The sequence below is a fragment of the Brucella cytisi genome (assembly GCF_038433355.1).
GTDB classification, from domain to species: domain Bacteria; phylum Pseudomonadota; class Alphaproteobacteria; order Rhizobiales; family Rhizobiaceae; genus Brucella; species Brucella cytisi.
Window position 1 is genome coordinate 112,153 of sequence record NZ_JBCAUP010000008.1, and the last position, 55,530, is coordinate 167,682.

Here is a 55,530-nt window from a genome sequence, read left to right on the forward strand (position 1 = left end):
AAGAACCTGCGCGAAATCTCGCTGTTCCCGATGAACCAGCAGGCGCTCGATCTTCTTATGAACGCGCCTTCGGATGTGTCGCCCGCGCAGCTGCGCGACCTGCATATTCGTCTGGCTCCGGTACAGAAGAACTAAAAGCAGACTGTGGAATGAAAAAACCCGGCCTTGAGCCGGGTTTTTTGTTGAAGAATTTCTAGCAAAAGTGCGAAGCGGTTTTGCGTCGGATAATGCGCTAAAACAAAGAGATAGAGCGGTTCCAGCGACTCCATTCTAACTGGAGCCGCTCGAGATGACGAAAAGCTTGGTGAGTCTTCTCACCGGGCTTGTTTGTATTAATTATTGGCGTCGACGCTGACTTTGAGAAGCTGGATGATCTTCGTCGGGTCCAGCGATGCGGTGGCAACGATGGACGCGAAGGTCACCGGCTGGTCCGGCGATGCGCTGATGGTCAGCGACTTTGGATCATCGAAGAACTTGTCGGATGCGGCCTTGAGCTGCTGGGCAAAATCCGGGTTCTTGAGCTGTGTCGCCATCAGCGGAACCATCATCTTCATCTGCTCGCCGAGCTGCTTGCCATCGGCGCCCTGCTGCTTGCCGTAATAGTCGAGAAGCTTCTGGGTCAGGGTTTCGTTGTCGAAGCGGATCGCCAGGTTCTTGAGGTTCAGCTGTTCTGCCAGACCAAGAATGGCTAGACCGGCAGCATCCTTGTCTGCATCGGCCTTGCTCATGTTTTCCTGTGTCTTCTGGACGGCTTCGAGGAAAGCCAGATCATAGCCACCGAGGCTGCCGGTGATGTTGATCTTGCCGAGTTCCTCGGCCTGAAGTTCCAACTGGTCCAGCGATGTGTCGCCCGACGTTGGCGACCAGGTGCCCTTGGAGTTCAGCGAGCCGTTGAACGTGTTCATGTCGAGCGGTGCAAGCGGGTTCTTGCCGCCCTTTTCAAAGGTCGCGTCGATATTGGCGATGGTCCAGACATAGCCAATCTTCTCGGCCTTGTTGGAGGTGTCGAGCGACAGGTCGAAACCCTTTACCGTGGCGCCATCCGTGCCGGGTGTGCCGAACTGGATTTCGTCGATCTTCAGCTTGTCGTACATGACCATGCTGTCGAGCGGGCCCTTGGCGGTTTCCGACGGAATATGCACGTTCTCCATGGCAAGGCCCTTGATCTCGGCCTTGTCGTTCTTGTCTTCCTCGCCAGCAAAGGCAAGATCGGGCACGGTGACCTGTTCGATGCTGTAGCCGCCGTCCGGCGAATCCTGAACGTTCTGGAGCGTCACGTCGCCGAGGGCAGTCTCTTTTTCGCCCACCGTCGGCAGCTTGATCTTGGTGCCCTGGAGCACGATGTCGGAGCCGTTCGCCTGAACATTGGCGAAGCTCAGTTCGCCGCCCTGTTTCGCATAAAGTGCCTTGATACGCTCGGCGACTGCATTGGCGTCAGCTGCCATGGCTGCGCTGCCGAAAATCAGCGAAAGCGCTGTACCTGCAGCCAAAACACGTACCGCTGGCTTGATATTGACGAATACCTGCATTCGAAGCTCCTGCCTAATCTCTATTATAGCGCGGCATTCATAGGCGGAAATCACTCGCAATAACAACATGATTTCCTCAGCCTGCGATTGCAGCCGGGGAAACTTGCCCCCAATAGCTCTATAGGACACAAATGGCGGCAGGATTGCGACTATTACACACTAATGTACTGGATTGGTTCTCCTGAAGTCTTGCTGGCGAATCGCGCAGTTGGTACTGAGAGACATGGGAAAAAGTCTGATTCCGCCGAATGACGGCGAAGAACACATCGAACGGGTCGATCTCAAATCGGCTCTCGAGGAACGTTACCTCGCTTATGCGCTGTCGACGATCATGCATCGTGCGCTGCCCGACGTGCGCGACGGCTTGAAGCCGGTGCATCGTCGCATCGTGCACGCCATGCGTCTGCTGCGTCTCAATCCCGATCAGGCCTATGCGAAATGCGCGCGTATCGTCGGCGACGTGATGGGTAAGTTCCATCCGCATGGGGATGCCTCGATCTACGATGCGCTGGTGCGTCTGGCGCAGGATTTCGCGGTGCGTTATCCGCTCGTGGATGGACAGGGCAACTTCGGCAATATCGATGGCGATAACGCCGCTGCCATGCGTTATACCGAAGCGCGCATGACGGAAGTGGCGACGCTGCTGCTGGAGGGCATCAACGAAAATGCCATCGATTTCCGTCCGACCTACAATGAAGAGGACGAAGAGCCGATCGTTCTGCCGGGCGCTTTCCCGAACCTGCTTGCAAATGGTTCGGCGGGTATCGCGGTCGGCATGGCGACGAATATACCGCCGCATAATGTTGCAGAGCTTTGCTCGTCGGCGCTCTATCTGATCAATCATCCCGACGCGCCGGTAGAGGAACTCGTCACCTCGCCGGAACAATGGGAAGAATTGAAGCGCGAAGCCGATACCGACCCGGCTGCACTGTTGAAGTGCAAGGTGCGTGGCCCGGATTTCCCGACCGGCGGAATCCTTGTCGAAGAACATGGCAATATCCTAGAAGCCTATCGCACGGGTCGCGGCGCATTTCGTGTGCGCGCCCGCTGGGAGAAGGAAGAGGGCAATCGCGGCACCTGGGTGATCGTCGTCACCGAAATTCCCTATCAGGTTCAGAAATCGCGCCTGATCGAAAAGATTGCCGAGCTGCTGCTGGCAAAGAAGCTGCCATTGCTCGACGACATTCGTGACGAGTCGGCGGAAGACATCCGTATCGTTCTGGAGCCGAAGAACAGGACTGTTGATCCTGAACTGCTGATGGAATCGCTGTTCAAGCTGACCGAGCTGGAAAGCCGCGTTTCACTGAACATGAACGTGCTGTCGCACGGCAAGGTACCGAACGTCCTTTCGTTAGGCAGTGTTCTGCGCGAGTGGCTCGACCACCGCAAGGAAGTACTCGTCCGCCGTTCGCAATTTCGTCTGGCGGAAATCGAAAGACGCCTGGAAATCCTTGGCGGTTTCCTGATCGCTTATCTCAATCTGGATGAGGTGATCCGCATCATCCGCGAGGAGGATGAGCCGAAACAGGACCTGATGCGCACGTTCGAGCTGACCGACGTTCAGGCTGAGTCGATCCTCAATATGCGCCTGCGTTCGTTGCGCAAGCTTGAGGAATTCGAGATCCGGAAAGAGTTCGATGATCTTACCGTCGAGAAGACGGATCTCGAAGGTCTGCTTGCTTCAGGCACACGCCAGTGGAAGAAGATCAGCGCCGAAATCAAGTCGGTGCGTGAAAAATTCGGTCCGAAAACCAAGCTCGGCGCGCGTCGTACGACCTTTGCCGATGCGCCGACCCATGATCTGGAAGACATTCATCAGGCGATGATCGAGCGTGAGCCGGTCACTATCGTGGTTTCGGAAAAGGGATGGCTGCGCGCGATGAAGGGGCATCTGGCCGATTTCTCGACGCTCGCCTTCAAGGAAGGCGACAAGCTCAAGCTCGCTTTCCATGCGGAGACGACGGACAAGCTTCTGTTCTTCACGACGGGAGGCAAGTTCTTCACCATCGGCGCGAACACGCTTCCGGGTGGTCGCGGCCATGGCGAGCCGATCCGCATCCTCGTCGACATGGAAAACGATCAGGATATTCTGACCGCCTTCGTGCACGATCCATCTGCAAAACTGCTGCTCGTCAGCCACGAAGGTAACGGTTTCATTGTTCCGGAAAACGAGGCGGTCGCCAACACCCGTAAGGGCAAGCAGGTGATGAACGTCAAAGCGCCAGACGAGGCAAAGCTTTGCCAGCGCGTTTCCGGTGATCATATCGCTGTCGTGGGCGAGAATCGCAAGATGGTTGTCTTCCCGCTTTCCGACATTCCGGAAATGACCCGCGGCAAGGGAGTGCGCTTGCAAAAATACAAGGATGGCGGTGTATCCGACGTCCGCACCTTTGCAATTGCCGAAGGGCTTTCCTGGCAGGATTCGGCAGAGCGCACCTTCAATCGCAACAAGGAAGAGCTTGTTGAATGGATCGGCGCGCGCGCATCTGCGGGTCGTCTGGTGCCGAAGGGCTTTCCGCGTTCGGGCAAGTTCTAGGCTGATGGATTTATAACGAAAAGGCGGCTTCTGCCGCCTTTTTCTATTTCTAGCCTTCAAACCGTTGCCAGCCGCGAGGACCTAGATGTTCCTGAGGGGTGAAGCGGATTTTATATTGCATTTTGCGTGATCCCTCGACCCAATAGCCGAGATAGACATGCGGCAGACCTGCAGCATGTGCGCGCTGGATATGATCGAGGATCATGTAAGTGCCGAGTGATCGGTTATGCATATGCGGTGAGAAGAACGAATAAACCATCGAGAGGCCGTCGGCCATCACGTCGGTGAGTGCGACGGCGATCAGTTCGCCGTCGCCTTTGGCGCTTATGAAGCTTTCCGGGCCGCGTTTGCGATATTCGATGATCTGCGTGTTTACATGCGTATCCTCGATCATCATCGCATAATCGAGGACGGTCATGTCTGACATGCCGCCCGAACGATGGCGCGCATCGAGATAATCGCGGAAAAGCGCATACTGTTCGGTGCTGGGCTGGGCCTTGTGCACGCGCCCGATCAGATCATTGTTCTGCGTCCAGACGCGGCGCATGTTGCGCGTCATCTTGAACTCTCCGGCAAGGATGCGAACGGATATACAGGCTCTGCACAATTCGCAGGCCGGGCGATAGGCGATGTTCTGGGAACGGCGGAAACCGCCTTGGGTCAGAAGATCGTTGATCTCGTTCGCTTTGTCGCCGACCAGATGCGTAAAGACTTTTCGCTCCATCTGACCCTCAAGATAAGGACAAGGCGACGGAGCTGTCAGAAAAAACTGCGGAGACTGTTGCGGTTGATGGGTCATTCAATATCCACGAAATGGCAATACCGAAACCATCACGATACTGTCTCTAAGGATTGAGCCGGTGGCACAAAACGTCAATAGGCATTTTGCGCAACCGGCTCTGAATTTTTTTGATCTGAAAATTGGAATCGATTTTCGGTAAGCAGATGCGTCGATTCAATTCTATACGTTTATCGATCCGAACGGATCACAGCCGTGCCGAGCAGAAGGTCGTGCACCGTGCGCTTGCGGTCGAGAACCAGCGAAGCAAGGAGGATTAGTGGTGTCAAAACCACATTGAGACCCCAGAACAGGACCGTGTGAACGATGGCGAGCATCGAATCGACCGTGCCGCCTTCAAGTCGCACCAGCTTGATGTTCATCATCTGCATGCCTTTGGTGGCCTGCTGCGGTCCGCCCAATGTGCGGGCTATATAAAACAGCGCCACCATTGGAAACATGATGCCGTAGAGCATCCAGCCGAGGCTGAGCGTGATGATGCCAAGGATTGCAATGACGATTGCTGCCGGGATGCAGAGCAGAAAGACAATCAGGTAATCGATAAGAAAAGCCATGATGCGGCGCGTTCGCACGCCTTCAAAGAATGCGCGGCTTTCATAACGCGGGCCCATGATTTCGCCGTGCAGAATATGGTCGGACATTTTTCCTTCCAGTCGTTTCAAGGAAGCGTCCGGGGAATGAGACAACCGGCGCTGTCCCGCTATCTCAGCGGAACAGTCATCAACATGGGAACCAAAACCGGCGGTTTCAAGGAAATTTGAAGATTTCCTGCGGAAAGGACTTGCCGTTTAACCCTGTTGCTTAAGCTTTTCAGCCACTTCAATTGCGAAGTAAGTAAGAATTCCGTCACAGCCGGCGCGCTTGAACGCCATAAGGCTCTCCATCATCACCTTTTCTTCGTCAATCCAGCCATTGATCCCGGCGGCCTTGATCATCGCGTATTCGCCCGACACCTGATAGGCATAGGTGGGAAGGCGGAATTCGCTTTTCAGGCGATGGATGATGTCGAGATAAGGCAGTCCAGGCTTGACCATCAGCATATCTGCGCCTTCGGCAATATCCTGCTCGGCTTCGCGCACGGCTTCTTCCGGATTGGCTGGATTGAGATAATAGGTCTTCTTGTCGCCTTTGAGCAGTCCCTGCGTGCCGATGGCATCGCGATATGGACCATAAAAGGCCGAAGCGAATTTGGTGGCATAGGACATGATCGGCAGATGGCAGAACCCATGCTCGTCCAACGCCTGACGCACAGCACCAACGCGACCGTCCATCATATCGGAAGGTGCAATGATATCCGCACCGGCTTCAGCTTGCGAAAGCGCACCGCGAACCACCATGGCGACCGATTCGTCGTTGACGATCTCGCCGTTCCGCAAAATGCCGTCATGGCCGTGTGTGGTGAAGGGATCGAGCGCCGCATCGGTTATGATGCCGATTTCCGGCACTTCCTTCTTGATTGCGCGCACGGCGCGATTGATCAGATTGTCCGGGCTTGCGACAAAAGCACCGTCTTCGGTTTTCACTTCCAGCTTTTCACGCGGGAAGGGGGCAATGGCGGGAATGCCGAGCCTGGCGGCTTTTTCCGCCATGCGAACGGCCATGTCGACCGAATAGCGTTCGACGCCGGGCATTGCTTCCACGGGTTCTGCTACACCGGTTCCATAAGTCAGGAAGAACGGCAGGATGAGATCATCAACCGTCAGCCTGGTTTCCTGCACCAGCCTACGCGACCAGTCGGCCTTACGCATACGGCGCAGACGTCTGCTGCCGGTGACGTCATCGACATGCTGGCTGATATTGGCGGGCAGATATTTGGACTGGCGGTCGGTCATGAATTTATTCCCGAGAATTGATGCCTTGGAATATGAAGTCTCAAGGCTGGTATCGGATGCGCACCGTTTATCATGGGAAAAGTGATGAAACCAAGAACATTGACCTGTGCAGGATTGACGCGGGGCATCTCACTTTCTACCCATTTGATGGAACGGGAGATACGACATGCAGATTGACTTCGGCGGTGGCAGCGAAATCAGCTTTGAACGCAAGGGAAAAGCGGGGCTTGTGAAGCTTACGCGGACCGAGGCCCTCAATGCGCTCACGCATAATATGATTCTGGCGCTGGATCGCGCATTGCAGGCCTGGGAAGATGATCCTGAAGTGGCCTGTGTGATTCTCGAAGGTGAAGGGCGCGCATTTTGCGCGGGCGGGGACGTGGTTGCCGCCTACAAGGCCGGTCGGGCCGGAACACCTGCCTACGAATTCTTCCGCGACGAATACCGCCTCAATGCGCGCATTGGCCGTTTTCCAAAACCCTATATCTCGCTGATCAACGGGATCGTCATGGGCGGTGGTGCGGGCATTTCCGTTCACGGTTCGCACCGCATCGTGACGGAAAACACCATGTTCGCCATGCCGGAAACGGGCATCGGCTTTTTCCCGGACGTTGGCGGCAGCGCTTTCCTGCCGCACCTTCACGACAATTTCGGATATTATCTGGCGCTGACCGGCAACCGAATCCGCTGGGGCGACTGTCTGCAGAGCGGGATTGCGACACATGCCGTCGCCGCAAGTGATCTGCAGGATGTGCGGGATGACATCATCGCAACCGCCGACATTGATGCAGCTCTGACACGCAGCCAGTATCCCGATTTTGAAACCGCAGTTGAAACGCGCCAGATCATTGCGGAATGCTTTTCCGGCGCAACGCTTGCAGACTGCATGGGTGCCCTGGAAAAAGAAGCCGAAGCAGGCACCAAGGCTGCAATGGACATCGTGAAGGTGATCGCCACGCGTTCACCAACCAGTGTCGCGGTGACTTTCCGCCAGATTGCCGATGGCCGTCCGCTCGATCTCGATGATTGCATGCGGATGGAATACCGCATTGCCAACCGGATGCTGGAGGCGCACGACTTCTATGAAGGCGTTCGTGCATTGCTCATAGACAAGGACGGTGCGCCGAACTGGAAACCTGCAACGCTCGATGAAGTGAAGGCTGAACAGGTGGATGTCTATTTTGCTAATCTGGGTGACAAGGAACTGACCTTGTGGTGAGGATCGGCTGATGCATATGAACGAACTGCGCCAGCATACCCAGCCGAGCGGAACCGAATGGGCCTTCACATGGTTCGTTCGGATACTCGCCCTTGTGGCGCTGGCAAGTGGTGTTTTCTACTGGATCAGGCTGATCGGTATTCAACCGGGACTTCTATGGCGTTTCGATCTGATGCCGTGGCCTTGGCAGACTGCGGTTGTGGCTCTGGCCGTTCTGATGCCTGTTGCCGCGACAGGTCTGTGGATGCGCGCACCGTGGGGGCCTGTGCTCTGGTTCGTCGCGGCCCTCGGCGAAATTGCCATTTATTCCGTTTTTTCGCGGCATTTCGAATACAAGCCGCTAACGGTTGGGTTCAACGCAGCCTGCATCGTCATTTTCATTGCTTTTCGTATTTTACTCTTCATCGAAAAGAGACGTCAGGCTCGTGCGAGCCTGCCGATTTAGATTTTAAAGCGTTTGCGTACCCTGGTAGCGGGCGAAGGGCTTCGTTATCTGGCCTTCGAAAAGCAGGACATCATAGGTATCGGCTTTGCTACCCGGCATTTCCATGCCCGGCGATCCAATCGGCATGCCGGGTGCAGTCAGCCCCGTTGCCTGCGGACGTTCGGCGAGCAGTCGCTTGACCGCACCGGCTGGAACATGCCCCTCGATGACATATCCATCCACTACCGCTGTGTGGCAAGAGGCAAGACTGGCGCCAACGCCATACTTTGCCTTTACGGTGTCCATCGCTTCCTCGACTTTAACCGTCACATTGAAGCCAGCAGCTTTCATGTGTTCAGCCCAGCCCTCGCAACAGCCGCAGTAAGGATCTTTATACATGGTCATTTGCGGAGCGGCGGTAACCGGTTCAGCGTGAGCGAAACTTACAAAGCCGGTAAAGCTTAACATCCCGCCGACCACAAAATACCGTGCAAGACGAAGCGCCATGGTCCCTCCAATGGATTGTTGATGGCTAGTATTTAGCCGCTATCCAGACACTTCTCAAATGACGAAAGTTTAATGTAGCTGGCCTTTCGAACGCCCGGAAAACCGGGATTCTTGCGTTGTAACAATGTATCCGGGCGCGGTCCCGTGAATGACGCGGAGTAAGCAAACATTAAGCCTGAATGGTCAATCTCTCCGGTAAGTTACTGTTAAGGCTGACTTTTAAGTCGAATTTTATGCATCTCCCCTAAATTCCTCTCAAGACACGGTGAGAAACAATACACCGCATAAAACAGGACAGAGAGCTGCATCATGGTTTCATGGAATGCGGCTCCGACAGAGAGGCAAAAGAAATGATCAACGCACAGCGCAAGACGGACCTATCCGCTCCGCTCATGACACCGGAAACTGCACTTCGTTCACTCTATCTGGAAGCACTCCAGCTGGTAGAACGCTTGCATCGTCGCCTGCTTGACGTCGTCAAGGACGAGTTCGACCGCAATGGCCAGAGCGATATCAATGCGACGCAGGCGCTTCTGCTCTTCAACATCGGCAATTCTGAACTTACCGCCGGTGAACTACGCTCGCGCGGTTACTATCTTGGTTCGAACGTTTCGTACAATCTGAAGAAGCTTGTCGAAATGGGCTTCATTCATCATCAGCGCTCGCGCGTCGACCGTCGTTCGGTACGCGTCAGCCTGACGGACAAGGGCAATGCGATCGCTGATCAGGTGGCTTCGCTCTACGAACGCCATATCTCCTCGATCGAACAGGTTGGCGGCATTCAGGTTGAAGAATTCACGGCGATGAACAAGTCGCTGCAACGTCTCGACCGCTTCTGGAACGACAGCATCGCCTATCGGCTCTAAATAAACCGAAGGCTGTTGACTGACTGCTTTGTTGCAGAACTGTCACAACGGGCTGCCATTGAGAAGAATAAGGCGCTGTGAAGCTCTCAATCGTAAGGCGCATGGCTTGAAATTCCGGCCATGCGACATGATTAAGCCATAAAAAACTACATAAGCGTTGTAGAACGGGCACGGGCAAGATTGTGCCACCTTCAGTCAGGAATGGGCTCGCAATCGAACTTCGGATGAGCGAGCAGCTTTGCATCGCCTGCAGTCCGGATATCGCTTTGTTGAGCTATTGCTGATATTCTCTGGGAAGATCCCGCGCGAGCGGTTAGCCATTTGGGACTAAACAAAATGACCAAGACCGCCAGACCAGCCGATACTTTAAGAGTAGACCGCCGCGGTTTCCTGCGCGGCGCGGCAGCCGCCGGCCTTTCCGTGGCAGCCTCCGCCATGGGTTCCGCGGCTTACGCTCAGCAAGCTTTGACCGACGTTATAGCAGCGCCACGCCGCGGCAACTGGGCTGACCAGTTCGACGCCCGCGCAACGGGTGGCCAGCGTGTTGCAACCAATCAGCCGGTTTTGAGCCCGCAGACGGTTGGCAATCTCCAGACGGCTATCGCCCAATATACCGACATTGCCGGTCGCGGTGGCTGGCCAAGCGTTCCGGGTAATACAAAACTCCAGATTGGTGTTACTGATCCGTCCGTGCAGGCACTGCGCAAGCGCCTTATGATTTCTGGCGACCTGCCGCAAGAAGCCGGGCTTTCCAGTTCTTTTGACACCTATGTCGATGCTGCCGTGAAGCGCTTCCAGTCCCGTCATGGTCTGCCGGCCGACGGTGTCATGGGGCAGTTCACCTATGCGGCCATGAACGTGGATGCGAATACGCGTCTTGGCCAGCTCCAGACCAATCTGCAGCGTCTCTCGCCTCTCGCCAATCAGGGTCTGCAGGAACAGCGTTTCGTGATGGTCAACATCCCGGCTGCGCGTATCGAGGCCGTCGAAGGCGGCAGCGTCATGCAGCGCCATACGGCAGTTGTCGGCAAGATCGACCGCCAGACGCCGATCCTCAATTCGAAGATTCACGAAGTCATTCTCAATCCTTACTGGACGGCGCCAAAGTCGATCATCCAGAAGGATATCATTCCGCTGATGCGGAAGGACCCGCAATATCTGGCGAAGAACAAGATCCGTCTCTACGACCAGTCCGGTCAGGAAGTGGTGCCGGAAAGCATCGACTGGAATACGGACGATGCGGTGAAGCTGATGTTCCGTCAGGATCCGGGCAAGATCAACGCCATGTCCTCGACCAAGATCAACTTCCACAATCAGCACGCCGTTTACATGCACGACACGCCGCAAAAGAGCTATTTCAACAAGCTCATGCGTTTCGACTCGTCGGGCTGTGTCCGCGTCCAGAACGTTCGCGATCTCGATGTGTGGCTGTTGAAGAACACCGCAGGCTGGGATCGTCAGAACATAGAAAGCACGATCAAGTCGGGCACGAACACGCCGATCCAGCTCGCTGATCCGGTTCCGCTACACTTTGTCTACATTACTGCGTGGTCTACCGGCGACGGCGTGGTGCAGTTCCGCGACGACATCTACAAGATGGATGGCGCAACTGAACTCGCTCTTGGCACCGACACCTGATTCTCATCTTGAGGCTGAGTTTCCAAAGCCGTCCGGACCCGTTCCGGGCGGCTTTTCAGTTGTAAGGCATTTATCAAATCGGTTTGCCGCATTTTGGAATAAGCTTTTCGCTTTGCGGCCATTGGCCTTGTGCGTTCAAGTGTGATAATGCGCCTCATCCATATAGCTTTTACCGGCTAACCCGGAGGGTGTGAAACATGTCTCAAGCCAACGCCGCCGCCAAGAACGCGTCTTCCGACGTTTTCTTCAATGCAAGCCTCGAGGACATCGATTCCGAGATTTTCGGAGCAATCCGCAATGAACTTGGTCGTCAGCGCCATGAAATCGAGCTGATTGCCTCGGAAAACATCGTTTCGCGCGCTGTTCTCGAAGCGCAGGGTTCCATCCTCACCAACAAATATGCGGAAGGCTATCCGGGCAAGCGCTATTATGGCGGCTGCCAGTATGTCGACGTTGTTGAAGAGCTGGCCATCGAACGCGCCAAGAAGCTCTTCGGAGCCGAATTTGCCAACGTTCAGCCGAACTCGGGCAGCCAGATGAACCAGGCCGTGTTCCTTGCACTGCTTCAGCCGGGCGACACGTTCATGGGCCTCGACCTCAATTCAGGCGGCCACCTGACGCACGGTTCGCCGGTCAACATGTCCGGCAAGTGGTTCAATGTCGTGTCCTATGGCGTCCGCAAGGACGACCATCTGCTCGATATGGATGAAGTTGCCCGCCTCGCACGCGAGAACAAGCCGAAACTCATTCTCGCAGGCGGTACCGCTTACTCGCGCGTCTGGGACTGGAAGCGCTTCCGCGAGATCGCCGACGAAGTCGGTGCGTATCTCATGGTCGACATGGCGCATATTGCCGGTCTCGTTGCCGGCGGTGTTCATCCTTCGCCGGTTCCGCATGCGCATGTCTGCACCACGACGACGCACAAGTCGCTTCGCGGTCCACGCGGCGGCATGATCCTCACCAATGACGCCGACATTGCCAAGAAGATTAATTCGGCTGTGTTCCCGGGTCTTCAGGGCGGTCCGCTGATGCATGTCATCGCCGGTAAGGCTGTTGCTTTTGCCGAAGCGCTGAAGCCGGAGTTCAAGCTTTATGCCAAGAACGTCATTGATAATGCACGCGCGCTGGCCGAAGAACTGAAGTCCAATGGCCTCGACATCGTCTCGGGCGGCACTGATAACCATCTGATGCTGGTTGATCTGCGTCCGAAGAACGCAACCGGCAAGCGTGCAGAGGCTGCTCTCGGTCGCGCCAATATCACCTGCAACAAGAACGGTATTCCGTTTGACCCTGAAAAGCCGTTTGTTACATCCGGCGTCCGCCTCGGCACGCCTGCTGGTACGACCCGAGGTTTCGGCGTTACGGAATTCAAGGAAATCGGTTCGCTGATTGCAGAAGTTCTTGATGGTCTCAAGGTTGCCAATTCTGACGAAGGCAATGCCGCTGTCGAACGGGCCGTGAAGGAAAAGGTCATGGCCTTGACCGACCGTTTCCCGATGTATGGCTACCAGGGCTAAGCCTGCCTCCATGATTGAGATGAAGCCCCGTTCAACTCTGTTGAGCGGGGCTTTTTCATTGTCGCATCTGGTAGGTAGCTTATCGCTTATGGGCTATGATCGCCGGGAATCGGTTGACGATGACAAAGCTCTTGAGTTTTCGGCGGGGGTGTCCCCACATATGAGCTGTTCGTCGCCAGTGCAAAATTGCAAGTATTGAAGCTGCCGATATTGAAATTGAAAGTGTTCCATGCGTTGTCCCTATTGCCAGTCTGAAGATACGCAAGTGAAGGATTCCCGTCCGGCGGAAGATGGTGCCGTCATTCGTCGGCGTCGTGTCTGTTCGGTGTGCGGAGGTCGTTTCACGACCTTTGAGCGCGTACAGTTGCGTGACCTGATGGTCGTGAAGAAAAGCGGGCGTCGGGTTCCTTTCGATCGCGACAAGCTCACGCGATCCATCGAAGTCGCGCTGCGCAAGCGCGATGTCGATAATGACCGGGTTGAGCGCGCGATTTCCGGCATTGTCCGCCAGCTTGAAAGTTCGGGCGAGGCGGAGGTGACATCCGACGAAATCGGGCGGCTGGCCATGGATGCGCTGAAAGGCATCGACGACATTGCTTATATCCGCTTCGCATCGGTCTATCGCAATTTCAGCAAGGCCGTCGATTTCCACAATGTCATCGACGAACTGACGGTTGCTGAAACTGAGGAAGATCTGGACTCTTAGACATGAGTGGCAGCAAGTTTCCGCCTTCGAATGCAACTGCGGATGACGTCCGCTTCATGGAAGCGACGATACGTTATGCACGGCGTCACAAGGGGCTGACGGGAACCAATCCGTCCGTCGGCACGATCATCGTCAAGGATGGCGTCATCGTCGGACGTGGCGTGACTGCAATTGGCGGCAGGCCCCATGCCGAGCCGCAGGCGCTTGCAGACGCGGGAGAAGCGGCGCGTGGCGCGACGGCTTATGTGACGCTGGAACCTTGCGCGCATCACGGACGCACGCCGCCTTGCGCGGAAGCGCTGGTGCGGGCGGGGGTGGCGCGCGTCGTGGTTGCCGCGACCGATCCGGACGAACGGGTCAGCGGAAAAGGATTTGCCATCCTGCGCGAGGCAGGGATTGAGGTTGTGCCAGGCATTCTCGCCAAACGTGCTGCTGATGATCTTGCGGGCTATCTGAATCGATCCGCGAAGAAGCGCCCGGAAGTGATTCTGAAACTTGCACTTTCCGCCGATGGCATGATCGGTCGTCGGGGCGAGGGACAGGTTGCAATAACGGGGGCGATTGCGCGTGCTCAGTCGCATATCCTGCGGGCCCAGACGGATATTATCCTGATCGGCATCGAAACCGCACTGGTCGACGATCCGGTGTTGAACTGCCGCCTGCCGGGGCTGGAACAGCGTTCGCCTGTTCGAGTGGTGCTAGACAGCGGATTGCGCTTGCAGCTTTCCTCGAAGCTTGTGCGGACCGCTGATGCCCAACCCTTGTGGATCGCCTGTGGTGAAGAAGCGCCGCTGGAGCGGCGCTACGAGTTGCAGGCAGCCGGTTGCCGGATTCTCGCGACCGAAGCTTATGATTGCCGCATCGCTCTGCCCGAACTGATGGACGATCTCGCTGCGCAGGGCATTTCCTCGGTTCTCGTTGAAGGCGGAGCAGGTGTTGCGAAGAGCTTTCTGGACGAGGGGCTGGTGGACCGGCTTGCCATCTTCCGTTCGCCGGTCGAAATCGGCTCAGAACTTGGGGTTGCCGTGGACGGACTCGAAACCCATATCGCAGACAAGTTCAAAATCATGAGGCGTGCTCGCTATGGCGACGATGCCTATGCGGAATATGTAAGTGCTGAATGTAAAAGCGTCAGGTCGTAGCAAAAATGGTGGTTTTCGAGTGCCGGAGCGCAGTGTACTTAAATACATGATCACCAGAAGCGCAGGAAACCGCTATTTGTGAGCCAAGACATGGCGACTATTGATCAGGCACGAAGGAGACTTGATGTTTACAGGTATTATTACCGATATCGGCAAGGTTGACCGGATCAAGCCGCTGAATGAAGGCGTTCTTCTGCGTATCGAAACCGCTTATGATCCTGAGACGATCGAGCTTGGTGCGTCGATTGCCTGTTCAGGCGTGTGCCTGACGGTGGTGGCGCTGCCAGAAAAAGGCACGAATGCCCGCTGGTTCGAGGTGGAGGCATGGGAAGAAGCGCTGCGCCTGACTACAATCTCCAAATGGCAGAGCGGGCGGAACATCAATCTGGAGCGTTCGCTGAAACTTGGCGACGAAATGGGCGGTCATCTCGTTTCCGGCCATGTAGATGGACAGGCTGAAATCGTCGAGCGCAGGGAGGAAGGCGATGCAGTGCGCTTCACCCTGCGTGCGCCGGAAGAACTCACACCGTTTATCGCCCAGAAGGGTTCGGTCGCTCTCGATGGAACTTCGCTAACGGTAAATGGCGTCAATAGTAACGAGTTCGATGTGCTCCTGATCCGCCACTCGCTTGAAGTCACGACCTGGGGCGACCGGAAACCAGGCGACAAGGTAAATATCGAGATCGACCAGCTGGCACGTTACGCAGCAAGGCTTGCGCAATATCAGAAATAGGCTTACAGCCTAAATTCCCAGGCTGTAAAAGCATATCCCGATTTTAAGCGTTGACCGCAATTGTTGCGGTCCGCAAAATTTGTCATGGAGTCTCTCATGTCCAAGCACGAGGCGCATGCGCCGCATTTGCTTATTGTCGAAGCGCGTTTCTACGATGATCTCGCCGACGCGCTTCTGGATGGCGCAAAGGCAGCCTTGGATGAGGCAGGGGCATCCTATGACGTGGTTACGGTGCCTGGCGCGCTGGAAGTTCCGGCGGTCATTTCTTTCGCGCTCGATGGCGAAGACAATGGCGGCAAGGAATATGATGGCTTCGTCGCGCTTGGCACAGTTATCCGTGGCGAAACCTATCATTTCGATATCGTGTCCAATGAATCCTGCCGCGCGCTTACCGATCTTGCCGTCGAGGAAAGCATTGCTATCGGCAATGGCATTTTGACGGTCGAGAATGAAGAGCAGGCATGGGTACGCGCCCGCCGTGAAGACAAGGACAAGGGCGGTTTTGCCGCCCGTGCCGCGCTGACCATGATCGACCTGCGCAAGAAGTTCGGAGTCTGATCATTATGAATTCTTCTACCGAAGGCCGCCCAACCCCCAATCTCCCACGCACGGCGAACAAGCGCGGCGTTGCCCGTCTTGCTGCAGTCCAGGCGCTTTATCAGATGGATGTTGCCGGGACAGGTGTTCTGGAAGTGGTGGCTGAGTACGAAGCTTTCCGTCTCGGCAAGGAAGTGGATGGCACGCAGTATCTCGATGCCGATCCGCAATGGTTCCGCGCAATCGTGGCCGGTGTCGTCGATGAACAGCTGAAACTCGATCCGATGATCCATCAGGCGTTGACGGAAGACTGGCCGCTGTCGCGTCTCGATTCGACGTTGCGCGCCATTCTCCGCGCTGGCGCCTGGGAATTGCAGACGCGCAAAGACGTGCCGACAGCTGTCATCGTGTCAGAGTATGTTGATATCGCCAAGGCTTTCTACACGGAAGAAGAGCCGAAACTGGTCAATGCCGTGCTTGATCGCTTGGCATTTGTCATTCGTGGCGAGAGCCGCGGTGTGAAGCCGCGCTGATCCGGCTTCCCTGACAATAATGATGAAAGAAGGGTTGTGAGAAATCGCAGCCCTTCTTTCATTGTGCGCTGACAAAGAACGACTTGACGTTTGTTAAACCGTTTCGCATGTTGGGTATGCGGCATTGAGAATGCTGAAATGCAAGGAATCGCGCCAATGGGTTGATTCCAAGGCGTAAGTTCCAGACGTGAATATACCGAAGAAGCCAGGTATCTTGTATTGGCTTCAGGCACTTCCATGCCGCTCAATCGGGTCCGGGGAGGGGTTTTCGGGCCTATCCTGCGCATGTGCCTGCCGACAATCGCGGTTCGCGGTCTGACGGTAGCCGGCGCGAGCTTAATGGGAGTTGGCCTTTATGCAAATGGGAGTGGCAGTCTTAGTTCTCGTCATTGCCTGCGGTTTGGTTTCCGTTCTTTTCGCCATTTGGGCGATCCGTTCGGTTCTTGCAGCCGATCAGGGGACGCAGCGCATGCAGGAAATTGCTGAAGCCATCCGCGAGGGTGCTTCAGCCTATCTCACAAGACAATATTCGACGATTGCCATCGTTGGCGTCGTGGTCTTTCTGGCAGCCTGGTATCTGTTGTCGCTCAGTGCAGCAATCGGCTTTCTGATTGGTGCAGTTCTTTCAGGTGTCACCGGCTTTATCGGAATGCACGTTTCTGTTCGCGCTAATGTGCGCACCGCTCAGGCAGCTTCGCTTAGCCTGGCAGGAGGGCTTGAACTAGCATTCAAGTCAGGAGCCATTACCGGACTTCTGGTAGCAGGGCTCGCGCTGCTCGGCGTGTCTGTCTATTATTTCGTTCTCACTGTCTGGCTTGGTTATTCACCTTCCGACCGCACGGTTATCGATGCGCTGGTATCGCTCGGCTTCGGCGCTTCGCTGATCTCGATCTTCGCGCGTCTTGGCGGTGGCATTTTTACCAAGGGTGCAGATGTCGGCGGCGATCTCGTCGGCAAGGTCGAGGCAGGTATTCCAGAGGATGATCCGCGCAACCCTGCGACCATTGCGGATAATGTCGGTGACAATGTTGGCGATTGTGCAGGCATGGCTGCCGACCTTTTCGAAACCTATGCGGTGACAGTTGTTGCCACCATGGTTCTCGGTGCGATCTTTTTCAATGGGTCGGACGTTCTATCCAGCGTCATGCTTTATCCGTTGATGATCTGTGGCGCCTGCGTCATCACGTCAATCGTGGGCACTTTTTTCGTCAAGCTCGGTGTCAATGGCTCCATAATGGGCGCGCTTTACAAGGGGCTGATCGCCACAGGACTGCTTTCCATTGTCGGTCTTGCGGTCGCCAATACACTCACTATTGGCTGGGGCGAGATCGGAACAGTCGCCGGAAAAAGCATTACCGGCACCAATCTCTTCATTTGCGGACTGATCGGTCTGATCGTTACTGGTCTGATCGTTGTGATCACAGAATACTATACCGGCACCAACAAGCGTCCGGTTAATTCCATTGCGCAAGCTTCGGTCACAGGGCATGGCACAAACGTCATTCAGGGGTTGGCGGTTTCTCTGGAATCGACAGCATTGCCGGCAATCGTGATTGTTGGCGGCATTATTTCGACCTACCAGCTCGCCGGTCTGTTCGGTACGGCAATCGCTGTCACTGCCATGCTCGGTATTGCAGGGATGATCGTGGCGCTCGATGCCTTCGGTCCGGTTACGGATAATGCGGGTGGCATTGCGGAAATGGCAGGTCTCGACCCCGAGGTCCGCAAAGCCACTGATGCGCTCGATGCCGTTGGCAATACGACCAAGGCTGTTACCAAGGGCTATGCCATCGGTTCGGCAGGCCTTGGCGCGCTGGTTCTGTTCGCGGCCTATTCCAACGATCTGGCCTACTTTGCCGCTAACGGACAGACCTATCCTTACTTCGCCGATATGGGGCCGGTTTCATTTGATCTCTCCAACCCTTATGTGGTTGCGGGGCTGATCTTTGGTGGCCTGATCCCGTATCTGTTCGGTGGCATGGCGATGACTGCCGTGGGCCGGGCCGGGGGCGCGGTCGTGCAGGAAGTGCGCCGCCAGTTCCGCGAAAAGCCGGGCATCATGACCGGTAAGGAACGCCCGGATTATGCCCGCGCGGTCGATCTTCTGACCAGGGCGGCCATTCGCGAAATGATCATCCCGTCGCTCCTGCCTGTGCTGGCGCCGATTGTGGTCTATTTCGGCGTGCTGCTTATCTCAGGGTCGAAGGCTGCAGCCTTCGCAGCGCTCGGCGCATCGCTTCTCGGCGTTATCGTCAACGGCCTCTTCGTGGCAATTTCCATGACGTCCGGTGGTGGCGCATGGGACAATGCCAAGAAGAGCTTTGAGGATGGGTTTACCGATGCCGATGGCGTGAAGCACCTTAAAGGGTCGGAAGCGCATAAAGCATCGGTGACTGGCGATACGGTTGGTGATCCCTATAAGGATACAGCCGGTCCAGCTGTCAATCCGGCGATCAAGATCACCAACATCGTGGCCCTGCTGCTCCTGGCTGTGCTGGCGCATATGTCTTGACGTAATGAACGGAGGAAAAAGAAAACCCGCCGTTAAGGCGGGTTTTCTTTTTGTCGGTATCTGACAGGATCAGTTGTTGGCGCCGCCTGCAGCGCCCGGCAACGAGGTCGGGGCCTTGGAAACGCCCTGAATGATCTGACCGAGGAAGGTCTGATCCTTGCCGCCTGTCGGCGTGGTGCGCGACACGAAGTCGAACAGCTTGCCGTCCTTCAGGCCGTAATTGGCGATATGCTCGACCTTGCCGTCCTTGTCGAAATAGATGGCAAGGATCTGCCGTTCGATGATCTTCGGCTTCATGAACTGCGCGGCGCGATAACGCTTCTGCGAAATGTAATAGAACACTTCATTGTCGAAGGTCGCGGTGGTGGACGGCGTACCGAGCGCCAGAAGCACCTGCTCGCGGCTGGAGCCGACAGGAACCGAATCAAGTGCATCCTGATCGAGCACGTAACCCTCAGTCAGCGTTTCTGACGGATTGAGCGTGGACGCAGTGTTACATCCGGCAAGAGCCACTGAGACGAGAATTGCCGTGCCTGCGAGAAGAGCACGCTGCTGGCGTACGCTTGGAAAAATTCGCTGCAACAAAGACCTCTCCATACATTCTAAATCAGCGCGGCACTTTCGCCGTCGGGAGAACTTCGGTAAACCACCTTGCTTATTTATGCAACTGGAACGGTCGTACGGACATGATTCTCCAACTATTCCGCCGCAAATCCAAAGCGAACGAGGCAATTATGCTTCGCGTTTACGAGGTGATCGTGGCGGCGGCGCGGCAAAAACGGTTTTATGCACAATTTCTAGTGCCTGATACGCCGCTTGGCCGCTATGAAATGCTTTCGCTGCATATTTTCCTCGCCCTGCATCGGATGAGGGGAGAACATAAGGCGCTTGCTGATCTGGCGCAGGAAATTGCGGACGAGTTTTTCAAGGACGTCGACCATTCGCTGCGCGAACTCGGCATTGGAGATCAGGGCGTGCCTAAGCGAATGAAGAAGCTTGCACGCATGTTCTACGGTCGCGTTGCAGCTTATGGCGAGGCTCTGGACGCAAATGATACGGACGCCTTGGCTGCCGCGCTGACGCGAAATATCCGCCCGGACCTCGAATTCTGGCCGCATGCCCACCATTTAAGTGAATATGTTCTGGGATGCCGCAACCGACTGCAAAAAATTGCAGACGATACTTTGGCGGCTGGCGACATTTCCTATATGGATGCAGATCAAATGGACTTTGCGCCAAAAAACAATACTGAAAAGGCCAATGAGAATGACTGATAAACCGGCGCTCACCTATCCTGTTCCGGTTCTTCACCTGCCACAAAAGGGCGTAACGGTGAAAATCGGCACGGATGAGAAAGAGCGTGCAGCGCTCGCGGCAGACCATGGACTTGAGGCCGTGAACGCCTTTGCTGCGGAGTTTTTGATTACACCTTGGAAAAAGGACGGTATTCGGGTGCGCGGTCGCATTGATGCGGAAATCGTTCAGTCCTGCGTCGTGACGCTGGAGCCAATGGCCAATAGCATCTCCGAAGAGGTCGACACCATCTTTGTGCCGGAAAATTCGCGGCTTGCAAGGATTCAGCTTGATGAAAGCGGAGAAATGCTGCTCGATGCCGAAGGTGCGGACATTCCGGAAGTTTTTGCTGGTGACAAGATAGATATTGGCGCGATTGCGGAGGAATTCTTCGATCTTGCTATCGATCCTTATCCCCGCAAGCCGGGCCTTCCGGACGAGAGTGAGCCGAAGGTTTTCGGGGACGACGACGGCCATGAGAAGCCCGTTTCGCCGTTTGCGAAGCTTTCTGAATGGCAAAAGAAGCCGTAATTCACAGTGGGTTTGATAGAATTTGGTTGTGCGGAAACGCAAAAACACTATTTTCGCCGAAAACCTGTCTGCTGCAAAAGCAGGTCAGGGACAGGGATCGCACAGGAATAATCAAGAGTGATCAAAATTTCGATTGACGCGATGGGCGGTGATTTTGGCCCTGAAGTGGTCATCCCCGGCGCAGCGAAAGCACTTGAGCGCCATCCTGATATCCGCTTCATATTCTTCGGTCTCCCTGCACAGGTGGAGCCGGTGCTGGCACGTTATCCGAAGCTGCAAGCCGCATCCGAGTTCCGCGCGAGCGAGGTTGCCATCAGCATGGATGACAAGCCGAGCCAGGCGCTGCGCGCTGGTCGTGGTAAATCGTCCATGTGGCAGGCTATCGAGGCGGTGAAGACCGGCGACGCTCAGGCATGTATTTCCGCCGGTAATACCGGCGCATTGATGGCCATGTCCAAATTTTGCCTGCGCATGATGTCGGACGTCGAGCGCCCGGCGATTGCGGGCATCTGGCCGACACTGCGTGGTGAAAGTATCGTGCTTGACGTTGGAGCCACTATTGGCGCCGATGCGCGTCAGCTCGTCGATTACGCCGTTATGGGGGCTGGTATGGCGCGGGCCCTGTTCGAGGTGCGCAAACCGACCGTCGGGCTCCTGAATGTCGGCACGGAAGAGGTAAAGGGTCTCGACGAGATCAAGGAAGCGGGCCAGATTTTGCGCGACACACCGCTCGACGGACTTGCCTATTCCGGTTTTGTTGAAGGCAACGATATCGGCAAGGGTACGGTAGACGTCGTCGTGACAGAAGGTTTTACCGGCAATATCGCGCTCAAGGCTGCGGAAGGTACAGCCCGCCAGATGGGTGAACTGCTACGTCAGGCTATGCGCCGCACGCTGCTTGCCAAGATCGGTTATGTTTTCGCCAAGGGTGCGTTCGACCGTCTGCGCGAAAAGATGGATCCAAATAAGGTCAATGGCGGCGTCTTCCTCGGTCTCAGTGGAATCGTCATCAAAAGCCATGGTAGCGCAAATGCAGAAGGCTTCTGCTCGGCAGTGGAAGTCGGCTATGACATGGTGAGAAATCGCCTTCTGGAAAAGATCGAGGCCGATCTGGCGCATTTCCACCACAGTCATCCGCATGTATCGAATGATGGTGGCGAGGCTGCGAAGGCATAATTCCGACGAAGTCGTCCGGAAGACCGAATTGGATAAAATTTGCAGTTTGCCGATTTTTTCGGCGCCGAAGTGGTGAAGTAACTTTTACCGGTTATGTGTAGGGCCAGAATTCTCGACTGCGCGCGCGAATGTTCGTTGTGCCGGTCGCATGTGAGGACAGGAAATAAGAGATGATAAGATCTGTCGTGCGGGGTATCGGTTCGGCATTGCCGAAGCGGGTTATGAAGAATACCGATTTCGAAGGTATTATCGAAACCTCGGACGAGTGGATCGTGCAGCGCACGGGTATCCGTGAGCGCCACATTGCAGGTGATGACGAAACCACGGTTTCGCTCGGCACGGCTGCGGCCCGCGCCGCAATCGAGAACGCCGGCTTGCAGCCGACCGATATCGATCTCGTTCTGCTGGCAACCTCGACGCCCAACCATACTTTTCCGGCAAGCGCCGTGGAAATTCAGCGCGAACTGGGAATCACCAAGGGCTTTGCCTTCGATATGCAGGCCGTGTGCAGCGGCTTTATCTATGCCATCACGACAGCTGATCTCTATATCCGCGGCGGTATGGCGAAGCGGGTTCTCGTCATCGGCGCGGAAACTTTCTCGCGCATCCTCGACTGGAATGACCGTACGACTTGCGTTTTGTTTGGCGATGGTGCCGGCGCATTGGTCCTCGAAGCTGCAGAAGGCAACGGGCTGACCTCGGATCGTGGCGTTCTCGCCGCCAATCTGCGCTCGGACGGCAATCACAAGGAAAAACTTTTTGTGGATGGCGGCCCGTCAACGACCCAGACAGTCGGCCACTTGCGCATGGAAGGCCGTGAGGTCTTCAAACACGCAGTCGGCATGATAACGGACGTTATCGAGGCTTCTTTCGAGGAAACCGGCCTCACTGCCGAGGATATCGACTGGTTCGTCCCGCATCAGGCAAACAAGCGCATTATCGATGCTTCCGCCAAGAAGCTGAATATCGCTGAAGGCAAGGTCGTCATCACAGTGGATCGCCACGGCAACACCTCTGCCGCGTCGGTTCCGCTGGCTCTTGCGACCGCTGTTGCAGATGGCCGCATCAAGAAGGGCGACCTCGTTCTTCTGGAAGCAATGGGCGGCGGATTCACGTGGGGCGCGGTTCTGTTGCGCTGGTAAGCAACAAATTTGATCTGCCGTGAGGGAACTCGCGGCTTGACCGTTGCGCTTTTATTTGTGTAACGTCCTGTCACGTAAGGATATTATCTGTTCAAACGCTAACCAGGCAGGTTCGGTCATGGGAGGTAAGACGGTCACGCGAGCTGATCTGGCAGAGGCTGTTTACCGTAAGGTAGGCCTTTCCAGAACGGAGTCGGCGGCTCTTGTCGAGATGATTCTCGATGAAGTCTGTGACGCTATCGTCAACGGTGAAACCGTGAAGTTGTCGTCTTTCGCGACATTTCAGGTTCGCGACAAGAACGAGCGCATTGGCCGTAATCCGAAAACAGGCGAGGAGGTTCCAATTCTTCCCCGTCGTGTGATGACGTTCAAAGCTTCCAACGTTCTTAAGCAGCGTATTCTGCAAGAACATCAGAAGCGTGAAACCAAAAGCCAAAAGTAATCGTTAGAATGCTGCCCATCGGGCAGCATTTTGTTTTTGGCGCCATCTTTGTAGAACTGACATCGCTTCTGCGCCTGATATATGGTCGCGCGCAGGACGGTTTTTTGTGTTGGTTGTGGCTGCAGCCCTCATAATCGCCCTTTGTCACGAATTGGCCACGCTCCCTTCGGCCTTGCGTGAAGGGATGCTTATAAAGCTCTGATATTATATAATGGTTCTAGCGGAGCGAATCGCTTTGCTGATATCGAGATCTGGAAGGCGGCTGGCTTTTCAGAGAGATTTCGTGTTGCACACCGTTCGGTTTTGAATGACGTTTGCGCCGTGTCTTTCCACACGCTGGAGTTTGTTAACTCCCGTCTTCTAAAATCCAATGGTTACAAGTGCATTTCGTGTTACCGACGTGTTCGCGTTGGCAGCGAGTTGAACTATCTGGATCGGCGAGGTTGCGCCGCAACGGCGAAACCTGAACCACTGGAAAGGGCAAGTGGAATGGACAAGAGCCCTGATGCATTCAGGACGATCAGCGAAGTAGCGGATGATCTTGATCTTCCGCAGCATGTGCTGCGTTTCTGGGAAACGCGCTTTACCCAGATCAAGCCTATGAAGCGGGGTGGCGGTCGCAGATATTACCGGCCGCTCGATGTCGAATTGCTCAAGGGCATTCGTCATCTGCTCTACGATCAGGGCTATACGATCAAGGGCGTGCAGCGTCTGCTTCGCGAAAACAATGCGCAGTTCATCATTGCACTCGGCAATGGCGACGTTCAGGCGATTGAGGGGATTACGCGCCAGAAGCAGGCTGCTGCCGATAAGCGCGCTGCCGAAGAGGCGGCTGATAATGAAATGGCTCTGCCGAGCGGCATCAAGGCACCGCAACCGGCGCGCAAGCTCTTTGGTCTCTTGAAGGGCGAGGAAGACGGCCCCATCGGAGCCGATGGAAAGCGGCCTTCAAAGGATAACCGCTCGCTCCTGCAGGAGGCGTTGTTTGATCTCCTCGAATGCAAGCGTCTTCTCGATCAGGTGCGCTGATCGACTTTGGATCGCATGAAAAAGGGAGGCTTTCGCCTCCCTTTGCTTTGTTAGACGGGCTGAATCATGTGGATGAGAGTTTCAATCCGATGATACCGGCGAGGATCAGTGTCACGCTCGCAATGCGGAAGAAGGTTGCAGCTTCGCCGAGAATGAATATGCCCACCAGAAACGCACCTACTGCGCCGATGCCGGTCCAGATCGCATAGGCCGTTCCGAGCGGTAGGCTGCGCATGGCGATGGAAAGCAGAATGAAACTGCCGATCATCGTCACGATGGTGATGGCGCTCGGTGTTAGGAGGGAAAACCCTTCCGACTTTTTCATGAAATAGGCCCAGACGACCTCAAGAATTCCGGCCAGTCCCAGATAAATCCATGCCATTCTAATGCTCCCTCACGAGGGTTCTGAACGGGCCGTCCCGTTCGTTGAAGAAGCGGGAAGGCCGTCCTTCCCGTGAAGTCACTACGCACGGCGCTCCTATCAGTGCGACGGATGCAGTGCATCGTTGAGATACATGCAGGTCAACATAGTAAATACGTAAGCCTGAATAACCGCCATCAGCAATTCGAGCGCGGTCAGCGCGACAGTCATTGCAAGCGGCAGCACAGCAGTCAGTATGCCGAGCGTTCCGAGGCTGCCCAGCCCGATGACGAAACCAGCAAAAACCTTCAGCGTAATGTGGCCTGCAAGCATGACGGCGAACAGACGAACTGAATGACTGACTGGACGCGAGATATAAGACATGATCTCGATCGGCACGATGATCGGCGCCAGTAGCGCCGGCACGCCTGCGGGCATGAACAGTCGAAAGAACCTGTACCCATGCCGAACGAGACCGTAGATCGTGACCGTCAGAAAGACGAGCATGGCCAGCGCAAAGGTTACGATAATGTGGCTCGTTACCGTGAAGGCATAGGGAAACATGCCAATCAGATTGGCAAACAGGATGAACAGAAACAGCGAGAAGACAAGGGGGAAGAAGGTCATGCCTTTTTCACCGGCGTTCTCGCGCAATGTCTTAGACACGAATTCGTAGAGGATTTCGGCCGAGGCTTGCCAGCGTCCCGGCACGACGGTGCTTCTGCGGGACGACAGGAACATGAACGCTCCCGCACTCAGCACAGTCAACACCATGAATAGTGCCGAATTGGTGAAGGCAACCGGCTGACCACCGATTTCGCCAAGTTCAACGATAGGCTTGATTGCGAATTGTTCGATCGGCCCAGCCATAGGACACCCTCCTATGGGGCCGTCCCCGATGCGAACACTGGCACGGGTCGTCCCGCGCGGCCCTGTAAATAGTGATTCTTGAACGGAGAGGCAAGAGGGACGTTGCCGTTATCGTGCCAACAGAAACTTGATCGCGTATCCCATGGATCAGGGAGCGTTTTCAGGTATCCTGTCATTCTTATCTATAGATTATGCCGGGAGATCGATCGATGACCATCTCAAGACGTAATTTCATTGTTACAGCATCTGCTGCCGGGGCCGGATTGGCTTTATCGCCTTTGGAGCTCACCAGGGCGGCAGCCGAAACAGGCAGTCCCAAAGTGCAAACCCCTTCACAGCTAGAAAATCCGGGCTTCCATCGCTTTCAGTTTGGTGATTTCGAGATCACCACGCTTTCCGATGGGCGCAGAGCAGGTGAAGCGCCCGAAAAGACATATGCGGTCGATCAGGACCCGAAAGTGGTCGCCGCACTTCTTGAGGAAAATCTTCTGCCTGCCGACCGCTTCGTCAACAGCTTCACGCCAGTGCTGATCAATACAGGAAAGGAGCTTGTCCTGTTTGACACCGGCATGGGGGCAGGTGCCCGCGAAGCAGGATTGGGCAAACTGGCCAGCGCGCTTGAGGCCTCGGGCTACAAGACGGACGATGTGTCGCTCGTGGTGCTAAGCCATTTCCATCCCGATCACATCGGCGGATTGATGGAAGACGGCAAGCCAGTCTTCGCCAATGCGCGCTACGCCACCGGGCAAAAGGAATTCGACTTCTGGACCGATCCCGCGCGGCTCGACAGTCCCGCCAAGACCGTTGCTGAAATGGTGACCAAAAACGTCAAGCCTCTCGCGGAGAAGATGGCTTTCCTGGGCGATGATAGCGAGGTCGTTTCCGGAATTCATTCGGTGGCCGCTTATGGCCACACGCCGGGCCATCTGGCTTTCCGCGTTGAAACGACTAGCAAGTCGCTGATGCTGGTCTCGGATACGGCGAACCATTTCGTGATTACGTTGCAGCGACCCGAATGGCACGTTTCCTTCGATATCGACAAGGATGCTGCCGCCCAGACCCGCAAACGCATGTTCGACATGATCGCGACCGACAGGCTATCGTTCATCGGCTATCATATGCCGTTTCCGGCGCTGGCCTATCTCAAGCGGGAAGGCGAGGGCTATCGCTACGTCGCGGAAACATATCAGTTGCGCGAGAAATAGAACCAGAGTCTGCTCTATCGCCCACCGGCAACGTCGATGAAAGTTCCGGTCACATAGGCGGGGGCGTCGTTGAGCAACCAGAAAATGGCTTCCGCGACTTCCTCTGCCTTGCCGGCGCGTCCGACAGGTGTACCGGCGCCCAACCTCGCCGCGCGATCAGGATTGCCGCCACTGGCATGGATTTCGGTATCGATCAGGCCTGGACGCACGGCATTGACGCGAATGCCTTTCGGTGCGAGCTCTTTTGAGAGACCGGTGGTCAGCGTATCGAGTGCACCTTTCGCTCCGGCATAATCCACATATTCAAACGGCGACCCAAGTCGCGATGCCATTGATGAGACGATGATGATGGCGCTGTCCGGCTCTAAGCGGCGTGCAGCTTCGCGCGCGCATAGATAGGTACCGTAAACATTCACGTCGAACATCATTTTCAGACGATCAGCGCTCATGTCTGCAAGCGGCATGGTCTGAGCAACGATACCGGCGTTCAAGACGACGCCTTTCAGCGGACCCAGATCAGCCTCCGCCTTGTCGAACATGGCGATCACGTCCTTTTCGCTGGATATGTCGCCCCGGATTGCCAGCGCCTGCGCGCCAAGCTTCGCTGCTTCGGTCACAGTTTGCTGAGCTGCTTGTTCGTTCCCCGCATAGTTCAAGGCCACAGACCAGCCTTGCGCCGCGCTGTGCAGAACGATGGCGCGACCGATGCCACGACTGCCACCGGTGATCAGGGCGTTCTTCATGCTCTCCTCCATGCGATTCATGGGGAAGCTAATCCGATTTGCACGTTCTGCGCAAAGGAAAGATCGTATGAAAATAAAGGTTTGGGGAAGAAAAATGGTCGGAGCGGCGGGATTCGAACCCACGACCCCTTGACCCCCAGTCAAGTGCGCTACCGGGCTGCGCTACGCTCCGAGCCGGGGACAGCCGTAGATTATAACGACTTGGCACGCAAGGGATAATTTCTTGAAACTGGCAAATTGCACATAACATTCTTGCATCGCTTCGGGGCTCAGGATCGCGGCGCGAAAAGGATGATACATGTACCGGCGAAAGCGATGCATGCGCCGACCACATCCCAGCGATCGGGGCGTGCTCCTTCGGCAAACCAGATCCACAAAATTGATGCGGTGATGTAGATGCCACCATAAGCAGCATAAGCGCGACCGGCAACATTGCTTTCAATCAGGGTGAGCAGATAAGCGAACAATGCAAGGCTCACCATGCCCGGTGCCAGCCAAAGGGCCGATTTGTCGAGCTTCAACCATGCCCAGAAGGCGAAGCATCCGGCAATTTCAAAGAGGGCTGCTGCGGCGTATATCGCGAATTGCAAGATTCTGCTCTCCTGAGCGTTCTCTGAGTTTGAGCGAAAGCTGATACTTGTATTCCAGCCCTGCACAACCCCAGATGATTCCGAATAGCAGATAAAAGTGGCGCCAGTGATCGGTATCGATGACATTGCCGATCAGGACATGCCCGAGATAGGTTGCATAGGCGACCAGAAGATAAGGCTGCCAGGGGCGATTGCGAAACAGAAGCTTGCAACCGATCCCGAGCGTCAGGAATGTCAGCATCAGAAAGGCTATGAAGCCGATCCAACCATAGTCGAGTACGGCTTTGAGCCAGATATTATGCGTATCCTCGCCGAACATCGGACCAAATTCGAGCGGACCGATGCCAAGCGGATGCTGTGTAGCGAGGATCATTCCAAGCCAGTGCCGCGCAAAGCGCCCCAGTCTTGCGCTGTCATAGCTTTGTTCGAGGCGCGCACGCTCACGGACAAAATCGCCGACGCCGGGGATTTGCAGAATAATGAGGATCGCGAGAATAATTGTTACTACTGCAAGTAGACCAATTACCATCAAGCGTAGCCGAAAACGATTGCTGTGACTTTGCAGAAAAAGGACGCCGAACAGAATGGCGAAGGAGAGAGGAACCATCGCCCAGGCTGCGCGTGAGAAGGACAGCAGAACGCCGAGCATCAGCAGGCAGCAGAAAGGCAGATAGACGGCCATATCGCGAATGCCCCCGCGCATGATGCGATAGAGCGTCCAGGTCAGTGGCAGTATCAGGAAAGGTCCGTAGACATTGGGGTCCTGAAATGCACCCTGCGCCCGCCCATAGCGCGTGAAGATTTCAGCGCCCGGGAATAGGCCAAGATAACCTGCAATGCCAAGGACGGAAGAAGGCACACTGACAAGAAGATAGGCATTGAAGATGGTCTTCAGACGCCGGTGGTCACCTTCGATGACGGCGGCGAAGAATACCGATGTGAAAGCCAGAAACAGCGAGACGGCGATATAAAGCGGGGCTTTCTTGACGTCAGCCATCTGCATGACTGAAATCATACCACCGAAATTGAACACGGTGAACAGGGCCAGCAGCACTAGACTTGTGCTTGTCAGCCGCAATCCGAACAATAGTGCCAGAGCAATCAGGGCGACCATATAGAGCTCATAAGGCGCAGGCTCGCTCATCACGAAGCCGAGTAGAAAGACGCCGAAGCCGATTGCGATATTGGCGATGAGGCGGTTGAGCGCGCGTTTGCACGCCATATCTGCCGGCAGCATCAGGGCTGGACGCGGATTGCCGTCAAACCGTTGCGTCACGCCGGTCAATAGGCATTTTCCGTATTGAGAAGCCGTATCGGTGTCAGGAACAGGATTCTGAGATCGAGCCAGAGTGACCAGTTTTCGATATAATACAGATCGAACTCTGTACGCATGCGGATCTTGTTTTCATTGTCGATTTCGCCGCGCCAGCCATTGATCTGCGCCCAGCCGGTGACGCCTGGCTTGACGCGGTGACGCGCGAAATAGCCATCGACCACCTCATTATAGAGCACGTTGTGCGAATGGGCGGCGACCGCATGCGGGCGCGGGCCTACGAGCGACAGGGACCCGGCGAGAACATTGAAGAACTGGGGCAACTCATCGATCGAGGCTTTACGAATGAAGCGTCCGACGCGGGTGACGCGAGGGTCATCCTTGGTAACGGCCTGCTTGGCGGTAGGGTCGCACATCTCGGTGTACATGGACCGGAATTTCCAGACATTGATGACTTCGTTATTGAAGCCATGCCGCTTCTGCTTGAAAATTACGGGACCCTTGCTGTCCAGCTTGATGGCAATCGCCGTGCCGATCATGATCGGCGACAGAAGAACGATGCCAACAATGCTGAAGGCAACATCGAAGATGCGTTTGGCAACAGAATCCCAATCGTTGATGGGCTTGTCGAAAATATCCAGCATCGGCACCGTGCCGACATAGGAGTAGGAGCGTGGGCGGAAGCGCAGGTGGTTGTTGAGCGCTGACAGCCGGATATCGACCGGGAGAACCCAGAGCTTCTTCAACAGAGCCAGCACGCGTGCCTCAGCGGTGATGGGCAGCGACACGATCAGCATGTCGATGTGAGCGATACGGGCAAATTCGATCAGTTCGTTGATATTGCCAAGCTTGGGATAGCCAGCAACGATGGGGGGAGAGCGCTTGTCGTCGCGGTCATCGAAGATGCCGCAGATACGGATATCGTTGTCGGGCTGTTGCTCGAGCGAACGGATAAGCGCTTCCGCATTGGGGCCGCCGCCGACGATGACGGCGCGGCGTTCCATCGTGCCGTTGCGTGCCCAGCGCTTGATTTTCCATGCAACGAAGATGCGGGCAATTAAAAGCAGCACACAGGCACTGAGCGCCCAATAAAGAAACCAGCCGCGAGAAAAATCGGATGAAGCTTTCAGCAGAAAACCGGTAATGGCAAGGGTGCCAAGCACAGCTGCCCAACTTATGAAAAGCCGCCGCAGATAGCGACCGGGACTACGCAGTATATTGATCTGGTAACCGTCGTTGATTTCCATCAGCAGGACAAAAAGCGCGCCGCCGACCACCATGATGAGGGGGTAATAGAAGACCAGGTGCGTGCGGATACCGACGTAAAGCAGAAAGCTCAGAATGCCTGAGAAAAAGACAAGTCCGAACTCCACCATGCGCATGACGCCGCTCAACATCAGCGGCGAAAACGTATCGTGCTGATATTGTTCGGCCATCTGTCGCGCCAGTGGGCTAAGCTTCACCTGACCTTTTAGATTGGAATCTTGTCCGGACTCCTGCTTGCTGCTGGCTTCGATGGCTTTGCGGCCAAAAGGAGAAAGCGCATCATTATCTCGCACAACATTGCCCCTGATCGTAAAATGTTAGCGTAGTAATTAGACCGAGAATCCTAAGCAGAATATAAATGCCGCGTGACAAGCTTTTGACTTAGGTAAACACTCAATTAAATACTCGTTGAAAGCTGTTACTGTTAGTAACGGCTAAAATAACATGATTTCTGTTCGCACTGCTACAGCATTGGCCGCCGGAGCCAATACACGCCCGTTGTCGCCAGTCAAGGCTTGCCTTGTCTTATTATATTGCCTAGGACGGTGATATGAAACCGTTGGAAGATAAAGCTGCAAGCGGCATTTTGCCATCGAACTGTTCGGCAAATGTTGCCGCCAACAGACCAGCTCTGTTTCCACTCCTGATCGGCACCAGATCAGACGATGTCGTGGGGTTGCTGCGCGCCTGACCGCACAGCGACCCAAAAAAATTCCTGATGAGAGCAATTCACGCGGCGATCTTTCGAGATCGTATTAACTGTTTGTTTTAATGCGCTTTTATCCGATCCGCTTTTGAGCGTTTCGGAGGGTGCTCTAGGGTTGATCATGACTATCTGGGCCGAACTGGCTAGAGCGGGCAATCGTGCCGGCGATGAAATTTTTTTGCGAAAACGCGATCACATCTACGAAATCCGCTACAATGGCCAGGAGTTGATGTCGAACGTCAATTTCCAATCCGAGACCGTGCTGGCTGAACGGTCGCTTCGCCTGCACGGGCTGCAGGTATCGCATATGCTTATCGGCGGGCTCGGTATGGGCTTCACGCTTCGGGCAGCACTTGATCTGCTCTGCCCCGATGCCAGGGTGACGGTGTGTGAGCTCGTTCCGGAGATCGTGGAGTGGAACCGGACCCATATCGGTCATCTGGCCGACCATCCGTTGAACGATCCGCGTGTCGATGTTCGGGTCGCTGACGTGATGGATGTTCTTCGTGCCGAACCGGGTCGCTACGATGCCATATTGATGGATACGGATAATGGGCCGGACTTTACAGTTCGCGCGGCCAACGGAGCTATCTATGAAGACGATGGTCTGAAACAAGTGAAACGGGCGCTGAAGCCAAATGGCATCGCCGCGTTCTGGTCGGCAACCATATCAGAGCCGTTCGAAGACAAGCTCGACATGCTGCCTTGGGAATGGCAACGTGAAGACATCTCACTCATCGGCGGGCGTGCCGATGCGTTCCATTATATCTATTTTGCGGCGCGGGGTGGGTTTCGGTCACAGTTCGAGCTGTCGGTATCGGCGTCCGAACCCTTCGCTGCTATGGTGGGCTGAGGGGGAGTATCCGTCAGTCTTCCGGGACGGCCGGATCCGGGTGTGCTTCGTAATAGATCGTCTCGATCGAGTGTGCCATGGATTGCTGGCTGAAACGCTCATGCAGCCGTTTCGCATCTGGCATAGCGGTGCGAAACGTTGTGAGATCGTCTGCAGCGTCCAGCATCCTGTTCGCAAGTTTCTCCTCCTCGGGTTCCACCAGCGCCGAGGAGCGAGGTCCAAACACTTCGGGAATGCCGCCGACATTACAGGCGATGACGGGTTTGCCGGCGGCGAGCGCTTCCAACACAATATAGGGAAATGCTTCGGCGCGCGATGGAACTACCATTATCTGCCCCAAAGCAAAGGCTTCTCGGGCACCCATTCCGGGCAGGAAGCGGATTTGTGCGGAAACTCCGAGTTCCTCTGCTAGGGCTATAAAGCCGGGCTTTTCTGCACCGTCTCCCACCATCGTTGCGGTGAAAATGTGGTTGTGCCGTTCGCGCAAACGGACCAAGGCGCGGATCAGGAGGTCCGGACCCTTCAATTCACGCATCGTGCCAACGAAAAGAAAATCGCTCGCATTGGCTGCGTCGGCAACGGGTATGAACTCGTCTTCGGCCAAGCCGTTATAAACGACGGCATGAAGGCCATAGGGCCGCCCTACCTTTTCTTCGTAGATACGCTTTTCGAAGTTGGAAACGAACATCACTGCATCGGTCATCGGAGCCAGCATTCTCTCGACCAGAAAGACGGCGCCGCCGCGGCGCGTCTTCCGGTCGAAATGCAGGCTACCGCCATGCGGTGAATAGATACGGGCTACGCGAGACCTAAAAACCCGTAAGACTGAGCCGAACAAACGTGCATAGACGCCGCCTTTGGCGCCATGTCCGTGCAATATGTCCGGTCGCAATTTCTTGATGATGCGATATGCTTTGTAGGCTGCTGCTGCGTCGCCAAGTCCGATGTGGCGCTGCATGGCAATGCGATGAAGGCCGAGCGCGAGCTTGGGCCGTAATTCTTCCAGAAGCGCGTCTTCGCGCGGGCCACCGGTGGTTGCATCGCAGACGATGCCGACTGCGTGACCCTTTTTTGCCTGCAGGCCCACGAGATCGCGAACATGGCGGAAGAGGCCGCCGGTTGGTTCGCGGAAACAGTGGACGATACGCAGTGGGGAGGCATTGGTGTCATCAGCCATCAATCGCCATCAGAACAGACGTTCGCGTACGTAGATCGTGTCGCCCGGAAGGATAGGATCGGAAATCAGCACGCGGCCAGTCAGAACCTTTCCGTTGAACTGGCGCGTGATGTCGACATTCTCCTGATTGGCACGTGGGCTGAAACCGCCTGCAGCGGCGATTGCCTTTTGCGCGGTCATGCCCGGAACGTAGGAATACTGGCCAGCGGCGCCGACTTCACCCATCACAAAGATCGGGCGATAGCGGTCGATTTCCGCACTCACGTCAGGATCACGCAAATAGCCGCCGCGTAATTTGGATGCGATGATGCCTTCAAGCTGCTTGGACGTCTTGCCGCGTGCCGGAATGCTGCCGACGAGCGGGAAAGCGATATAGCCAGCCTGATCGACGCTATAGGTGTTTGTAAGGCTCGGCTGCTCGAAAACCGTGATGCGCACGCGATCACCTGCATCCAGCATATAAGGCTGGTTCAGCGCTTCGTGGAAAGCAGGCGGGGCAGGGCGATAGCTGGAGCAGGCGGAAAGCGTCATGGCGGCAAGGCCCAGCGCCACGAGCATAGCGTGGCCTTTGCGCTTGTTATGAATTGTCTTCGCCGTCATCTTCCGCCTCGGTTCTTCCGAAAAGCAATATTTCTTACGAACGCAATCGACGCGGTACTGACAGCGCGATTACGAATATCGGTTGCAAGCGTTATCGATTGATTAGGGTTAATGGCTGGTAAAGAAGACAGGGTTCGGCGCAAAATCTTTGTGGCTCGTCCACTGTTCGGAACTTATCCTGCTTAACCCTCTGGTTACCTTGTTCCTTTACCTTCCGGCCAGATTCGGGGGTGCATTACCCCACGCGGGCGAGAGCGATCACGCGCGCAAGCGCACTCGCGAAGTCCATGGAGAATGGGGAATGGCAGAAGTCGATCCGTTATCAAGGGACGCAGATATTGATATCGGCGCGCTGTTCTCCAGCTTGCGCCGCCACGGGCTGTTCATTGTCGTTGGCGCGCTTCTCATGGCGGCAGCCGCATGGGCCATCTGCCTTCTTCTGACACCGGATTATCGCGCTGAAGCGCGCATCATGATCGAGGCCCGCGAATCCATCTATACCCGCCCTAATGGCGAGACAGCGGCCGAGAGACCTGTCTTCGACGCCGAAGGTGTGAAGAGCCAGGTCGAGGTGTTCTCCTCCGGCGATCTTCTCAAGAAAGTTTCTGACGAACTCAAGCTGACCAGTAACGAAGCCTTCACGACGACGGAAGTGAAGCCGTGGACCCGCGTTCTCATCCTGCTCGGCATGCGCACCGATCCCGCGCGGCTGACGCCGGAAGAGCGCGTTCTACAGAAGCTTCGCAAGAACATGCAGGTTTTTGCCGTAAGCGCTTCGCGCGTCATCGCGGTGCAATATAATTCGGCAAGTCCTGAGACGGCCAAGAACGTCGCCAATGCACTGGCCAATCAATACATCATGTTTCAGCAGGCCGCGAAGCTGGAGTCGAATGACGACGCCACCGGCTGGCTCGCACCCGAAATTGACGACCTGCGCAACCGCGTTCGCGATGCGGAAAAGAAGGTTGCGGATTACCGCGCTTCGCGTGGGCTACTGATCGGGCAGAGCAACAGCACCATTGCAACACAACAGCTCTCGGAAGTATCGACCGAACTCACACGGGTTCGCACCAGCCGCGCTTCAGCAGAAGCCAAGGCGGAAAGCATTCGTAAGTCGCTGGCTTCCGGCGCGCCCATCGATACGCTGCCGGACGTTGTCGCTTCCGGCATGATGCAGCGCCTTGCCGAAAGACGCATTCAGGTCAACGCCCAGATCGCCGATCTTTCTACGACACTTCTCGAAGGCCATCCCCGCATCAAGGCACTACGCTCGCAGCTCGCCGATCTCGACCAGCAGATCAGGATTGAAGGCCGCAAGCTCGTAGCAAGCCTTGATAATGAAGTTTCAGCGGCAAAGCTTCGCGAGGACGAACTCAATCGTGAACTTAACCGCGTGAAGGCACAGGCGGCGCAAGCAGGCGATCAGGAAGTTGAATTGCGCGCATTGGAGCGCGAAGCAACGGCGCAACGCCAGCTGCTGGAAACCTATCTGACGCGCTATCGCGAAGCCGCGTCGCGTACCGACCGGAATTATGTGCCGGTTGATGCCCGAGTTTTTTCATCCGCCGAAGCACCCGCAGTGCCCTACTATCCGATGATATTACCGATTGTCGGTTCAACTTTTGCGGCTGGCCTGCTCTTGCTGTCGATTTTTGTTCTCCTGCGTGAATTGTTCAGTGGGCGTGCATTCGTGACGGCGGATGGCCAAAGGGTTGCAGCGGTCGAAGAAATTGAAATGCCGGTTATTGCTGCCGCCGCGAAAGCCGCTGCCGTGCCGCCGTCGAGATCCGAACGTCTTGATAACGTTTCCGAGGAAACAATCGCGGCGCCACACCGTTCATGGACTATGCCGTTTGCGGCGAAGCCGCAGGTTTCCGAAACAAGGAAATCCGTGGAGGAGTTTCCGATGTCCAAACAGCGTGAGACGACACCGCGCAATCCCAACGGTGTAGAGGCGGTTGCCGATCTGCTAGTTAGCGGAAAGCTGAAACGTATTGTGGTCGTTTCTCCCGAGGGAGATAAAGCGTCAGCGGGAACAGTGCGTCTGCTGCGTGAATTCGCCGACCGTGGCAAACGCGCGATTCTCGTGGACATGACCGCGCAGGGAACCGTTGGGCTTGCCATGCTGGACGGTACGCATCTGCCCGGCATTACTGAGCTTTTGACCGGTGAGCGTCGCTTCAACGAGGTCATCCACAGTGACCGGTTCTCGCAGGCGCATGTAGTCCCGCTGGGCGAGGCAGATCCCGAAATTGCCATGCGTTCGGCCGACCGGTTGCCGCTCATTCTGGATGCGCTGGAAACGGTCTATGATTTCGTTGTGGTGGAATGCGGTCCGTCATCTTCGGAACAGATTCGACGCATCGCCGATGGACCTGCTTCCGTGGTGATGAGCATTGTTGACCCAGACGATAAGGGCGTTGCGCTTGCTGCTCTCGATCTCGATCAGGGTGGTTATGAAGACGTCGTCATTCTGATGGACGAAACTGCCTGATTGTTGAATCTGATTCTGTAACAGTGCTTTAGGTGGCGTTCCTGAATCAGATTGCTAACACTCTCTACCTTTTTGCGAACCTGCTGCGCAGCGTCTTGGTCAGGCTCCAAAGACGCGGGTTGCGCTTGAGACTTCCGGCAATCGCATCGCGGGCTGATTGCAGCGTCGTAAAAAGTTTGCCCCTGGCAGACAGTGGTACCAGCGTGTCATAGATCGTGCGTTCGATGTCGCACCATTCGCGCTTGTACGGCTCATCACCAATACCGAAACTGTAGATTGAGCGACCTTCGTCGCAACTGCGGCTGATATCCTCGAAGAAGAGAAATTCACCCGGACTAGCCGTCGTCAACTCGTCTTCTGCGATTGCGGCGAATTCCACGGTCGAGCCCGTATCGCCAAACTGCTTTCCGATGATCGAGCGCACGGTCCCACCAACTTCGAGAAAGCGCAGTTCGTTCAGTTCCTGACTTTTTGCCAATTCTTCGCCGAATAGAGTTTTGAAGAAATTACGCACATTCTCATCGGCGAAAGGATCACGGATTCCCATCTTCCGGAAGCGCTGTGCCTTCATCGCAAAATAGAGATCGAGAATATTGTCTGCCTCCGTGCGATTCTGAGGCCCGGCAATTCTCCAGCCACCGCTTTCCTCGTAGCGACGACTGTGCTGGCGATGCTTTTTTAGTTTTCGCTTGCGATTGGCGTAATCAAGCACCGCATCGAAGCCGCCATCAAGCGAGGCGGCGAGAACCGGATTTGGGTTGGGCTCCATTCCGAGAGTAAGCAGCGGATTGGCCGTGCCTTGGAGTTCCGAAAGCTGGCGTGTCAGTGACAGCGCATCGATATCGGATCGTGCTTTGCGGATCGTCTCTATCAATTGCCGGACCGCCTCGCGTCCGACGACGCCACAATATTCCTTTCGCAGCCAGGGGAAATTGCAATTGGCGTGGTTTCCACCGGGATAACGCACAATTTTCGCGCCGCTCTGGCTTACGACTTCCAGCGGCACAAGCAGGATAGGACCATTGCCGTCAAAAAGTCCGACGACGAAACTGTCGGCATTGACGATTGCGCGCCAACTATCGATCCACAAGAACGATTGTGGCGCACCATGAATGGCAGCAGCATCGTTCCAGAATTGGCCAATCTCTTTGAAATCCGTCAGAATGCGTGCTGCAACGTCCCCCGCCATAATCTGCAGCATCCTCAAATGGGATTAATGTTGTTTTTTTCGCGGTGGCTGCGCCATCCACCAGATGATGCCCATAGCTGGCAGAACCCACAGAATACCGGTCACGAAGAAATAGACGAGATGCACCCAGGCGCTCGATTCAGCGAGATGCGCCACGGCGATAATGGTCGCGAACACCGCATAGATGATGACCAGCGAAACTAGCAAAAAAGTACCGATCAGTTTCTTCAGCCGAACGGGCATGGCGCAGTTCTCCTTTTCCCGGCACATCACTAGCGCGTGAGAAGGGGTAGTGAAAGGGCAAAAACGCGGCGGCATGTCGCGTGGTGGCAACTTGTAACGCGTTCGCCTATGCGGCATGTATCCCTTCGTGTCTGTTCCAAAATTCGCCATGCCGGTCTGCAAATGGCAATTTTCTGCGTTCCGGTGCTCACGTACTTTGAGTACGCTCCGCTCCGGTACTTGAAAATCACCATTTTCGCCACAGCCTGACGCTTTTTGGTCCAGACACCTCGGCTCAATATCGAAGGGTGAATGGCATGACGGCAGCAACGGCGCAGCGTGTAGGGCAGGGGTTCAGGTCATCGAAAGAGGACCGCGACCGCCGCCTTGTGCGTTACTGGCTTTATGCGGTGTTCGTCGTGCTGATTGCCATCGTCATGGTCGGTGGGGCGACCCGCATGACAGGATCGGGTCTGTCGATCACCGAATGGAAGCCCATTCATGGTGTCATCCCGCCGCTTAACCACGCCGAATGGCTGGAGGAGTTCGACAAGTACCGTCAGATTCCGCAATACCAGCAGATTAACAAGGGAATGTCCCTTGAAGCGTTTCAGTCGATCTTCTGGTGGGAATGGGCGCACCGTATGCTGGCCCGCTTTGTCGGTTTTCTGGTTGCTGTTCCGTTGGCCTTTTTCTGGGTGACAGGGCGTCTCAAGGGCGGCCTCAAATATCGCATGTTGGGCCTGCTCGCGCTCGGCAGTTTGCAGGGCGCGATTGGCTGGTGGATGGTCGCTTCAGGCCTGAGTGAACTGACAAGCGTCAGCCAGTACCGCCTCGCAATCCATCTGACGACAGCCTGTGTTATCATAACGGCAGTTTTCTATATCGCGCGAGGGCTCGTTACCTATAGCGAGCGACCGGCGGAACGATCAATCCAGCGCTTTGCCGGATGGATCGTATTCGCTGTACTTGTGCAGATATATCTGGGTGGTCTCGTGGCGGGGCTTCATGCCGGTCTGACCTATAATACATGGCCGCTGATGGATGGCGCCGTCATCCCGTCCGACCTGTTCATCCAGTCGCCATGGTGGCGCAACCTGTTCGAAAATCCGAAGACAGTGCAGTTCGTACACCGCATGTTCGCCTATACGATTCTGGTTCTGGCCGTCCTGCATTCCCTGCAGGTCTGGAAGCAGGCATCCGGCACCACCCATGCGCGCCGCACGATTGTGCTTCTCGGGCTGATTTTGGTGCAAGCAGCGATTGGCATCGCCACGCTTCTGATGAGCGTTCCATTGCATCTGGGCCTGACACACCAGTTCTTCGCGTTGATCGTGCTGGCTTTTGCAGTTGCGCACTGGCGCGCAACCAAAGGTGCTTACGAGGGATAAGTTCTTTGGCGCAAATGCTTGAGCGCGGAGGCGATCTTCAGTTCCCGCGCTTCGTCCGCGTCGTTACCGTCTTCACGATGCCATGCGGCTGAGAGACAGCCATAGGCAAAGGCATAATCCAGAATATAGGCCGGTTCGCGCCCGATGATCGGCGCGAAATGTTCAGCCATGAGCCGGGCGCGCTCAAGGTCGAGGCAGAGATCATCCCGGTCGAGCGGATTGTAGAAGATATTGGCTGCATCGAACGCTGCGTCGCCAACAAGCCCGTGTGGATCGATGGCGAGCCAGCCACGCGGTCCCTTGATGATGTTTTCATGGTGAATGTCACCATGCAGTGGAATGGCCTCGTGCGGCGTTGCCAGTAGACGCTTTGCGATTGTCGTGCCTTCCGCATAGACCGTGCTTTCATTTGTCACAGCGAAGAGACCGGAAAAATGCCTGTCCAGTGGCTGCAAGTCAGCCGGTATCGGGGCAGGAGAGGGTGTATGCAGAGCGTTGAGAATTTCGCCGAATATCTGCAGACATTCGGTATCCTTCTCACGTTTCAGGTGTTCATCGAGATGATAGTCGCCCGCATATTCGAGCAACATCGATGTACCCTTGAGGCCGTATAATCGTGCCGCGCCATGACCGTCCTGCCAGTCCAGATAATGCGCACCGCGCAGCTCTTCCATTCCGGCTGGTTTCAATTGCTTGATGACAAAAACCTCATCTGGATGGTCGATGCGTTTGACCTTCCAGACGAGGCTTGAATGCGTATCTGCCAGAGGCTCATAGGAGCCGATACTCCATTCGTTGGGAAATACCGGCTTCTTCGTCATCAGGCTTTACCAAGCATGAGGTTCATGTTCTGGACGGCTGCGCCCGATGCACCTTTGCCAAGATTGTCGAGCAGCGCCACCAGATTGACCTTTCCATCGCCTTCAGTACCGAAGACGAAAAGCCTCATGCCGTCCTGGCCGGCAAGTTCTTCCGCATCGACGCGCGCCAGTCCGGCGCTTTCTTCAAGCGGCACGACTTCTACGATGTCCTGACCGGCATAGTGATCGGTCAGCGCGGAATGAATCTTTGCAAGCGATGGCGTTCCCTCAAGTTCGGTTAGGAATAGGGGAGCCTGTACGATCATGCCCTGCGGGAAACGCCCGACACTTGGGCTGAAGATCGGGCAGCGATCCAGACGGCCATGTAACTGCAGTTCCGGCACGTGCTTGTGTTTGAGCGACAGGCCATAGAGGAAGTTGTTTGCGGCAAGATGCTCCGGATGGTTCTTGTCTTCCATCTGCGCAATCATCTGCTTGCCGCCGCCCGTATAGCCGGAGACGGCATTGACGCTGACCGGATAGTCGGCAGGCAGCAAGCCCGCATCGCGCAGCGGACGGACAAGTGCAATCGCACCTGTCGGATAGCAGCCTGGATTGGCGACGAGGCGCGCCTCGGCGATACGTTCACGCTGACCCTTGGCCAATTCGGCGAAACCATAGGCCCAGTCCGGATGCACGCGATGGGCGGTCGACGTATCGATGATGCGGGTCGAGTTATGGCCTTCGAGCAAGGAAACAGCTTCCTTGGAAGCATCGTCTGGCAGGCACAGAATGGCAATATCGGCAGCGCGCAGATAGTCAGCGCGCAAGTCCTTGTTGCGCCGCTCGGCTTCCGGAATGGAGATCACTTCAAGATCGTCGCGCTCGGCCAGGCGGGTACGGATTTGCAAGCCGGTGGTGCCGTGTTCGCCATCAATGAAGATTTTCGGTTTCATGCGTTTTGCCTTTGAATTCAGAAAGTTACGACAATATTTGGAATTTGCTTTCGAGCTGCTTGAATCAATCTATGAACAAGCGGCTCATCGTCGGTCTTTCTTCTCGGCCAGAAGGCCCAGATAGTACATTGCGATCGTCGCTCCCGCGATTGCTGTTATATCGGCATGGTCATAGGCCGGTGCAACCTCGACCACATCCGCGCCCACAAAGTCAAGAGCCGTCAGCTTGCGCAGGATGGACAGCATCTTTGCAGACGACGGTCCACCTGCGACCGGTGTGCCGGTTCCCGGTGCAAAGGCCGGATCGAGGCAGTCGATATCGAATGTCAGATAGGTCTTCCTGCCATCGGTGCGTTTCAGAATTTCATCGGCAATCGCCACCGCCGACATGTCCTCAACCTCATGGCCATAAATGATCTTAATGCCGCAATCTTCCGGCGCGTGCGTACGGATACCAATCTGAATCGAGTGAGCGGGATCGATAATGCCGTCGCGCACCGCACGGGCCACGAAAGAGCCGTGATCGATGCGCTTGCCGTCGTCAAACCACGTATCCTGATGCGCATCGAACTGAACGAGTGCCAGCGGACCATATTTCGAGGCATGGGCCTTGAGCAGCGGCAATGTGATGAAATGGTCGCCACCAAGTGTCAGCAAGAACGCATTCGATTTCAGGATTTTCCTCGCTTCGCGCTCGACAGTGGCAGGCGTCTTGGTGTGGTTGCCATAGTCTAGCAGGCAGTCGCCATAGTCGATCACGGCGAGGTTCTCGAAAAGATCGCGTTGAAACGGATATTGCGGATCATTGTCGAAGATCGCTGATGCCCGGCGAATTGCCTGCGGACCGAAACGCGCGCCGGGCCTATTGGATACGGCTGCATCGAACGGAATGCCCCAGACAACGGCGTCTGCGCCCTTCAGCGACTTCGTGTACATACGCCGCATGAACGACAACACACCGGCGTGGGTCGGGTCCGTTGCTACGCTTGTCAGGCTGCGGGCAGTGATCGCGTGGTCGATGGTCTTTGAAGGCATGGCTATTACCTGGATAGTGTCAGATTTCTATAGCGGTTTCATTCGCTTTTGGCATCAAATCCATAAGCCCGATCCACGCGACCGATACGCACGCGATAGGTTTCATACCACTTCTGACGCCCGAGCTTCTGGGCCACCAAATGGTCCACGTCGCGCTTCCATGCATGGATACTGTCTTCGTCTGCCCAGAAAGAATTGGTGATGCCGAAGCCTTCCGCATCTCGTGCGCTTTCAATGCCTAGATAGCCCGGCTGTTTCGCTGCAAGTTCACCCATCTGCAGCGCCATGTCGCCATAGCCGTTGTCGTTGTCAACGACACGCTGCGAAGCAAAGGTGACAATCAAATAAGGAGGCTCTGGTGTGACCGCAAAACGGGTCGATGCTGCAGACGAGGACATGGTCTTATCCGTTCGTGAAAGTGGTCGGAGATGCTTCAGCTTTTCCTACTCATGACGGCTATCGAACCCGCTTGCAACTGTGATGAAGCCGCACTGCCGCCCACATTGTTGAGGTCACATATCGGCGATTGAGGTACGGGAATTCATTGGCGCTAATAGCCCTCTTACAATTTCGGTCATTGCTGCTTGTTCTGCTTCCCTTGCGGGTTGCGCAACAGATCAGCGTACGGCCAAATTTCAACTGGAGCAGCAGTCAGGCGAGTATGATGCGCTGGCATATCAGGCGTTTAACGGCGCGCGTCAGGCTTTTGATGCAGCAAGACTGGCAAAGGGAAGGCGGAAGGTCGTGATCGTCGATCTTGTTGAGAGATGATCGATAATACCGCCTATGCCGCATGGCGTGTCAAACAAAGCGTGCCCTACACAGAGAAAACATGGGCACGCTGGATGGCTGCCGAACAGGCGTGTCCAGTTGCCGGTGCCGTGGAGTTTGCGAGGCATGTGAATGCGAATGGCTGCACGATGTTCTATATCACGAACCACGATGCGAAATCATTTGAGCCAACGGCAGCAAATATAAGGAAACTGAGTTTTTCCAGCGTGTCAGCGAAAACGCTTTTGTTGAATAGCGGTCAGTCCAACAAGCAAGGTCGTTTCGATGCTGTCAAAGCATATGGCTTTGATGTTGTTGTCTACGTTGGTGACAATCTCAACAATTTAGGAGCTGCGACTTATGACAAGAACAACCAGCAGCGACGCACATTCGTTGAAGCCTTCGGGACGAAGTTCTTCATGCGCCTAATCCGAGTTATGGCGAGTGGGTTTCCGCGATGGTACCCGATTATTACAAGCAATCGCCTGAAAAACAGCTTGAGATCAACCGAAAGCCCATCCGTAGTTGGGGTGGGTGAAATCTGGTTTTGAACGAAAACAAAAAAGCGGACCCGAAGGTCCGCTTTTCCGTAAGCTCTGAAGCGATAAATATTAGCGCTTGGAGAACTGGAACGAACGGCGAGCCTTGGCCTTACCGTACTTCTTACGTTCGACAACGCGGCTATCGCGGGTCAGGAAGCCACCCTTCTTGAGAACCGTGCGCAGGCCCGGTTCGTAGTAGGTGAGGGCCTTGGAGATGCCGTGACGAACAGCACCGGCCTGACCGGAGAGACCACCACCGGCAACGGTGGCAACGATGTCGAACTGCCCGGCGCGATTCGAAGCAACGATCGGCTGCTGCAGGATCATCTGCAGGACCGGACGTGCGAAATACTTTTCGAATTCCTTGTCGTTGACGGTGATCTTGCCGGTGCCCGGCTTGACCCATACGCGTGCAACGGCGTCCTTACGCTTGCCGGTGGCATAAGCGCGGCCCTGTGCGTCCAGCTTCTGGACGTGAACCGGAGCGGCAGCTTCGGTCGTGGCAACAGTGCCGAGTTCTTCGAGCGAGTTGAGCTGCTCAGCCATGATTATGCATTCCCTTTGTTCTTGCGGTTCAGCGCGGCGACGTCGAGGACTTCCGGCTGCTGAGCTTCCTGCTGATGGTTCGGGCCTGCATAGACGCGCAGGTTCTTCATCTGACGACGACCGAGCGGACCGCGCGGGATCATACGCTCAATGGCCTTTTCAATGACGCGTTCCGGGAAACGGCCTTCGAGAATCTGGCGAGCAGTGCGCTCTTTGATGCCGCCCGGATGACCGGTGTGCCAGTAATAGACTTTGTCTGTGTACTTCTTGCCGGTCAGAACAACCTTGTCGGCATTGATGATTACGACATTGTCGCCATCGTCAACGTGCGGGGTGAAGGTTGCTTTGTGCTTGCCGCGCAGGCGATTGGCGACGATGGTGGCGAGACGGCCGAGCACGAGGCCTTCGGCGTCGATCAGCACCCACTTCTTCACCACTTCAGCCGGCTTCTGAGAGAAAGTTGCCATTGAAGTCTTCCTTGACTTAATCCCCGATATTAAAAATCAGGGCTTTTTTTGTTGCTTGTGTTGGATCGTGTCCAACCCGAACGAGTGGGCACAAGATTACTTCTGCTCACTGCTGGCGGGTCGATACACAATGTCTGGGTAACCGTCAAGTCCTTTATTCATGGCTTTGTTTTAAAAGTATAGTAGAATCAATAAGTTAAACGTTTGGTATTATAATACCGTATATTTTGAGTGCTTTTATCGCGGCGGGATCGAGTAAGTTGCCGTTGCATGGGCAACCAGTTCGCTGCTTGTACCATCGGTCAGGCTGATATCGAGCACAGCAAGGCGTTTGCCAAGTTTCAGAAGATGAGCGACGGCCTTGACCGTGCCGGGGGAGGGTTTACGCAGAAAGTTGATATTCAGATTCGTTGTCACAGCTAGAGCCACCGGGCCAATATGGACCAATATGGCAGCATAGGCCGTTACGTCGGCGAGTGCGAAAAGCGAAGGGCCGGAAACAGTGCCACCTGGGCGCAGATGTTGCTCATCGGCGTTAAGCTGCATGGTTGCGGAACCGTCACCAATTTCTGTGATCTCGAAAGCGTTGCCAAGTTGCGGAAACTCGCGCTTCATGAATACGCGCAGCTCTTCAATGCTCATGACAGGGCCCAACGGCCGGCTTGTAGCCTTATCGATATTCTGCTCCTCCGCGGTATTGATATTCATGCGCATCTCCCAAATTTATTTATCAATAAAGGGAGCGCCACCCTTGATGCAAGCGCTCGCTCCTGCGACCGAAGAGGATAAAATGCGAAACCCTTCCGACGATCAGATCCGCGAGATCCTCCGTTCCGTCAAAACGATTGCGCTTCTTGGCGCATCACCGAAGCCCGAGCGCCCGAGCAATGGCGTGATGGAATTCCTGCTTTCCAAGGGATACCGCGTGATTCCGGTCAATCCGGGGCAGGTGCGAAAACACATTCATGGCCAGCGTGTCGTGGCGCGTCTGGCTGATATCGAAGAGCCGGTCGATATGGTGGATGTCTTCCGTGAGCCTTATTCGCTGCCGGGTATCGTGGACGAAGTTCTTGCAATGAAGCACCGCCCGAAGATCTTTTGGACGCAGCTGGGTGTCGTGCACCAAGAGGCTGGAAATCGTGCCAGTGAAGCAGGTTTGGTCGTCGTCATGGACCGCTGTCCGGCCATCGAATATCCCCGCCTGATCGGTGAATGAGAGCTTTCGGATCTAATTTCTGCGATTCCGGCGTTTGGCGGAAAATCCTCCTTTGCTTTCCTGGCTGCAGAGCCTAGGTTCCTGACCTGTTTGGGGTTTGGGACACAGGAGGAAATGATGTCGAAACGCTCTCCCGGAATTGAAACGCTTGCCGTTCACGCAGGGGCAAAGCCCGATCCGACGACCGGTGCCCGTGCAACGCCGATCTATCAGACGACCTCGTTCGTGTTCGAGGATGCGGACCACGCCGCTTCTTTGTTTGGCCTGCAGGCGTTCGGCAATATCTATACGCGCATCACAAACCCGACGACCGCAGTTCTGGAAGAGCGCATTGCCGCACTCGAAGGCGGTACGGCGGCTGTAGCGACTGCATCCGGTCACTCAGCGCAGTTGCTCGTTTTCCATACTCTGCTTCAACCGGGTGACAATTTCGTCGCCGCGCGCCAGCTTTATGGTGGATCGATCAACCAGTTCGGTCAGTCGTTCAAGTCCTTCGGCTGGCAGGTCCGCTGGGCCGATGCCGCCAACCCGACCGATTTTGCAAAGCAGATCGACAGCAAGACGCGCGCCATCTTCATCGAAAGCTTTGCCAATCCGGGCGGTATCGTGGTGGATATTGAGGCTATCGCCGAGATTGCACACCGGAACGGCCTGCCGCTGATCGTGGACAACACGCTTGCCTCACCTTATCTGGTGCGCCCGATCGAGCATGGCGCGGATATCGTCGTGCACTCTCTGACAAAGTTCATTGGCGGCCATGGTAATTCCATGGGCGGCATTCTGGTCGATGGCGGTACGTTCGACTGGGCGAAGTCCGGCAACTATCCACTTTTGACCGAACCGCGCCCTGATTATGCCGGTCTGGAACTGCATAAGACTTTTGGCAATATTTCCTTTGCAATCGCCGCCCGCGTTCTGGGGCTGCGCGATTTCGGCCCCGCAATTTCGCCGTTCAACGCGTTCCAGATTCTGACTGGCGCGGAAACCCTGCCGTTGCGCATGCAGCGCCATAGCGACAACGCTCTGAAGGTTGCCACCTGGCTGCATAGTCATGACAAAGTGTCCTGGGTGAACTATGCCGGTCTGCCACACGACAAATTTCATGCGCTCCAGCAGAAATATGCGCCGAAGGGTGCCGGTTCTGTTTTCACCTTCGGTCTCAAGGGCGGCTACGATGCGGGCGTTAAATTCGTTGACAGCCTCGACCTGTTCTCGTTGCTCGCCAATATTGGCGACACACGCTCGCTGGTCATCCATCCGGCATCCACCACCCACCGCCAGCTAAGCGACGAGCAAAAGGTGGCGGCTGGCGCTGGCCCGGACGTGGTGCGCCTGTCTATCGGTATCGAGGACGCGGACGACATCATCGCCGATATCGAGCAGGCGCTGGCAAAGGTCTGATCCGTGAGCCGGTTTCTCGATTTTGACCTGACCGGTATCGAACCGGAGGAAGGCGCGCCGCTGCCGGAGCGCATTCTTTCCGATAGCCCCCGATTCCGCACGTGGAATCTGGAGGAGAATGCCGAGGGTACACTCTTTGCAGGCATATGGGAGAGCACGCCTGGAAAGTGGCGCATCGAATATGACGAATGGGAATTCTGTCACATTCTGTCCGGTCGGTCGGTCATCAGCGAAGAAGGCGGTCCAAGCCGAGAAGTCGGGGTCGGAGACAGTTTTGTAATCCGACCGGGTTTCAAGGGAAGCTGGGAAGTCATCGAGACCACCCGCAAGGAATATGTCATCAAGCTTTGACGTTAGTTCCTTCTATGCAGAACACCCGCCGAATTTCGGCGGGTGTTTTTGTTTCAGTTATGGGGGCCACGCCTGATTGGCTGGATAACTGGCAGATTGCCCGGATTAGGACGACCTGCACCATCGTTACCTGATGGTGGACGATCTGGCCGGGGCGGCCGCGGGCGATCCGGCCTGTTAGTGTCTGGACGTCGCGGACGGTCCCGGTCCCGATAACGGTAGTAATCACGGTCACGATAGTAGCGTGAATCTCTATAGTAGCGCGGATAGCGTGGATAGTTCCGATAATAGCCGCCACTATTGTAAACGACACCCGTGCCGACATAACCGCCGCGAACATAATACGGGTCAGAATAGCCAGAACCGTAATAGCCCTCGGAGACACAACCGCTGAGCGTCAAACCAGCAGCACCGATGCCGAGCGCCAGTAAAATGGATTTCAATGACATGTTCGCTACTCCCGAAAGGCCGGGGTCAGCGCTTGAACACGCAATAACCACGCGGCGAACCACTATTTAGAAGGATTATGCGCGTTTCTATCTGAAGCCCATAATCAATAAAGATTGCAGAGCGTTAGCTTGGTTAGCTGCGGTCAAACCTCCGCGTCAGGCTGTGAAATAAGCTCTACGCGTGTTTAATAAACGCGTCAGGGTTTCAAAAGTTGCTGCTGAGGAGGCAGAAGGTCACTGCAAAAAGCAAAACCGCCCCGAAGGGCGGTCACATTTTTCATCCCGCGCTGTGGACTGAACGGATTATTCGCCACCGCCTGCGCCGCTGATAGCTTCAGCAACTTCGGTGAACTTGGCGCTGATGTTTGTTCCCAGTGTCGTCGTTGCGCCGATGATGACGACAGCGATCAAAGCCGCAATGAGGCCGTATTCGATAGCGGTTGCGCCGGATTCGTCCTTACGGAAACGTGCGAAAAACTTGGTCATGTGTTGCTCCTGAGATCATTCTTGCTTGTTTAGTGGTCTCTGTGACCTGGGAGCAAACTACCCGGCAAATATGTGCACCCTCTTAAGTTGCATGGTAAACGGAAGATGAGTATCGCATATGCTTAATAAACTACTGAATTTAAAACGAAAACTGCAATGGCGCCGTACGTTGTATTTAAGCGATATCGAATACAAGTCTTCAGGCAAGGAAAAGCCCCGCTGGCGCGAGGCTCTTTTTTTGGGAACGGCTGTGATCCGCCTTACTGTGGCAGCTGGGCGCCGGCCTGCTTAACAGCATCAGCCATGGTCTGGCAGAGCTTCTCCTCAGAGACATTCTGTGCTTTTGCGCTGGTGGCAATATCCTGCTCCATGCCCATCGCAGAAACCTTGCCTTGCTTGCCTGTTGCTTCAGCAGCGTCGGCCTTGGTGGTGTCGGATGGGGCGGGGATGAGCGCAATCATTTTTGTCTGAATTTCGATGGCGCCCCCATCAGTATAACCCTTTTCCTGGCAGTACTGGAGTACGCCAAGCTGGTTGCGGGCTGCATTATAGGCCATTTCCATCTGTTCAGGCGTTGCTGCTTGTGCGAAAGCCATCGTAAGATTTGCACTGAGAAAAAGACCGGTTAAAGAAACACGTGCCAGATTGCGCATGATAATTCATCTCCATGATTCAAATACACGCTGAGATAGAGCGAATTTTCCGGCGAAGGAAACTCAAGAAAAATTAATTAGTGAAATGAAATATAAAGGAAATAGTTTCTGTTTGGAGTGGCGTGAACGTCATAAATATTTCAACAAAGCGACATGCGCGAAATTATCTCACAGGTTGTACCAAGTTGGCGATGAGCCGGAATGCACCGGGAATGAGCTTGTCGAGCTGATGATGCAGGACGAGGCTCGTATGGGTATGACGGCCTTTACCAACGCTGGCTGAAACAAGCGCGCCGAAGAGAGGTTGTTCTCCGTCATCATGCATGGAAAGAAGCGGTTGGTAGGCGTCGTCCCATATGGAAGCGAAATAAAGTCCGCGCTCCTTGTGCCAGCCTTCCCAATCATACTTGTTTAGAATGTTGGGACCGACGAGCAGGGAATGTTCAGGCTCAAGTACTGTAACCGTCGCATGTGGGTTTGTAACACGCCAGCGCAACGACGGGGAACCGATGGCCAATCTTCTTGGCGGTGTCCGATCTGGATGCCAGCCATCGGACGGGCGATGATAGAGTGTAACCAGATGTCCGCCATCCTCGACGAATCCATGCAGATTGTCCGTCGCCGCGGCGAGATCATCGCGTAGACCGAAGGCGAATATGCCGATCACAATAGTGGTGAATTGCGAAAGATCTCCGGCAAGGTGATGCGCTTCGATATCGGTGACCTCAAACCCCATGCGTTTCAGCCAAAGGCCGACACTGTCGGCACCGCCGCCGATATAGCCTATCCGCGCATCGGGTAACTTCACGTCGAGCACAAGCACCGGCAGTACGGCTGACTCGCGCCAGACGGTTTTGCCTATATGTGGATAGCTGGCGACGTCTGTCTGCCACGCCGGAGTTCCGTTAACCAATGCCTGCAGACAGGTCAGGCCAGGTGCTGGATCGGAAGATCCATGCAAGACGGCGTTCTGCCCGTTCAAGCTGACATTCCAGCCCTTTTGCGCAGCGAAAGCGACTTGATCGGCATTGCCATCGGCCAGAATCCGGATCGGCAATGGTTCCTGTTGGCCTGTTATGATGACTGCTGGCGGATCGACCCTCACAGAAACAGGTGGAACAATGGCAAGCGGTTCTTCGAGATCGAAGGTGCACTCCGCCAGATGGCCATCAAACTGCGCCTTTAGCCGGATACAGGCTTGCCCGTTTCCGCCGAGCGATCGCCATGTAGATTCGAAAAGCGGGGAGAGGGCTGCATCTTTCACTAGCGAAACAGTCAGAACTTCTCGCTCGAAATTCCGGTGCTCGAGGCTGAACGAGCAGTTTTCGGGCAATACGGGTTCCGCCGTTACCGCAATTGCCGTCGCGCCGGGGCCGTATTCGACAACAAGGCGGGTTTCTCCGCCTGTCGGCAATATGGCTTCTTCCAGATAAGCCCGCTCGAACAAAGACGCTGCTTCGATCAAGGCGGCGTCGATTTCCTGCAGCTTGCGTTTCAGCCTGTGCCCGTGCTCCACGAGGAAATCTTGCGGTGCGCTAGTCAGTACAGTTTTCAGGCTTTTTGCAGCACCAACAAGATTTTTGACAATGGTTTCGCGCTCAGGAAAAGCCGCAATCGTCCGCTCGATAGACAAATGAGCATCAAGAAGCTGCTTTTGGCTTTCAAATGTCAGTCCATCGACCTCAGCAAGTGCGGCCAAAGTTTCCGGAATCCCTTCGAGGATTGTCGTTTCCGAGTGGCTTTCTGGCAACTTCAGATGCAAGGGCCACTCGGTCGTCGGCGCTTCCGGCCAGCGACCCATGCCCTGTGTGGCATGACAGGCACGTGACCATTCACCAATACGGTCGTAATCGGCGCCGGTTGCTGGATCACGATCAACCGCATGAATCGTCAATGTCCCATCGGGTGGCGGAAGCTCGTCGTCATAAGTGTCGCCACCGCCTGACCAGGCAGGGAGGTAGAATTTAGCCACCTGCCACGGCATCAGCCCCTCGGCAAAATGTTCGGGAAAGGCATCGGGATCGGCGGCGAGCCGTATGGCCGTTTCCGCAGCCCGTGTCATGGCGCGGTGGTGGCCGTGCTGGCCGGGAACATCGAGAAAGGTCGGCAGCACGATATCCGGGCGCTCGGCGCGATAGGCGCGCACCAGTCGTTCGACGGTTTTGTCCTCACCCCAATGAGCGAAGGTACCGTCACCATCCTTGGAGAAACCGAAATCATGAACGGAATCATCTGGGCCATGGCCGAGCCAATGTACGTCACAATCGAGAATGCGTGCTGCTTCTTCCATTTCGCGACTGCGGATCAAGCCAAGCGCGCCACCACGTTCGGGTCCGAGTGCATTTTGTCCGCCTTCGCCGCGTGTCGAGCAGGCGATTACCACCCGCATGCCAAGCCCGAACCGCAAGTAGGCCATCAGGCCGCTTTGCTCGTCGTCGGGATGCGCGCCCGTATGCATCAGCGTCGCTGTCGAGCGAAGCCTGCTCAATGCCCGCTGCAGGCGGACAAGGGCAGGGGACGACTTCTGGCGTTCGAGGCGCTGGTGGGCGGTGAGCATGGTCAGATTTCCGAATTGGTATCAAGCTTCGGCGTCATGGCCTCGAACATTGGCAGCGATGCAGCACCCAAGGCGGCAGTGAACTGTCCCGTCTGCCCGCGTATGACGCGTGGCAAGGCGCGGGCACGGCGGCTTGCAACCGAAATCGGCAGGCCGCCCATATGCCAGATAAGGTCGTCGATGATCGCATCGGGCAACATACCGCCCAGAATAATTGTCTCGGGATCGAGAATGTTTTCGATCATGGCAATCATTGGCGCCAGATGATCGGCTGCTTCCTGTACCCAGCCCATCAGAACTGGGTTGCGGTCTTCATGCAGCTTTTCCAACGCGTCGAAATCGGTGTCCTCAATCCCTGCTGCGTGAAGCTTCTCGCGCAAGGTATGAAGGGAAGCATAGGTTTCGAGGCAGCCCTTCTGGCCGCAGGCGCAGCCGCGCCCATTGGGTGTGATGACGATATGACCGATTTCACCGGCATTGCCGAAAGCCCCGCGAAACGGCGCACCGTCCTGAATCATGCCAAGCCCGATACCCGCACCGAAATAAATCATGGCGAAATTGGAAATCGCATGTCCAGCGCCAAACAGGCGTTCGCCGACGGCGGCGGCATTGGCGTCGTTTTCGACCAGAACGGATTCGCCGCAAGCTTCGCTCAGAACGGCTGCTGCATCGATCCCGGACCAGCCGGGCAGAGTGGTCGGACCGACCGAGCTCATGCCTTCGATATCGAACGGACCTGGCATCACGACACCTATGCCGAGCAGGCGCGCGGGAAACGAAGCCTTCACTGCATCGACTTCTTTTCGCAATTGTGCGGAAAGCCTGTCGGGGCTGATATCTTGAATGGGACGCACATGTTGCGTGCGTGGCTTGCCGGAAAGGTCGAGCACTGTTGTCACCATGTGTGTCGAACCCATTTCGACACCGATGGTCATCGCACCTCCGGGATTGACGGCAAACTGGATTGGTGGCTGGCCACGTCCCGTTTTCAGACGCCCGAGCCGCATAAGCAGATTCTCTGAAACCAGTTCATCGACGATATTGGCAATGGCCTGCGCGGTCAGATGGGTAAGGCGGGCGATATGCATCCGTCCAAGAGGACCGTGGCGTCGCACGACATCAAGCACTACACGCCGGTTATGGTCGCGAATTCGCTCGGGATTCTTTCCGAGAGTGACCGCAAGCGACCCGCCTTGTACGGCGGCAGGCGTAATGGCCCGCTCGTCGTCGGATTGCCCATCTGATTTCGATGTCATGGTCCCTCCTGTCTCCCGTCAAAGAGATAACGCGAGCCGCTTTTAACAGCAATATATTAATTCAACTAAATTATCTTATTGACAAAACGCTCGCAACATTGAACCGTAAAGACAGGGTGGTGAAGAACCGCCTTGGCTCATGCGGGGGAAGTGGGTTCCTGCATGGGGAAATGGGCGTTGCGCATCATCTGCGCGGCATGTGGTGGAATATGCGAACGGTGCCAGGCGCCGCCGCAGCCATGCCTGGCGACCGCATTCGAGCCGGTGGGCGGGGCATTAGGGAGGTTTAAATGCGTAAGCTGTTATTGGCAGGTTTGGTTGCAGGGCTCAGCACCTTTGCGATCAATGCCGCTCAGGCTGTCGAAATCGAATATTGGCAGTATGTCTTCGAGACACGCGTCAAGGCGATGGACAAGCTGATCGAGAATTTCGAGAAGGCCAATCCGGATATCAAGGTCAAGCAGGTCACGTTCCCATACGACGACTATCAGACGCGCGTGATTGCAGCCAAGATGGCGGGTAAGAGCCCGGATGTGATGCAGCTTTTCTACGGCTGGCTGGACAAGTTCGTGGCTGGCGGTATTCTGCAGCCGCTACCGCAGGATGCGTTCCCGCATGACAAGATCGAGAGCGAATTCTTCCCGATTGTTTCGGCGATGAAGCGCGGCGATGAATATTACGGTCTGCCGACCGCTGTGCGCTCGCTGGCCCTGTTCTATAACAAGAAGCTCTTCACCGACGCTGGCCTCGATCCGAACAACCCGCCCAAGACGCTGAATGAAATGGTCGAAGCTGCCAAGAAGACGACGAAGCGCGATGCTTCCGGCAATCTGCTGGCCGAAGGCATCACGCTCGATATGCCGGGACAAGACCAGCATTGGTGGCGTGAGGTTCTGGTGCGCCAGTTCGGCGGTCAGCCTTATACCGACAACGACCGCAAGGTTGCCTATAACGACGCTGCCGGTGAAAAGGCGCTTGCCTTCTATACCGGCCTCCAGACTGAACATAAGGTCGGTGAAGTCAAGTTCATGGATGAAGGGCAGGCTGCCTTCCGTGCTGGCATGGCGGCCATGACCATCGACGGCACCTTCCGTCTTGGTTCGTTCCGCACCATCAAGGACTTCGAATGGGGCGTGACCGAGCTTCCGGCCAATGCCGAAGGTGTGCGTTCCAACTATGCGAGCTACTTCGCCAACGGCATCAGTGCCAAGGCAAGCGGCGAGAAACTCGAAGCTGCCAAGAAGTTCCTGAACTACATCTCCTCGCCGGAAGCCATGGAAATCTGGTTGAAGGATGTGGGTGAACTACCTGCTCGCCGTTCGGCAGCCCTGACGGAAGCCAACCTTGCCGATCCGGTCTACGGCCCGTTCCTCAAAGGCCTGGAATATGCGCACACGACCATGTTCGTGGACGAGTTGAAGCAGCGCCAGATCGCCGTCGATATGGCCAATCGCGTCATTCTCGAAAAGCAGCCGATCAAGGAATCCCTCGACCAGGCGGCCAAGGCAGAGCAGGATGTGCTCGACGCGGCCAAGTAAGGCAATCGCGAAAGGTAAAGCGGCTAGATGAAGCGGCCAGAGCCGCTTCATCTTCTCCTGCCCGTTGACGGCACGGCTAATTCGTAGCCGAAGGATACTAAAACATGACAATCACTGTAGAAGCCGGGACGGCTGAAACAGGCGGCACGGGGAAGGAGCCTTCGGGCAACCGCCTGACTGATCGCCTTTCCATGCGCACAAGACGGTTGATTTGGGTATGGAGCTTTCTGGCTCTCCCGATCCTGTTCTATTCGGTCATCCGCTTTTACCCGACGATAGAGGCTTTCTGGCTCTCTCTCACGGACTGGGACCTGATGAACCCACCGAAGTTCATCGGCTTCGCAAATTACCAGAAGCTCTTTGCCGATCCGGAATTCTGGAAAGTGTTCAAGAACACTTTCACCTATCTGCTGGTCGGTACGCCGATAAGTCTCGTGGTGGCGTTTACAATCGCCTATTTTCTGGATCGCGTGCGCATCATGCACGGCTTTATCCGCGCGCTCTATTTTCTGCCCTACCTCACCACGGCTGCCGCTATGGCATGGGTCTGGCGCTGGTTCTATCAACCTGCTCCCATCGGCTTCATCAACAATATTCTGAGCGCCGTCGGGCTTCCACAGCAAGGCTTCCTGCGCTCGGTGGATCAGGGTCTCTATGCGATCATGGCGACGTCCATCTGGGCCGGTCTTGGCTTCCAGATCATTATTTTCATGGCGGGCCTGCGGGCTGTTCCCAACACCTTCTATGAAGCCGCACGCATCGACGGCCTCGGCGAATGGGCGATCCTGCGCAGGATCACGATCCCGCTCCTGAAACCCACCACGGTGTTCCTCGTCGTCTTTTCGTCCATCGGTTTCCTGCGCATCTTCGATCAGGTCTACAACATGACCACGAATGATCCCGGCGGACCGCTCGGCTCCACC

At 55.7% G+C, this 55,530-nt stretch carries 58 protein-coding genes and 1 tRNA gene (2 of these 59 cut by a window edge); 30 read left to right on the plus strand and 29 right to left on the minus strand.

Going from position 1 to position 55,530, the window contains the following annotated elements; genetic code table 11:
- On the plus strand, positions 1 to 135 hold the 3' portion of the coding sequence (gene aspS, locus AAE521_RS10105) for an aspartate--tRNA ligase (RefSeq protein ID WP_071631373.1). 1,653 nt of this gene lie to the left of the window's left edge; 135 of the gene's 1,788 nt are visible here — the last part of the coding sequence; its start codon lies off the left edge, out of view; it ends in the stop codon at positions 133 to 135.
- 197 nt (positions 136 to 332) lie between these two features.
- Here the strand turns inward: aspS and AAE521_RS10110 are convergent, their stop codons facing one another.
- Positions 333 to 1,529 (minus strand): hypothetical protein, encoded by a 1,197-nt coding sequence (locus AAE521_RS10110; RefSeq protein WP_071631372.1) that lies wholly within the window; start codon positions 1,527 to 1,529, stop codon positions 333 to 335.
- A gap of 223 nt (positions 1,530 to 1,752) precedes the next feature.
- Between AAE521_RS10110 and AAE521_RS10115 the strand changes: the two genes are divergently transcribed.
- On the plus strand, positions 1,753 to 4,065 hold the full coding sequence (locus AAE521_RS10115) for a DNA topoisomerase IV subunit A (RefSeq protein WP_071631371.1): 2,313 nt from the start codon (positions 1,753 to 1,755) through the stop codon (positions 4,063 to 4,065).
- A 49-nt stretch (positions 4,066 to 4,114) separates the two neighbouring features.
- Here the strand turns inward: AAE521_RS10115 and AAE521_RS10120 are convergent, their stop codons facing one another.
- The 3 genes from AAE521_RS10120 to hemB all read right to left on the minus strand — a co-directional run bounded on the left by AAE521_RS10120 (position 4,115) and on the right by hemB (position 6,696).
- Entirely contained in the window at positions 4,115 to 4,864 is a 750-nt protein-coding gene (locus AAE521_RS10120) for an arginyltransferase (protein ID WP_071631853.1), read from the minus strand.
- Between the two features lie 170 nt (positions 4,865 to 5,034).
- Positions 5,035 to 5,505 carry an RDD family protein gene (locus AAE521_RS10125; protein WP_071631852.1) on the minus strand — a complete coding sequence of 157 codons (471 nt, stop codon included), beginning with the start codon at positions 5,503 to 5,505 and terminating at the stop codon, positions 5,035 to 5,037.
- A gap of 147 nt (positions 5,506 to 5,652) precedes the next feature.
- Positions 5,653 to 6,696, minus strand: coding sequence for a porphobilinogen synthase (gene hemB, locus AAE521_RS10130; RefSeq protein ID WP_071631851.1), 1,044 nt, complete (start codon positions 6,694 to 6,696; stop codon positions 5,653 to 5,655).
- 166 nt (positions 6,697 to 6,862) lie between these two features.
- Between hemB and AAE521_RS10135 the strand changes: the two genes are divergently transcribed.
- Both AAE521_RS10135 and AAE521_RS10140 read left to right on the plus strand, forming a co-directional pair.
- Positions 6,863 to 7,915 (plus strand): enoyl-CoA hydratase/isomerase family protein, encoded by a 1,053-nt coding sequence (locus tag AAE521_RS10135; RefSeq protein ID WP_342061245.1) that lies wholly within the window; start codon positions 6,863 to 6,865, stop codon positions 7,913 to 7,915.
- Between the two features lie 10 nt (positions 7,916 to 7,925).
- Positions 7,926 to 8,360 carry a DUF6163 family protein gene (locus AAE521_RS10140; protein WP_342061246.1) on the plus strand — a complete coding sequence of 145 codons (435 nt, stop codon included), beginning with the start codon at positions 7,926 to 7,928 and terminating at the stop codon, positions 8,358 to 8,360.
- 3 nt (positions 8,361 to 8,363) lie between these two features.
- Here AAE521_RS10140 and AAE521_RS10145 read toward each other — a convergent pair whose 3' ends face one another.
- Positions 8,364 to 8,846, minus strand: a complete 483-nt coding sequence (locus tag AAE521_RS10145; RefSeq protein ID WP_342061247.1) for a DUF411 domain-containing protein — start codon at positions 8,844 to 8,846, stop codon at positions 8,364 to 8,366.
- 350 nt (positions 8,847 to 9,196) lie between these two features.
- Between AAE521_RS10145 and ldtR the strand changes: the two genes are divergently transcribed.
- The 9 genes from ldtR to AAE521_RS10190 all read left to right on the plus strand — a co-directional run bounded on the left by ldtR (position 9,197) and on the right by AAE521_RS10190 (position 19,030).
- Positions 9,197 to 9,712, plus strand: coding sequence for a transcriptional regulator LdtR (ldtR, locus tag AAE521_RS10150; RefSeq protein WP_071631848.1), 516 nt, complete (start codon positions 9,197 to 9,199; stop codon positions 9,710 to 9,712).
- Between the two features lie 336 nt (positions 9,713 to 10,048).
- Entirely contained in the window at positions 10,049 to 11,350 is a 1,302-nt protein-coding gene (locus AAE521_RS10155) for a L,D-transpeptidase family protein (protein WP_342061248.1), read from the plus strand.
- A 197-nt stretch (positions 11,351 to 11,547) separates the two neighbouring features.
- Positions 11,548 to 12,867 carry a serine hydroxymethyltransferase gene (gene glyA / locus AAE521_RS10160; RefSeq protein ID WP_342061249.1) on the plus strand — a complete coding sequence of 440 codons (1,320 nt, stop codon included), beginning with the start codon at positions 11,548 to 11,550 and terminating at the stop codon, positions 12,865 to 12,867.
- A 229-nt stretch (positions 12,868 to 13,096) separates the two neighbouring features.
- Positions 13,097 to 13,573: a transcriptional regulator NrdR gene (nrdR, locus tag AAE521_RS10165; protein ID WP_071631844.1), complete on the plus strand. Its 477-nt coding sequence runs from the start codon at positions 13,097 to 13,099 to the stop codon at positions 13,571 to 13,573.
- Positions 13,574 to 13,575: 2 nt separating this feature from the next.
- Positions 13,576 to 14,715 carry a bifunctional diaminohydroxyphosphoribosylaminopyrimidine deaminase/5-amino-6-(5-phosphoribosylamino)uracil reductase RibD gene (gene ribD / locus AAE521_RS10170; RefSeq protein WP_342061250.1) on the plus strand — a complete coding sequence of 380 codons (1,140 nt, stop codon included), beginning with the start codon at positions 13,576 to 13,578 and terminating at the stop codon, positions 14,713 to 14,715.
- Positions 14,716 to 14,839: 124 nt separating this feature from the next.
- On the plus strand, positions 14,840 to 15,448 hold the full coding sequence (locus AAE521_RS10175) for a riboflavin synthase (RefSeq protein ID WP_084094173.1): 609 nt from the start codon (positions 14,840 to 14,842) through the stop codon (positions 15,446 to 15,448).
- A 96-nt stretch (positions 15,449 to 15,544) separates the two neighbouring features.
- A complete protein-coding gene (locus tag AAE521_RS10180) occupies positions 15,545 to 16,006 on the plus strand; it encodes a 6,7-dimethyl-8-ribityllumazine synthase (RefSeq protein WP_071631842.1) in 462 nt (153 codons plus the stop codon).
- Positions 16,007 to 16,011: 5 nt separating this feature from the next.
- Complete coding sequence (gene nusB / locus AAE521_RS10185; protein ID WP_342061251.1) at positions 16,012 to 16,518, plus strand: transcription antitermination factor NusB; 507 nt, start codon at positions 16,012 to 16,014, stop codon at positions 16,516 to 16,518.
- 355 nt (positions 16,519 to 16,873) lie between these two features.
- Positions 16,874 to 19,030 carry a sodium-translocating pyrophosphatase gene (locus AAE521_RS10190; protein ID WP_071631841.1) on the plus strand — a complete coding sequence of 719 codons (2,157 nt, stop codon included), beginning with the start codon at positions 16,874 to 16,876 and terminating at the stop codon, positions 19,028 to 19,030.
- 69 nt (positions 19,031 to 19,099) lie between these two features.
- On the opposite strand, the gene AAE521_RS10195 is transcribed toward AAE521_RS10190, so the two are convergent.
- Positions 19,100 to 19,615: an outer membrane protein assembly factor BamE gene (locus AAE521_RS10195; RefSeq protein WP_071631840.1), complete on the minus strand. Its 516-nt coding sequence runs from the start codon at positions 19,613 to 19,615 to the stop codon at positions 19,100 to 19,102.
- A gap of 101 nt (positions 19,616 to 19,716) precedes the next feature.
- On the opposite strand from AAE521_RS10195, the gene AAE521_RS10200 reads away from it, so the two are divergent.
- From AAE521_RS10200 to AAE521_RS10225, 6 genes are all read left to right on the plus strand, one after another.
- Positions 19,717 to 20,304: a ubiquinol-cytochrome C chaperone family protein gene (locus tag AAE521_RS10200; protein WP_071631839.1), complete on the plus strand. Its 588-nt coding sequence runs from the start codon at positions 19,717 to 19,719 to the stop codon at positions 20,302 to 20,304.
- The gene (locus AAE521_RS10205) at positions 20,297 to 20,854 is read left to right on the plus strand and encodes a YceD family protein (protein WP_071631838.1); all 558 of its coding nucleotides are present in this window, start codon (positions 20,297 to 20,299) and stop codon (positions 20,852 to 20,854) included. Before AAE521_RS10200 ends, AAE521_RS10205 begins: the two co-directional genes overlap by 8 nt.
- Positions 20,855 to 20,971: 117 nt before the next feature.
- The gene (plsX, locus tag AAE521_RS10210) at positions 20,972 to 22,030 is read left to right on the plus strand and encodes a phosphate acyltransferase PlsX (protein WP_071631837.1); all 1,059 of its coding nucleotides are present in this window, start codon (positions 20,972 to 20,974) and stop codon (positions 22,028 to 22,030) included.
- A gap of 170 nt (positions 22,031 to 22,200) precedes the next feature.
- On the plus strand, positions 22,201 to 23,172 hold the full coding sequence (locus AAE521_RS10215) for a beta-ketoacyl-ACP synthase III (protein ID WP_010661101.1): 972 nt from the start codon (positions 22,201 to 22,203) through the stop codon (positions 23,170 to 23,172).
- 118 nt (positions 23,173 to 23,290) lie between these two features.
- Positions 23,291 to 23,614 (plus strand): integration host factor subunit alpha, encoded by a 324-nt coding sequence (locus AAE521_RS10220; protein WP_010661102.1) that lies wholly within the window; start codon positions 23,291 to 23,293, stop codon positions 23,612 to 23,614.
- Between the two features lie 489 nt (positions 23,615 to 24,103).
- Positions 24,104 to 24,643 (plus strand): MerR family transcriptional regulator, encoded by a 540-nt coding sequence (locus tag AAE521_RS10225; RefSeq protein ID WP_071631836.1) that lies wholly within the window; start codon positions 24,104 to 24,106, stop codon positions 24,641 to 24,643.
- Between the two features lie 64 nt (positions 24,644 to 24,707).
- Here the strand turns inward: AAE521_RS10225 and sugE are convergent, their stop codons facing one another.
- Together sugE and AAE521_RS10235 are read right to left on the minus strand one after the other, a co-directional pair.
- Positions 24,708 to 25,025: a quaternary ammonium compound efflux SMR transporter SugE gene (sugE, locus tag AAE521_RS10230; protein ID WP_071631835.1), complete on the minus strand. Its 318-nt coding sequence runs from the start codon at positions 25,023 to 25,025 to the stop codon at positions 24,708 to 24,710.
- A 99-nt stretch (positions 25,026 to 25,124) separates the two neighbouring features.
- A complete protein-coding gene (locus AAE521_RS10235; protein WP_071631834.1) occupies positions 25,125 to 25,874 on the minus strand; it encodes a F0F1 ATP synthase subunit A in 750 nt (249 codons plus the stop codon).
- Positions 25,875 to 26,083: 209 nt separating this feature from the next.
- Between AAE521_RS10235 and AAE521_RS10240 the strand changes: the two genes are divergently transcribed.
- Entirely contained in the window at positions 26,084 to 27,079 is a 996-nt protein-coding gene (locus AAE521_RS10240) for an MBL fold metallo-hydrolase (protein WP_342061252.1), read from the plus strand.
- A gap of 14 nt (positions 27,080 to 27,093) precedes the next feature.
- Here AAE521_RS10240 and AAE521_RS10245 read toward each other — a convergent pair whose 3' ends face one another.
- The 5 genes from AAE521_RS10245 to AAE521_RS10265 form a co-directional block, all read right to left on the minus strand.
- A complete protein-coding gene (locus AAE521_RS10245; protein ID WP_071631832.1) occupies positions 27,094 to 27,822 on the minus strand; it encodes an SDR family oxidoreductase in 729 nt (242 codons plus the stop codon).
- A 95-nt stretch (positions 27,823 to 27,917) separates the two neighbouring features.
- A tRNA-Pro gene (locus tag AAE521_RS10250) sits at positions 27,918 to 27,994 on the minus strand.
- A gap of 97 nt (positions 27,995 to 28,091) precedes the next feature.
- Positions 28,092 to 28,412, minus strand: coding sequence for a YnfA family protein (locus AAE521_RS10255; RefSeq protein WP_071631831.1), 321 nt, complete (start codon positions 28,410 to 28,412; stop codon positions 28,092 to 28,094).
- A complete protein-coding gene (locus AAE521_RS10260; RefSeq protein WP_342061253.1) occupies positions 28,375 to 29,697 on the minus strand; it encodes an O-antigen ligase family protein in 1,323 nt (440 codons plus the stop codon). Before AAE521_RS10260 ends, AAE521_RS10255 begins: the two co-directional genes overlap by 38 nt.
- A complete protein-coding gene (locus AAE521_RS10265) occupies positions 29,694 to 31,244 on the minus strand; it encodes an undecaprenyl-phosphate glucose phosphotransferase (RefSeq protein WP_342061254.1) in 1,551 nt (516 codons plus the stop codon). The genes AAE521_RS10260 and AAE521_RS10265 overlap by 4 nt, the downstream gene beginning before the upstream one ends.
- 257 nt (positions 31,245 to 31,501) lie before the next feature.
- Here AAE521_RS10265 and AAE521_RS10270 point away from each other — a divergent pair, with 257 nt between their 5' ends.
- Positions 31,502 to 31,642 carry a hypothetical protein gene (locus AAE521_RS10270; RefSeq protein ID WP_167375536.1) on the plus strand — a complete coding sequence of 47 codons (141 nt, stop codon included), beginning with the start codon at positions 31,502 to 31,504 and terminating at the stop codon, positions 31,640 to 31,642.
- Positions 31,643 to 31,778: 136 nt separating this feature from the next.
- Positions 31,779 to 32,510: a spermidine synthase gene (locus AAE521_RS10275; protein WP_071631828.1), complete on the plus strand. Its 732-nt coding sequence runs from the start codon at positions 31,779 to 31,781 to the stop codon at positions 32,508 to 32,510.
- 13 nt (positions 32,511 to 32,523) lie between these two features.
- Here AAE521_RS10275 and AAE521_RS10280 read toward each other — a convergent pair whose 3' ends face one another.
- The gene (locus AAE521_RS10280; RefSeq protein ID WP_342061255.1) at positions 32,524 to 33,687 is read right to left on the minus strand and encodes a glycosyltransferase; all 1,164 of its coding nucleotides are present in this window, start codon (positions 33,685 to 33,687) and stop codon (positions 32,524 to 32,526) included.
- A 9-nt stretch (positions 33,688 to 33,696) separates the two neighbouring features.
- The gene (locus AAE521_RS10285; RefSeq protein WP_071631826.1) at positions 33,697 to 34,287 is read right to left on the minus strand and encodes a polysaccharide biosynthesis/export family protein; all 591 of its coding nucleotides are present in this window, start codon (positions 34,285 to 34,287) and stop codon (positions 33,697 to 33,699) included.
- A gap of 301 nt (positions 34,288 to 34,588) precedes the next feature.
- On the opposite strand from AAE521_RS10285, the gene AAE521_RS10290 reads away from it, so the two are divergent.
- Entirely contained in the window at positions 34,589 to 36,781 is a 2,193-nt protein-coding gene (locus AAE521_RS10290; protein WP_342061256.1) for a GumC family protein, read from the plus strand.
- Positions 36,782 to 36,845: 64 nt separating this feature from the next.
- Here AAE521_RS10290 and AAE521_RS10295 read toward each other — a convergent pair whose 3' ends face one another.
- Positions 36,846 to 37,970 (minus strand): GNAT family N-acetyltransferase, encoded by a 1,125-nt coding sequence (locus AAE521_RS10295; RefSeq protein WP_342061257.1) that lies wholly within the window; start codon positions 37,968 to 37,970, stop codon positions 36,846 to 36,848.
- Between the two features lie 24 nt (positions 37,971 to 37,994).
- The gene (locus AAE521_RS10300) at positions 37,995 to 38,213 is read right to left on the minus strand and encodes a DUF2842 domain-containing protein (protein ID WP_071631824.1); all 219 of its coding nucleotides are present in this window, start codon (positions 38,211 to 38,213) and stop codon (positions 37,995 to 37,997) included.
- A gap of 296 nt (positions 38,214 to 38,509) precedes the next feature.
- Between AAE521_RS10300 and AAE521_RS10310 the strand changes: the two genes are divergently transcribed.
- Entirely contained in the window at positions 38,510 to 39,583 is a 1,074-nt protein-coding gene (locus AAE521_RS10310) for a COX15/CtaA family protein (protein ID WP_071631823.1), read from the plus strand.
- Here AAE521_RS10310 and AAE521_RS10315 read toward each other — a convergent pair.
- The 4 genes from AAE521_RS10315 to AAE521_RS10330 all read right to left on the minus strand — a co-directional run bounded on the left by AAE521_RS10315 (position 39,571) and on the right by AAE521_RS10330 (position 42,772).
- The gene (locus tag AAE521_RS10315; protein ID WP_342061258.1) at positions 39,571 to 40,404 is read right to left on the minus strand and encodes an aminoglycoside phosphotransferase family protein; all 834 of its coding nucleotides are present in this window, start codon (positions 40,402 to 40,404) and stop codon (positions 39,571 to 39,573) included. The two genes, AAE521_RS10310 and AAE521_RS10315, sit on opposite strands and share 13 nt — an antisense overlap.
- A complete protein-coding gene (argC, locus tag AAE521_RS10320) occupies positions 40,404 to 41,339 on the minus strand; it encodes an N-acetyl-gamma-glutamyl-phosphate reductase (RefSeq protein WP_071631821.1) in 936 nt (311 codons plus the stop codon). Before argC ends, AAE521_RS10315 begins: the two co-directional genes overlap by 1 nt.
- An 84-nt stretch (positions 41,340 to 41,423) precedes the next feature.
- On the minus strand, positions 41,424 to 42,374 hold the full coding sequence (gene speB, locus AAE521_RS10325) for an agmatinase (RefSeq protein WP_071631820.1): 951 nt from the start codon (positions 42,372 to 42,374) through the stop codon (positions 41,424 to 41,426).
- A 38-nt stretch (positions 42,375 to 42,412) separates the two neighbouring features.
- Entirely contained in the window at positions 42,413 to 42,772 is a 360-nt protein-coding gene (locus AAE521_RS10330; protein ID WP_071631819.1) for an antibiotic biosynthesis monooxygenase family protein, read from the minus strand.
- A gap of 369 nt (positions 42,773 to 43,141) precedes the next feature.
- Between AAE521_RS10330 and AAE521_RS10335 the strand changes: the two genes are divergently transcribed.
- On the plus strand, positions 43,142 to 43,696 hold the full coding sequence (locus AAE521_RS10335) for an HAD family acid phosphatase (RefSeq protein ID WP_206044301.1): 555 nt from the start codon (positions 43,142 to 43,144) through the stop codon (positions 43,694 to 43,696).
- Between the two features lie 60 nt (positions 43,697 to 43,756).
- Here AAE521_RS10335 and rpsI read toward each other — a convergent pair whose 3' ends face one another.
- The 3 genes from rpsI to AAE521_RS10350 form a co-directional block, all read right to left on the minus strand.
- On the minus strand, positions 43,757 to 44,233 hold the full coding sequence (gene rpsI, locus AAE521_RS10340) for a 30S ribosomal protein S9 (RefSeq protein ID WP_071631818.1): 477 nt from the start codon (positions 44,231 to 44,233) through the stop codon (positions 43,757 to 43,759).
- A 2-nt stretch (positions 44,234 to 44,235) separates the two neighbouring features.
- The gene (gene rplM / locus AAE521_RS10345) at positions 44,236 to 44,700 is read right to left on the minus strand and encodes a 50S ribosomal protein L13 (protein WP_071631817.1); all 465 of its coding nucleotides are present in this window, start codon (positions 44,698 to 44,700) and stop codon (positions 44,236 to 44,238) included.
- A 237-nt stretch (positions 44,701 to 44,937) separates the two neighbouring features.
- Entirely contained in the window at positions 44,938 to 45,408 is a 471-nt protein-coding gene (locus tag AAE521_RS10350; RefSeq protein WP_342061259.1) for a PaaI family thioesterase, read from the minus strand.
- A gap of 46 nt (positions 45,409 to 45,454) precedes the next feature.
- On the opposite strand from AAE521_RS10350, the gene AAE521_RS10355 reads away from it, so the two are divergent.
- The 3 genes from AAE521_RS10355 (at position 45,455) to AAE521_RS10365 (ending at position 47,668) form a co-directional block, all read left to right on the plus strand.
- Positions 45,455 to 45,916: a CoA-binding protein gene (locus AAE521_RS10355; protein ID WP_342061260.1), complete on the plus strand. Its 462-nt coding sequence runs from the start codon at positions 45,455 to 45,457 to the stop codon at positions 45,914 to 45,916.
- Positions 45,917 to 46,033: 117 nt separating this feature from the next.
- Positions 46,034 to 47,317 carry an O-acetylhomoserine aminocarboxypropyltransferase gene (locus AAE521_RS10360; protein ID WP_071631815.1) on the plus strand — a complete coding sequence of 428 codons (1,284 nt, stop codon included), beginning with the start codon at positions 46,034 to 46,036 and terminating at the stop codon, positions 47,315 to 47,317.
- Between the two features lie 3 nt (positions 47,318 to 47,320).
- Positions 47,321 to 47,668 carry a cupin domain-containing protein gene (locus AAE521_RS10365; RefSeq protein WP_071631814.1) on the plus strand — a complete coding sequence of 116 codons (348 nt, stop codon included), beginning with the start codon at positions 47,321 to 47,323 and terminating at the stop codon, positions 47,666 to 47,668.
- 53 nt (positions 47,669 to 47,721) lie between these two features.
- Here the strand turns inward: AAE521_RS10365 and AAE521_RS10370 are convergent, their stop codons facing one another.
- The 5 genes from AAE521_RS10370 to AAE521_RS10390 form a co-directional block, all read right to left on the minus strand.
- Entirely contained in the window at positions 47,722 to 48,117 is a 396-nt protein-coding gene (locus tag AAE521_RS10370) for a hypothetical protein (protein WP_071631813.1), read from the minus strand.
- 303 nt (positions 48,118 to 48,420) lie between these two features.
- Positions 48,421 to 48,603, minus strand: a complete 183-nt coding sequence (locus AAE521_RS10375; protein WP_071631812.1) for a Flp family type IVb pilin — start codon at positions 48,601 to 48,603, stop codon at positions 48,421 to 48,423.
- Between the two features lie 260 nt (positions 48,604 to 48,863).
- On the minus strand, positions 48,864 to 49,256 hold the full coding sequence (locus tag AAE521_RS10380; RefSeq protein ID WP_071631811.1) for a pore-forming ESAT-6 family protein: 393 nt from the start codon (positions 49,254 to 49,256) through the stop codon (positions 48,864 to 48,866).
- Positions 49,257 to 49,419: 163 nt separating this feature from the next.
- The gene (locus AAE521_RS10385) at positions 49,420 to 51,813 is read right to left on the minus strand and encodes a PIG-L family deacetylase (RefSeq protein ID WP_342061261.1); all 2,394 of its coding nucleotides are present in this window, start codon (positions 51,811 to 51,813) and stop codon (positions 49,420 to 49,422) included.
- A gap of 2 nt (positions 51,814 to 51,815) precedes the next feature.
- The gene (locus AAE521_RS10390; protein WP_342061262.1) at positions 51,816 to 53,069 is read right to left on the minus strand and encodes an ROK family protein; all 1,254 of its coding nucleotides are present in this window, start codon (positions 53,067 to 53,069) and stop codon (positions 51,816 to 51,818) included.
- Between the two features lie 290 nt (positions 53,070 to 53,359).
- Between AAE521_RS10390 and AAE521_RS10395 the strand changes: the two genes are divergently transcribed.
- A complete protein-coding gene (locus tag AAE521_RS10395; RefSeq protein ID WP_342061263.1) occupies positions 53,360 to 54,607 on the plus strand; it encodes a sugar ABC transporter substrate-binding protein in 1,248 nt (415 codons plus the stop codon).
- 191 nt (positions 54,608 to 54,798) lie between these two features.
- On the plus strand, positions 54,799 to 55,530 hold the 5' portion of the coding sequence (locus AAE521_RS10400) for a carbohydrate ABC transporter permease (RefSeq protein ID WP_342061274.1). The gene runs 141 nt beyond the window's last position; the window shows 732 of its 873 coding nt (coding positions 1-732); its start codon is at positions 54,799 to 54,801; its stop codon lies beyond the right edge, outside the window.

Bases quoted from the DNA above. Each gene is read 5' to 3' on its own strand.
- AAE521_RS10330 (WP_071631819.1), bottom strand. From the start codon at position 42,772: ATGTCCTCGTCTGCAGCATCGACCCGTTTTGCGGTCACACCAGAGCCT.
- AAE521_RS10200 (WP_071631839.1), top strand. From the start codon at position 19,717: ATGATTCTCCAACTATTCCGCCGCAAATCCAAAGCGAACGAGGCAATT.
- AAE521_RS10225 (WP_071631836.1), top strand. From the start codon at position 24,104: ATGGACAAGAGCCCTGATGCATTCAGGACGATCAGCGAAGTAGCGGAT.
- AAE521_RS10300 (WP_071631824.1), bottom strand. From the start codon at position 38,213: ATGCCCGTTCGGCTGAAGAAACTGATCGGTACTTTTTTGCTAGTTTCG.
- AAE521_RS10270 (WP_167375536.1), top strand. From the start codon at position 31,502: ATGAAACCGTTGGAAGATAAAGCTGCAAGCGGCATTTTGCCATCGAAC.
- AAE521_RS10145 (WP_342061247.1), bottom strand. From the start codon at position 8,846: ATGGCGCTTCGTCTTGCACGGTATTTTGTGGTCGGCGGGATGTTAAGC.
- AAE521_RS10245 (WP_071631832.1), bottom strand. From the start codon at position 27,822: ATGAAGAACGCCCTGATCACCGGTGGCAGTCGTGGCATCGGTCGCGCC.
- AAE521_RS10125 (WP_071631852.1), bottom strand. From the start codon at position 5,505: ATGTCCGACCATATTCTGCACGGCGAAATCATGGGCCCGCGTTATGAA.
- AAE521_RS10375 (WP_071631812.1), bottom strand. From the start codon at position 48,603: ATGACCAAGTTTTTCGCACGTTTCCGTAAGGACGAATCCGGCGCAACC.
- AAE521_RS10360 (WP_071631815.1), top strand. From the start codon at position 46,034: ATGTCGAAACGCTCTCCCGGAATTGAAACGCTTGCCGTTCACGCAGGG.
- hemB (WP_071631851.1), bottom strand. From the start codon at position 6,696: ATGACCGACCGCCAGTCCAAATATCTGCCCGCCAATATCAGCCAGCAT.
- AAE521_RS10115 (WP_071631371.1), top strand. From the start codon at position 1,753: ATGGGAAAAAGTCTGATTCCGCCGAATGACGGCGAAGAACACATCGAA.
- nrdR (WP_071631844.1), top strand. From the start codon at position 13,097: ATGCGTTGTCCCTATTGCCAGTCTGAAGATACGCAAGTGAAGGATTCC.
- nusB (WP_342061251.1), top strand. From the start codon at position 16,012: ATGAATTCTTCTACCGAAGGCCGCCCAACCCCCAATCTCCCACGCACG.
- AAE521_RS10395 (WP_342061263.1), top strand. From the start codon at position 53,360: ATGCGTAAGCTGTTATTGGCAGGTTTGGTTGCAGGGCTCAGCACCTTT.
- AAE521_RS10120 (WP_071631853.1), bottom strand. From the start codon at position 4,864: ATGACCCATCAACCGCAACAGTCTCCGCAGTTTTTTCTGACAGCTCCG.
- AAE521_RS10275 (WP_071631828.1), top strand. From the start codon at position 31,779: ATGACTATCTGGGCCGAACTGGCTAGAGCGGGCAATCGTGCCGGCGAT.
- AAE521_RS10370 (WP_071631813.1), bottom strand. From the start codon at position 48,117: ATGTCATTGAAATCCATTTTACTGGCGCTCGGCATCGGTGCTGCTGGT.
- AAE521_RS10155 (WP_342061248.1), top strand. From the start codon at position 10,049: ATGACCAAGACCGCCAGACCAGCCGATACTTTAAGAGTAGACCGCCGC.
- ldtR (WP_071631848.1), top strand. From the start codon at position 9,197: ATGATCAACGCACAGCGCAAGACGGACCTATCCGCTCCGCTCATGACA.
- AAE521_RS10290 (WP_342061256.1), top strand. From the start codon at position 34,589: ATGGCAGAAGTCGATCCGTTATCAAGGGACGCAGATATTGATATCGGC.
- AAE521_RS10335 (WP_206044301.1), top strand. From the start codon at position 43,142: ATGATCGATAATACCGCCTATGCCGCATGGCGTGTCAAACAAAGCGTG.
- AAE521_RS10315 (WP_342061258.1), bottom strand. From the start codon at position 40,404: ATGACGAAGAAGCCGGTATTTCCCAACGAATGGAGTATCGGCTCCTAT.
- AAE521_RS10190 (WP_071631841.1), top strand. From the start codon at position 16,874: ATGCAAATGGGAGTGGCAGTCTTAGTTCTCGTCATTGCCTGCGGTTTG.
- AAE521_RS10205 (WP_071631838.1), top strand. From the start codon at position 20,297: ATGACTGATAAACCGGCGCTCACCTATCCTGTTCCGGTTCTTCACCTG.
- AAE521_RS10220 (WP_010661102.1), top strand. From the start codon at position 23,291: ATGGGAGGTAAGACGGTCACGCGAGCTGATCTGGCAGAGGCTGTTTAC.
- AAE521_RS10355 (WP_342061260.1), top strand. From the start codon at position 45,455: ATGCAAGCGCTCGCTCCTGCGACCGAAGAGGATAAAATGCGAAACCCT.
- AAE521_RS10110 (WP_071631372.1), bottom strand. From the start codon at position 1,529: ATGCAGGTATTCGTCAATATCAAGCCAGCGGTACGTGTTTTGGCTGCA.
- argC (WP_071631821.1), bottom strand. From the start codon at position 41,339: ATGAAACCGAAAATCTTCATTGATGGCGAACACGGCACCACCGGCTTG.
- AAE521_RS10310 (WP_071631823.1), top strand. From the start codon at position 38,510: ATGACGGCAGCAACGGCGCAGCGTGTAGGGCAGGGGTTCAGGTCATCG.
- AAE521_RS10285 (WP_071631826.1), bottom strand. From the start codon at position 34,287: ATGACGGCGAAGACAATTCATAACAAGCGCAAAGGCCACGCTATGCTC.
- AAE521_RS10380 (WP_071631811.1), bottom strand. From the start codon at position 49,256: ATGCGCAATCTGGCACGTGTTTCTTTAACCGGTCTTTTTCTCAGTGCA.
- ribD (WP_342061250.1), top strand. From the start codon at position 13,576: ATGAGTGGCAGCAAGTTTCCGCCTTCGAATGCAACTGCGGATGACGTC.
- glyA (WP_342061249.1), top strand. From the start codon at position 11,548: ATGTCTCAAGCCAACGCCGCCGCCAAGAACGCGTCTTCCGACGTTTTC.
- AAE521_RS10390 (WP_342061262.1), bottom strand. From the start codon at position 53,069: ATGACATCGAAATCAGATGGGCAATCCGACGACGAGCGGGCCATTACG.
- AAE521_RS10350 (WP_342061259.1), bottom strand. From the start codon at position 45,408: ATGAATATCAATACCGCGGAGGAGCAGAATATCGATAAGGCTACAAGC.
- AAE521_RS10215 (WP_010661101.1), top strand. From the start codon at position 22,201: ATGATAAGATCTGTCGTGCGGGGTATCGGTTCGGCATTGCCGAAGCGG.
- AAE521_RS10280 (WP_342061255.1), bottom strand. From the start codon at position 33,687: ATGGCTGATGACACCAATGCCTCCCCACTGCGTATCGTCCACTGTTTC.
- AAE521_RS10175 (WP_084094173.1), top strand. From the start codon at position 14,840: ATGTTTACAGGTATTATTACCGATATCGGCAAGGTTGACCGGATCAAG.
- AAE521_RS10140 (WP_342061246.1), top strand. From the start codon at position 7,926: ATGCATATGAACGAACTGCGCCAGCATACCCAGCCGAGCGGAACCGAA.
- AAE521_RS10385 (WP_342061261.1), bottom strand. From the start codon at position 51,813: ATGCTCACCGCCCACCAGCGCCTCGAACGCCAGAAGTCGTCCCCTGCC.
- sugE (WP_071631835.1), bottom strand. From the start codon at position 25,025: ATGGCATGGATTTATCTGGGACTGGCCGGAATTCTTGAGGTCGTCTGG.
- AAE521_RS10135 (WP_342061245.1), top strand. From the start codon at position 6,863: ATGCAGATTGACTTCGGCGGTGGCAGCGAAATCAGCTTTGAACGCAAG.
- rpsI (WP_071631818.1), bottom strand. From the start codon at position 44,233: ATGGCTGAGCAGCTCAACTCGCTCGAAGAACTCGGCACTGTTGCCACG.
- AAE521_RS10235 (WP_071631834.1), bottom strand. From the start codon at position 25,874: ATGGCTGGGCCGATCGAACAATTCGCAATCAAGCCTATCGTTGAACTT.
- AAE521_RS10180 (WP_071631842.1), top strand. From the start codon at position 15,545: ATGTCCAAGCACGAGGCGCATGCGCCGCATTTGCTTATTGTCGAAGCG.
- AAE521_RS10295 (WP_342061257.1), bottom strand. From the start codon at position 37,970: ATGGCGGGGGACGTTGCAGCACGCATTCTGACGGATTTCAAAGAGATT.
- rplM (WP_071631817.1), bottom strand. From the start codon at position 44,700: ATGGCAACTTTCTCTCAGAAGCCGGCTGAAGTGGTGAAGAAGTGGGTG.
- speB (WP_071631820.1), bottom strand. From the start codon at position 42,374: ATGCCTTCAAAGACCATCGACCACGCGATCACTGCCCGCAGCCTGACA.
- AAE521_RS10240 (WP_342061252.1), top strand. From the start codon at position 26,084: ATGACCATCTCAAGACGTAATTTCATTGTTACAGCATCTGCTGCCGGG.